Here is a 57,671-nt window from a genome sequence, read left to right as displayed (position 1 = left end):
GGTCGGTTATCCGAGCGTAGGCAAGTCCACGTTGCTGGCAAGCGTTACGGCGGCCAAACCGAAAATTGCCGCTTACCATTTTACGACACTGACGCCTAATCTCGGGGTTGTCGATTTGGGCGAAAAAAGCTTTGTCATGGCCGACTTGCCCGGACTGATTGAAGGGGCGCATGAAGGCGTTGGTCTCGGACATCAGTTTCTGCGTCACGTGGAAAGGACGAAACTGATCATCCACGTGATCGATATGGCTGCGACCGATGGACGCGATCCTTATGAAGATTACCGGCAGATTAACGAGGAATTGAAGCTGTATAACATCAAACTGGAAGAGCGGCCGCAGGTGATCGCTGCCAATAAGATGGACATTCCGGAAGCGCAGGAAAATCTGCAGCGGTTTAAAGAAAAGCTGCCGGAGGTGCCGGTCTTCGAAATATCCGCGGCAACCGGTAAAGGTGTTCAGGAACTGATGTATGCCGTGGCGGACGAACTGGCCAAGCTGCCGGACAAACCGCTCGTCGAGGAAGTTCCGGAAGTGGAAGAACGGGTTGTGTTTAAAGCGGAACCAGAACCGATCCCGTTCGAAGTCAGCAAGGAAGATGATGTATTTGTTGTTTCCGGGGAAAAAATTGAAAAGCTTGTGAAGATGACCAACCTGAACAGCTATGACTCCATTCAGCGTTTTGCCCGCATGATGAGAAACATGGGCGTGGATAATGCACTTCGGGCAAATGGCGCACAACACGGCGACACGGTGCGCATCGGCAACTTCGAGTTTGAATTCGTGGAGTGAAGCAGAAAACATGAGTGTGACTCCTTCTCTATCATCACTGATATCCGCCAAACAACTGGAACGAGGAACACAGGTCAACCTGGTGAATCCTCAGCGGAAAGATTCGTGGTCGGCAATGATCGAACATGGCAAGGAAAATCAATTGATTGTCTCCTGCCAGCTCGATAAAGGAGCCGTCAGTTCCATGCTGGGCAGCGAGCTGATCTTGAATTTGGAGACGGCTGTAAATCGGATTGCCATTCATATGGAGGTGGTCCAGGAGCAGCTAATGTGGCCGATCCTCTTTTTAAGGATGCTTCCGCTCAGCATTCAGATTCAGCAGAATGCAGACCTGCCTTTGGTCAAATCGGACTATATTATCTCTGTTCCGTACAAAGTAATGGGGGCAAAACCGATCGAGGAACAGGGAGAAGCGATTTTGCTCGGCTTTTCGCCATTCAAATTGTTGCTGGGGACAGATGGTTATTTAGCCAAGGGAGAATACCTGAATTTATCATTTTTCCTGCCGAAGTCGAAGCAGGAATTGGTTGCCATGGCACAAGTGGTGGAGAAAGAGTTTGTCGATGGTTCTGTGCGCGTAATGGTAACAATCACCAGTATTGAACCGAAGTTCAAGAAGATGCTGCAGGACTACTATCAAACGTTGCACGGCAGCAGTAAATCATAAATCAAATACAATTGACACGCAGTGGGCGTTATGCGCGCTGCGTGTTTTTTTCGTTATACGGCCGTTGCTGAATCCATCGTTGATTGGCTCAGCCCAGCGATCGTCACGCCTGCAGGTGTCGAGAAAGAGTGCGGCCAGATCATCACGCGCGGAAAAATGGTGTCCGCCGGCATTTAGTTGTTTCGTTTTATGATTATTCAACTAAATGAATGAAAAAAGGTTCCTTGTCACAACAATGTTTCAAGGAACCCAGGCAAATATTTCCGGAGTGTTGCTTCGTCCAACGTCGTATATTTGGTTTGCGCATGTTTGCGCACCTTGATCAGACCAGCTTCGCGCAACGTACGGAAATGATAGGAGGCGTTTGATTTCGAGACAGCACAAATACCCCCTACCTCCCCGCAAGCCAGCTCTTTTTTCGCCAGAAACAGAGTGCGAACGATCTCAATGCGCGTTGGATCAGCTAACGCTTTAAAAATCTTGACTCGCTGTTCATTGGCTTCCATTAGTTCAATATTCATACAACTAAGATACAAGATCCTGGTTACCTTTTCAAGAGGAATCGTGTCCGGCGACCTTACTCATTATTTTCAGCTGCGTTGCTTGCCTCTTGCGGCGAAGCAATTTTCTTCCCGCGCATCTCTGCACCAAACTGGTCAAGGTCACTCGGCTTTGCCGGCGGATAATTGTTGCGCCGGCGGGATTTATCCATTTTTCCACGGCCTCCCATAGGTTTCACCTCACTTTTGACAGCGATATCGGTAGTGTGCGCAGGCGAAATAAATTTAACCTTTACGTTAATTTTGTTTAGCAATTTATAAAAATATAAAAATAACATTGCCAGCATAAGGATGATTGTATATAATGTCCTCTATAAATGAACAGTTGTTTTTATAAGGAGGACACATGGGGAAGCAAGAAAAGTTTTACTTGATCAGCTCTGACATCCTTCCCGAGTCCATCGCCAAAACGATTGAAGCCAAAAAGTTACTTGATTCGGGAGAGGCGGAAACAGTAAACGAGGCTGTTGAACGCGTTGGATTAAGCCGCAGTGCGTTTTACAAGTATAAAGACGGTATCTTTCCGTTTAATGCGATGATGAGCGAAAAGATCATGACGGTGACTTTTGCGCTTGATCATCGGTCCGGGATATTGTCCAAAGTATTGCAGTATGTTGCAGATCAAGGCGGAAACGTGTTGACGATCAATCAGACGATTCCGTTGCAGGGTATCGCCAATGCTTCAATGTCGATCGATATGGCGCACTTGCGAGTCTCCAGTACAGAATTCCTTGATGGCTTGCAGCAAATAAACGGCGTGCGCAAGGCCATGATTGTTGGAAGGGGATAAATGAAACAAACAGAGGAGGAAGAAGAGATGGAGAAGCAGATTGTAAAAGTGGGACTGATGGGATTTGGTACGGTTGGGACAGGTGTGGTGCGCTTGATCGAGGCCCATCAGGAAGACTTGCAAAAACAAACCGGAGTCAGCATTCAAATCAAGAAAATTCTGGTTCAGGATAAAAGCAAAGGCCGCGGCATTGCGACAATGCAGCGGTTGATTACCGAGGATCCGCGGGAACTGCTCGAAGATCCGGAAATCGATGTGATCGTGGAAGTGATCGGCGGAATCCAGCCTGCCAAAGATTACATTTTGGCCGCTTTGGACAACCGCAAACATGTGGTCACAGCCAACAAAGATTTGATGGCGCTGCATGGCGGAGAGATTTTGCAAAAAGCGCAGGAAAAAGGCTGCGACGTCTTTTATGAAGCGAGCGTTGGCGGCGGTATCCCGATTTTGCGGGCCTTGGTTGAAGGATTTTCTTCTGACCGGATTAAAAAAATGATGGGGATTGTCAATGGAACAACCAACTACATTTTGACCAAAATGAGCCGCGAAGGTGCCGACTATGCTGAGGTGTTGAAAGAAGCGCAGGCTTTGGGCTATGCCGAGGCCGATCCGACTTCCGACGTGGAAGGCTTTGATGCCGCCCGCAAAATGGCCATTTTGGCCACATTGGGCTTTCACGTGCCGGTAAATCTCGAAGATGTGAGCGTCCAAGGGATCAGCGGTGTTTCCAAGGCGGATATTGCCTATGGCAAAAAGCTGGGCTATGAAGTTAAGCTGCTGGGAATGGCCCAGCGCGATGACGATGCGATTGAAGTGAGCGTACAGCCTACGATGGTGCATACCTCCCATCCGCTGTCGACGGTCAACGGCGTCTTTAATGCCGTCTATGTGTACGGGGAAGCCGTCGGGGAAACGATGTTTTACGGTCCGGGAGCGGGGGAACTGCCGACCGCGACAGCTGTTGTTTCCGATCTGGTGACCGTGGTTAAAAACATGAAGCTTGGCGTCAATGGGCGCGGGATGGTCGGACCTTACAAGGAGAAAATTTTGAAGGCGGACAGCGAAAAATATTCCCGTTACTTTTTGCGGATTATCGTCCGCGACGAGCGAGGCGTGCTTGCCCAAATCACGCAACTGCTATCCGAGAAAAATATCAGTTTGGGGCAGGTCTTGCAGCAGCCATACCGTGAAGGCGAAGCGGAAATTGTCATGGTTACCCATCAGGCAGCAAAACGCGACATGGATGAGGTTATCGCCATACTTGAAGAGTTGGCAGTGGTCAATGAAATCAAAAGCGTCTATCGAGTTGAAGGAGGAGAAACGGAATGAATGCGATTGGGAATCGGCAAGCGGGGATCATCGAGCGGTATCGGGAGTTTTTGCCGGTCAACGAACGGACCCCTCATTTGAGCTTGCATGAAGGAAATACGCCGCTGATTTATGCGGATCGACTATCTAAGGAATTGGGATTGAATCTATACGTTAAATATGAAGGGTTAAATCCGACCGGTTCATTCAAAGATCGCGGCATGGTCATGGCCGTGGCCAAAGCGATCGAGGAAGGCAGCAACACAATCATGTGCGCGTCTACCGGCAATACGTCCGCTGCCGCTGCTGCTTATGCCGCTCGGGCGGGATTGCGCTGCATCGTGCTGATTCCCAGCGGAAACATCGCTTTGGGCAAACTGGCCCAGGCGATTGCTTACGGTGCAGAAGTGATCGCCATTGACGGCAATTTTGACGAGGCGCTGCGGATTGTTCGCGAAATCACCGCTACCCACCCGATTACGCTGGTCAATTCTGTCAATCCGTACCGGATCGAAGGGCAAAAGACAGCTGCCTTTGAAATTTGCGATGCTCTTGGCAGCGCTCCGGACATTTTGGCCATCCCCGTCGGCAATGCCGGGAACATCACGGCTTATTGGAAGGGATTCAAAGAGTATCATCAAGCTGGGAAAAGCGGAAAATTGCCGCATATGTATGGCTTCCAGGCTGCTGGTGCAGCTCCGCTGGTCAAAGGAGAGACCGTGGAACATCCGGAAACGGTAGCAACTGCGATCCGAATTGGCAATCCTGCCAGCAAGGAAGGAGCTATCGCTGCTGTCCGCGAATCCGACGGCTTGTTTGAAGCGGTGACCGATGAAGAAATCTTGGAAGCGTACAGATTGCTGGCCCGCTCCGAAGGGGTATTCTGCGAACCTGCTTCCGCCGCGTCGTTGGCTGGTGTCTTGAAACTGCACAAAGCCGGAAACTTGGCCGCTGGCTCTACCGTTGTTTGCGTATTGACAGGAAATGGCCTGAAAGACCCGAACATTGCCTTAAAAACAGTTGCCGCTGAACCAAAAGCAGTTCCCGCTACGCAGGAAGCTGTCATGCAAATCATCGAGTCTGCAGGGATGTGACGGTATGAATAAAGTTCGCGTAATCGTGCCGGCCAGCACGGCCAACCTGGGGCCGGGTTTTGATACGCTTGGCATGGCTTTTCAGTTGTACACGACGATTGAACTGCGTTATGCCGAGAAAACGGAAATAAGAATGAACGGACCGGAACTGGACAAACTGCCGACCGACAAAAGCAACCTGCTGTATCAAATTGCCGCCCAACTGTTTGCAGAGGCCGGACGCCCTGCTCCCGAACTGCTGTTTGAAGTGGAATCAACCGTTCCATTAACACGGGGGTTAGGCAGCAGCGCGGCCGCGATTGTCGGCGCATTGGTCTCGGCCAATGCTTTGCTCGACGAACCTTTCACCCGCGAGCAACTGTTTGCGATGGCTTGCCGGCTGGAAGGACATCCCGATAATGTCGGCGCCTCTCTGTTTGGCGGATTCGTGGTGGCAACGATGCCCGATACGGAACAAGCGGCCGTTCCGTATGTTCGTTTCACCGCTCCCGAGCAACTTCACGCTCTGGCGGTGATTCCCGATTTCTGGCTGTCTACGGAGAAGGCACGTACGGTTTTACCCGACCTGTACAGAAAAGAGGATATGATTTATAATGTGGGTCACAGTAGTTTGCTCGTGGCTGCATTGGCACAAGGACGGCTGGATTTGTTGGCAAGTGCCATGCAGGATCGTCTCCATCAACCGTATCGAGCGCAATTGGTACCCGGTTTAAGCGAAATTCTCGCTTCCGCGGCCGAGCATGGCGCGTGGGGAGCTGCCCTCAGTGGTGCCGGTCCTACCATTATTTGCTTTTATACGGGGGAAACAAATCGGCAACAGCTGTTATCGTTTGTCGATCGGATCATGGTTAAACATCAGGTTGGCTATCAAACCTTAACGCTCTTGCCAGACAATGATGGGGTACAAGTGTCGAAAATATAACCGTTAATAACCAGCTTGATGGATAGGAGAGAAACATGAAAAAGTTTGCTTTTCTTGGGCCTCGTGGTACTTTTTCCGAAGAAGCGGCGCGTTTGATGACCGCGCATCTGGAAGCGAGCTACTATCCGTATCCCACGATCATTGATGCGTTGAAGGCTGCGGCATCGGAAGAAGTTGATTTTGGAATCGTCCCTTTGGAGAATTCCATTGAAGGAACGGTCAATCTGACTTTGGATTGGTTGATTAACGAAGTGGAAATGCCGATTTTGGCGGAGCTGGCTTTGCCAATTTCCCAGCATCTGCTTGTTGCCAGAAACGAGGTTCCGTTGCCCTTTTCCGCCATTACCAAGGTGCTGTCTCATCCGCATGCGGTCGCTCAGTGCCATCGCTTCCTGAAAGAACATTTACCGCAAGCCGAAATTGAATATACCAACAGTACCGCGCTGGCTGCACAAATGGTCGGCAGTCATCCGGAGGAACGCTGGGCGGCGATCGGAAATCGGCTGAATACGGAAATTTATCCGCTGATGTTTGCTCAGCAAAACATTCAAGACTATTCTAACAATTACACCCGGTTCGTCTTGGTAGGGAAACAGCAAATCAGTTTGTTGCCTTCCGATGTGGAAAAAACGACGATTTTGGTGACTTTGCCAGAAGACTTTCCTGGAGCACTTCACCAAGTTTTGGCAGCTTTTGCCTGGCGCAAAATCAACTTGTCGCGGATTGAGTCACGCCCGACCAAAAAAGGCTTGGGAAGCTATTATTTCGTGATCGATATCGAACAAAAAATGGACGACGTCTTGCTGCCGGGAGCTTTTGCTGAAATAGAGGCGCTTGGTTGCCAGGTCCGGCCATTGGGCACATATCCGCGATATATTCATATGATCACTTGTTAAACAAATCTCTCTTGGTTGTCGAGAAGGAACTCGGCAACCTTTTTATTTGGCCGTTTTCCGGATCGCTTGGAATGGATTTTGCCCGAACATTTTCGTCTGCTCGCAATCTTGCCCAATTCTCGAGAATTGTACCAATACCCAATCCAGTCCCAAAGTTACTTCATAAAATAGGGAAGCAAATTCATTGAGTGTCAACTAGGTCCAAAGACCATGCTGTCCGAATCGTTTCCTGTCTTGCAAACTGATTTGGAGGGAGAAGGTGGAAGAAGAATGACCAAGCAGAAAAAAGGGAAGGCCAAGGTCGCGAGTTCCCGCAAAAATCTGCAAAAACAGGTGGATGAACTGCAAAAACAGGTGAATGAACTGAAGAAGAGCAATGCGGAAGCAAGTGTGAAAAGCAAGGGGGAAAATAAACCGAGCCTGCTCAGCAACATTGATCCAGCTAAACTGAGCGAGTGGCTGAATCTGTTAAGCAATCCGGCAGTCCAGGATTTGATCAGTCAATGGCGAGTCAAATCGGTGCCGGTTGCCGAAGAACCACCGCGAAGACGGCGGCGGCGCTTATTCTCCTAACATTTGACGCCATCCCTTCTCCAGGTTATAATTGTGGGCAAACTCTGAATATTTCGTGAATGAAAAACGCGCAAATAACCTGGTGGAGGGAATCGCATGTCGGAGCAGCTGATTTATTTAAATGGAGAATTTGTCTGCAAAGAAAACGCAAAAATATCGGTATATGATCATGGCTTTTTGTATGGGGATGGCATTTTTGAGGGGATTCGCGCGTATAACGGAAACATTTTCCGATTGGAGGAACACATTGAGCGGCTGTATGAATCGGCTCTCTCCATCTTGTTGCAAATTCCGCACACTCCTGCGGAAATGTGTCAGCTAGTGGTCGAGACCGTACGCCGAAACAATCTGCGTGATGCCTATATTCGCCTCGTGGTTTCCCGCGGCACCGGCAATCTCGGGCTGGATCCCAGAAGCTGCCCAACTCCCAGTGTGATTATTATTGCCGAACAGTTAAGCTTGTTTCCCCGGGAGTTGTATGAAACAGGCCTGCGCATCATTACCGTGCCTACGCGAAGAAATACACCGGATGCATTGAATCCCAAAATCAAGTCGCTAAATTACTTGAATAATATTTTGGTACGGATGGAAGCGGCACAAGCAGGTGTGAGCGAAGCGTTGATGTTAAACCGCGAAGGATACGTCGCCGAAGGGTCCGGAGATAATGTCTTTCTTGTCAAAAAAGGAATCTTGTACACACCGCCCGCGTATATTGGCGCATTGCAAGGGATTACGAGACAGGTGATCATCGAAATAGCTCAGCAGTTAGGATATGTCGTAAAGGAAGAACCGTTTACCCGTCACGATGTCTATGTGGCGGATGAGGTTTTTTTGACGGGTACTGCTGCTGAAGTCATTTCGGTCATCGAAGTGGACGGTCGCCGCATTAAAGACGGCAAACCCGGTCAGGTAACCGGACAATTGCTGCAAGAGTTTCGTCAGCGGGTAGAGAAAGAGGGCGTAACGATCGATTAGCTTATGAACCGCTCGCTTCGGTCGAGGGGACTGTACAAAAAGTTGCGCCGCTGATTCCCCGAGCCAAACCGTTCGTTGGACCGGGCTTTGAAAGTCGCTCGGATTCGCAGAAACGGCCCTTCATGCACCACAACACACAGGTTTGTCTGCAAACGGAGCTGCCGACTTAGATCGGCAGTTTTTTTTGTGCCAAGGGAGAAAAGAACGCGGTGAAGACGCGGGACACTGGCGGAGATTATTTTGGCAGAGGGGAGAGCAAACGGCCCATGGGTGCATACCATGATAAGGTAGTTTTAGTCAGGAAGGAGAATTAAGGCGTGAAAATTCATATTGTTCAAAAAGGCGACACCATGTGGAAAATCGCTCAAAAGTATGGAGTCGATTATAAAGAGTTGCTCCGTGCAAACAACGAACTAAAAAACCCTGACTTAATTGCCCCGGGGATGAAAATTAAAGTACCGACGGACCAGGTTCCCATCCTTCCGCGTGAGCAGGAGAAAGCGGAGAACAGAAGGCCGCTGCCGTTGCCGAATCTGCCGGAGGAGCAGCCAACTCAGGAAACTGAGCAGTTCAATTTACCGGCGCAGCAACCGCCAACTTTGGAGACAGAACAAGCTCCTGACACGGGGGATATTACGCCACTGCCCGAATTGCCGCCGACAACAGAAGTGCCGGAGATGGAGGCGATTCCGCCCGCCCAGCCGTTTCCGCAATTTCCTGTGATTCCGCAAGTCCCATATATTCCTGTCCCGGAAGCGCCCGCGCAACCGCCCGTACAACCGTTCCAGCCGCCGATGATTGCACCGCAAGCGCCTGTACAGCCGCCGTTCCAGCCGCCGCTGATGCCGCAAGCACCCGTACAACCGCCGCAGCAACCGCCAATGATCGCGCCGCAAGCGCCTGTACAGCCGCCGTTCCAGCCGCCGCTGATGCCGCAAGCACCCGTACAGCCGCCGTTCCAGCCGCCGCTGATGCCGCAAGCACCCGTACAACCGCCGCAGCAACCGCCAATGATCGCGCCGCAAGCACCCGTACAGCCGCCGTTCCAGCCGCCGATGATTGCACCGCAAGCGCCTGTACAGCCGCCGTTCCAGCCGCCGCTGATGCCGCAAGCACCCGTACAGCCGCCGTTCCAGCCGCCGATGATTGCACCGCAAGCGCCCGTACAGCCGCCGTTCCAGCCGCCGCTGATGCCGCAAGCACCCGTACAACCGCCGCAACGACCGCCGATCATGCCGCCGCAGCCGCCCGTTCCATTTCAGTCGATGATTTCTCCGCAAACGATCATGCCACCAGCCCAGGCGCCGATTTTCCCGCCGTTCCAATCGTTTGCGCCGACGACACCGCAACCGTACTTTTCTCCTCTTCCGCCATTCAACGAGCAGCAGCGGTCATTCGCGCTTCGTCAACCGCCAACCGCAGGAATGCCGACAGCCCCCTATTTAATGCCGTTGTGTCCACCGCTCCAGCAGCCTACTCGACAACCGGAGAGCATGGGCATGGATAAAGATTTGCAACAAGATTGCGGTTGTGGTTGTGGCGGTTGCGGCGGCCGTTGCGGGGGAAGAGCGCAACAAAGAATGAGCACGATGCCAAATCCGTACACCTATCCTTACCAACCGCCTGCTGGTCCTAGGCCTGGCGACAGCAGCCGGATGACGGAAAGTTCTTATTCAGAATCAATCAGCTACTATTATTCTCCTATGCCAAATATGCCGCACGTGCCTTCCAGCGAAGTTTGGCCCGATTGGGAGCAATCTGATGAGCATGATGATGAATCTTGTTAAAGTAAGTGAACGGCTATGGAAAAGACGCTATTCACCGGATTGCAGAAGGCGTATCGTTGTCGAATTTATGGACTGAAAGCGCGGCGAAATGTTTATATCGCCAAGACGGACAGAGGCGTATGGATTATTAAGGGCTATCGGCAAAGAGAGAAGGCCGAATGGGTCACACAGCTTTCCGATCAACTGTTTGACAACGGATTTTATCATACGGTTCACTATGTTACGCATTCCGGCGGACAAAAAGTATTGCCGCTGGGGAATCGTTACTACACCGTCATGAAAGAGATACCGGGACGGGAAGCGAGCTTCGTCACATTGACCGATGTCCGGAAAGCGGCCACGGCGCTTGCCCGCTTCCATTTGGCCGCGGAGGGATTTCCGGCGTCTCACGAAATGCTGGCCGGGAAAATACCACTCCTCGACAAATGGGAAGATCGGATTCGCTATTTTGAAAAGATAACCGCAGCGATTGCCCGGCGCGGGCCGCAAAACCGTTTGGAACAAGTGATTCTGGCGATGGCCAAAGAAACGAGAGAAAATAGTTGGGATGTTCTGAATCATGCCGGAGCATTGCCGCTGAAAGCGGAAATGGATCAGGCGGTGACGAAGGGGACATTGGCTCACCGGGATTTGGCCAGTCATAATTTCTTGATTGATGCGGAAGGAGTCAGCTATCTCATTGATCTTGATACCGTTGCTTCCGATATGCAACTCGTCGATTTGGTGCAATTTTTCGGCCGAATGCTGCTGTTGCAAGGATATGCCGTTTCCGCTTTTCAAGAAGCCATGGAAGCTTATACAAAACTCAAGCCGTTAAGCGACAGCCAAATTTGGACGATTCATCAACTGCTGCGTTTTCCGGACAACTTTTTGCGAGAAGTTGCCGGACTGTATGCGCGACGTTCCGGCTTTATGCTGCGCGGTGTAAGTCAACTTGTCATGCTGGAGCGGAGTTTGCGGCAGGCGCGAGAACGGTTTTTACGGGCTGAAGCGGAGATCTTTGGCCATCCCGCTTGGGAGAATTACCGGATTATCGGATAAAAAAAGCTGATGACGTCGGTAGTCATCAGCTTTTTTCCTGTGGTGCAAATGAATTATTTTTGGGAGAGATCAATCGAATATTTGGCAAAACCATCCGGTTGGGTGTTGATGAACTGGATGTTAGTCAGTTTTTCAGCAAACGCTTGCGCTTGCGGAGAAGTGGTAAAGGTCACGTTCACTTTTCCTTGAATTGGTGTGAAGCTCCAGTTGTTATCGGCTGTTGGATTGATTGTTTTATTCTCCAGGATGTAATCGATGATTACTTGACGGTTTTCATCCGGCGAATCAATGATGATGTTTTTGCCGTCAAGACCTGGGAAGTTGCCGCCGCCGCCCGCGCGATAGTTGTTTGTGACGACGATGAATTTGTCTTCAGGGTTTACCGGTTTTCCGTTAAAGGACAAGTTTTTGATCCGGTGTGCGTCCGGATTAACCAGTTTGCCATCCAGATCATAGCGAACCGGTTGAGTCACATCAATTTCGTAGGAAACCCCATCGATTACATCGTAGTTATAGGTTGGGAACGCATCGTTGACCAACGGTTGCTCTTCAGTTTTCTTCGGATCGATTTGGTTGAATTGACCCGCAGAACGTTCCAGCCATTCTTGCACTTGGGCGCCATTTAACAGTACGGCTTTTACGGTGTTTGGATAGACGTACAAGTCGGACACGTTTTTGATCGCGATCGTTCCAGCCGGAATGTTTGTATAATAGCTGGCGCCGTTGCGTCCGCCTGCTTTAAACGGAGCACCTGCTGACAGCACCGGGATATTTTCATATTCGGTTCCTTTGATATTCTTTTCCACATACCATTTTTGCGCATTGGTCACGATCTGGATCGAAGGATCATCCTGCACCAGCGCAAAGAAGCTTTGGATCGGGGCTGCCGTCGTGCCCACCGCAGAGCGCACCCACTCGACCGTATGATCATGATCCGCCTTGACCGCTTCGATTATTTTCGGATCGGCGTCTACCAGCGCTTTCTTGTTGACAGCGTCATAAATCGGCTTGACGGTCGACTGGGAATCGGCCACTTTCCATTTGCCGTTTTCCTGTACCAAAGTCAGGTCGATAATCCCCAGATGGTTGCCCCAGTATCCGGGTTGTACAGCAGCGACGCCGTTGATCGTTCCTTTTGCATTGTCTACGCCCGGAATCTCGTCATAGCCTTTTCCCGGGAAGGTCGTATGCGTATGGCCATACAGGATCGCATCAATGCCTTCCACTTTGCTGAGCAAATAGGTGGCATTTTCATCCATGCCGCTCGCTTCTGTGTTGCCCAAACCGGAGTGAGGGATGGCAACGATCAGATCTGCGCCTTTCGCCTTGATTTCCGGAATATATTTGTTGGCCGTCTCCACAATATCCTTGGCAATTACTTGGCCTTCCAAATTGGATTTGTCCCAATTGGTAATTTGCGGCGGTACGAAGCCGATCACGCCAATTTTGAGCGTGACATCGTTGCCGTTGTCATCCTTGAATGTTTTCTCCAGTATCTGGTATGGAGTGAAATAGTTTTTGTCGTTGGCAGGGTCATTGTCTTTGTCGTCAATATACACATTGGCATTGACGTATGGAAAATTGGCACCTTTCAGACTGCGTTGCAGGTGATCCAATCCAAAGTTGAATTCATGGTTCCCGATGTTTCCCGCGTCATAATCCAGCAAATTCATCGCTTTGTACACCGGATGAATTTCGCCGTCTTTTAGCGGTTGTACTTTTGCTACATAATCACCCAGCGGGTTTCCTTGGATCAAATCGCCGTTATCGAACAGCAAGCTGTTTTTGGCTTCCTCTCGCGCCGCTTTGATCAATGTGGCGGTTTTCGCCAGACCGAATTCATCCGTCGACTTGTCCTGGTAGTAATCATAGTTCACGATGTTGGTATGGATGTCTGTCGTTTCAAGCAGTCTCAGATGAAGTGTAGACTCGCCTGCAGCGCTGGCCGGAACCAATGGGAAGGCCAAAGAGCTGGCAATCAGTGTGGTTGCAAGCAAACTGAAGACAATCTGCTTTTTGCCAATTTTTCTCATTACAATCCCCCAAATTATTAGAAAATATAATTCACCGTAATCTTAACATAGCTTTCCAGTAGATGGTAGACACTAGATTGGAAGTATACGGTTTTTTTACATTGGCTAGACTGGGTTAATAAAAGCATTAAAGGGGTTTGAATGCGATGAAAAAATTGAGAATGTACAGCAGCATCTCGGTCGTGCTGTTTGTTGCTTTGCTCGCCGGCGGCGGTGTCTACCTGTATAACAAAGGATCAGAACAATCAGTCTCCGGGCAGACCGCGGAAGTGAACATCGTTTGGCAGCCGCAGAGCCGGCATTTTGACCTGGTGCTGGCTCGGACGTATTTGTGCGGGCTCAAAGATGAGGAGCATGTGCAGATCCCGTACGATAAACTGGCCCAGTCGTTGACGAATTACGCCGGCTGGGAGATTATTACCTCGGAACCGCAAAAGCTGATTTTGCTGAAACGGGAAAACGATCTCGCGCCAGCCTGCAAAGCAAACGGTTACTTCGGCTTGACGCCGGACGGGATGCTGACGCTGTTTAACGGATTGCCGCAAGAGCAGGATGTCATTCAGACTTTCTATCAGATCAACACGGAACGGATGAAGGCCACTTTACCGAAAGAAGAGGTAGATTTGTTGTTTCAGGGCATACGGGTAAGGGACTTGGCTGAATATAACAGCGTTTTGTCGACATACGGTGAATTTCAGCTGGGCGCAGCCGACGGACATCATTAAGAAACATCCTCAAACTTACATAAACAGCAGGCGCTTGTCACATACTGTTTGCATACGGCGTGACAAGGAGGAGTCTTTTGGATGTCTTCGCGACCACGAGGAAGCTATAAAGACCAATTCCACCAGCGTTTGTATGTTCAGTTAAACCAGGGGCATAACCAGTTGGATTTTCGTCGCATCAATGAAATCAATGAACAGATGCAAGCAGGTGTTGACGAATATGCTCACATGCAGCACGACTACATGGATGCACTGGGAATGAACAAACACTAGGACGCCGTATAGGCCTAACCCCAACAGGGTTAGGCCTTTTCGCTGTAAGAGTTTTGAATGAAACGGAAATGCATGTTCGCTTTTTGTCGGGAATATGGTACAGTTAAAAGATAAAAGAAAAAACGGAGCGTGTCTTATGCGGATTATGGGAATTGACCCCGGTATTGCCATTGTGGGTTTTGGGGTATTGGAAAAGCAGGGGAGCCAGCTCAAACCTATTCAATATGGCAGTATTCAAACGGAAGCGGGTTTGCCTGTTCCGTTGCGTCTCAAGCAAATTTTTGAAGCGATGCAGGAGATTCTAGCGACTTATCAACCGGAAGAGATGGCGGTTGAGAAGCTGTTTTTTAATCGCAATGTGACCACCGCCTTTACCGTGGGCCAAGCGCGCGGCGTCATTTTGCTGGCGGCCGAGTTGGCAGGCGTCCCTGTTTACGAATATACGCCGCTGCAGGTCAAGCAGGCCGTGACCGGTTATGGCGGAGCAGATAAAAAACAAATTCAGGAAATGATCCGGCTGCTGCTGCACTTAAAAGAAGTACCGAAGCCGGATGATGTCGCCGATGCACTGGGAATTGCCGTCACGCATGCGCAATTTCGTAATTTTACCAAGATTGTGGAAGGTGTACATAAATGATCGATTTCGTCGAGGGAAATGTCGCATATCTGGATAGTGATTACGTTGTCGTGGAGACCTCCGGGATCGGCTATCGCCTTTTTTGTCCGAATCCCTATCTGTTTGTGCAGGATGAAAATAAGAAACGCCGCTTTTATACCCATCATCATGTCAGGGAAGATGCGATTTTGCTGTACGGCTTTGCGACACGCGATGAGCGGGATCTGTTTCGCAAGCTGCTTGATGTCAGCGGGATTGGCCCGAAAGGAGCGTTGGCCATTTTGGCCGCGGCAACGCCGGAACAGATCGTCTTGGCGGTACAGCAGGAGAACGTGGCCTATTTGACCAAATTCCCGGGAATCGGCAAGAAAACCGCGCAGCGAATGGTGCTCGATTTGAAAGACAAATTGCAAGGTTTTACTCCGTCGGCGATCATTCCGGCAGCAGATTACGCCGCTGATGTACGGAAAGGTGAGTTCGCGGAAGCGCTGGAAGCGTTGGAAGCGCTGGGCTACACGGAAGCGGAACTGCAAAAAGTCAAGCTTTCCTTGCGTGAACTGGCGGATGGCGGAGCAAACGTGGAACAACTGATCAAACAAGGTTTGGCCATGATGATGAGGGGATGAGCAGATGGACGATCGGATCATAACGACCAACATGCAATGGGAGGATGAGCATGAATTAAGTTTGCGCCCCCGTTTTTTGGCTGAATATATCGGACAGCGACAGGTCAAGGAAAACCTCAAGGTGTTTATCGAAGCAGCCAAGCTGCGGAAAGAAGCTCTTGATCACGTCCTGCTCTACGGACCGCCAGGGTTGGGCAAAACGACCTTGTCGCAAATTATTGCCAATGAGCTGGGGGTCAGCATCCGGACAACATCGGGACCGGCCATCGAGCGGCCGGGTGACCTCGCCGCCTTGCTGACTAACCTGCAAGAAGGCGACGTGTTGTTTATCGATGAAATCCATCGTCTCAATCGCAGCGTGGAAGAGGTATTGTATCCGGCGATGGAGGATTTTGCCCTTGATATTATTATCGGGAAAGGACCGAGCGCCCGCAGTGTTCGCCTGGAACTGCCGCCGTTTACCTTGATCGGGGCGACCACGCGCGCCGGGATGCTGTCTGCGCCTTTGCGCGACCGGTTCGGCGTTGTCAACCGGCTGGACTACTACACTGTGGAGGAATTGGCCTTTATCGTTACCCGCGCTGCCGATATTTTGCAGATCGGCATTAAAGAAGGCGGAGCGATCGAGATTGCCAAACGTTCGCGGGGAACCCCCCGTGTTGCCAATCGCTTGCTGAAGCGGGTTCGCGATTTTGCCCAGGTGCAGGGCGAAGGGGTGATTACAGAAGAGATCGCCAACGAAGCCTTGACCCGGCTGCAGGTTGATTCCTGCGGACTGGACCATATCGACCACAAACTGCTGTTGGCGATCATTGACAAATTTTCCGGAGGGCCGGTTGGATTGGATACGATTGCGGCTACAATAGGAGAAGAATGGCAAACGATTGAAGATGTGTATGAGCCCTATCTGATGCAAATCGGGTTTATGCAGCGCACGCCTCGCGGACGGACGGTCACCGGGGCGGCCTATCAACATTTCGGGCGGGAGATGAAACAATGAATCCGGTAGCCAAACTGTTGATCATTGGCGGAGTGGTGTTGGTGATTATCGGGGTGCTTTGGCAAATTGGCGGAAAATATCTTCCGTTAGGCAGACTTCCGGGAGATATTGCCGTGGAAAAAGAGAACGTCCGCTTTTATTTTCCCGTTGTGACGTGTATCGTGATCAGCGTGATTCTCTCCTTAATCAGTTACCTGTTTCGCTTGTTCAAATAAAGAAAAACGGATCAGCGTGAACGCTCTTGTCTGTTTGCTTGCGGACAAAGAGCGGAGTCGAAGCGAGGAGAGCGTCCGTTTCTCACACAAGAAAACTGCTTTGTCTTCAATCTGAGACTATCGCGCCGCTGTCGATAGTCTTTTTCTTTCGGAAATAAGCAGGAAAGCACAGGAAATTTGTCGAAAAACAAAAAGGTGCAAGTGGTTTCGAGCGGAAACTGGGAAAAGCGAACAGAATGGCAGAGAAATGGGGAAACATCATGAACAAGAGTTGGAAGAAGCTGGGCCTGTTGGCCGGGTGCATGCTGCTCTTTCCCATGGCAACCGATCGAGCGGAAGCAGCGGGAAAGGATATACGCGTCGCATTGTTTATTGATGCCGGGTTCGGTTACCGTGGAACGGTGCCGGCGGTAACTTTGTCCAGTGACAACGGATTAAGCATATCTTTTGCCGACGATCGTTCAGCAAAACTTTCCGGCGGGAAAGAGACGACTGCCCGATTTACGGTAGACGAGTATCATTATCTCGCAGCGGAGACGAGCAGTTTCACCTATGCACAACAAGTAGCCCAAAAACTCAGTCAACACGGGTTGCCGGCATCGATCGAACTGGCGCAGAAGGACGGCAAGACCGTCTATCAGGTAACGAGCGGTTCGTACGCGACGCCGCAGGCTGCCAGCGCCAAAGCGGCTGCGGTTCAACAGGCGGCCAATCTGCAACCGACATTAAAAGGTCCCTTCCATTTGGAAGCGGGAACGTTTTCTTCGCTGAAAGATGCGGAGAATTGGGAGGAGGTACTCGATCATTCAGGTTTGGATGCCTATCCGGTTGTCATCAATAAAAACGGCAATACGAAGTATGCGGTCTGGGTCGGCGAGGCAGCTTCGGTGAGCGCATTGGATACGATCAGGCAGGAAGCCAAGGCAAAGTTTCCGAACCTCGCGTTTTCGCAAGCGAATGAACCGGAGTACGCGTTGCTGCGAACGGAAGTGCTGGCTGGCGGCAATAGCTGCGAAAGCATGACCAAATATGCGTTTTCCCAGCAATCGAAACTGCTGGTTGCTCCGAAAAAGGGGAGCGGCACCGAGTTGATCACTGTGGAAGAGCGAAGCGGCCGACGGTATCGGGGGGAGATTGAACTTTCCGAATATAAAGGACATCTGACGGTCGTAAATGAACTTCCTTTGGAAGAATATTTGTACGGCGTGGTCGGTTCCGAAATGCAAACCGGCTGGCCGCAGGAGGCGCTCAAGGTCCAGGCCGTTTTGGCCCGGACGCGCGCCGTTACCATGAACAACAAGTACGGTGTGGCCGATCTGTCTGATACGGTGACGGAGCAGGCGTACTACGGTTACAATCTGGAGGCAGCCGATATCCGCAGGGCGGTCGACAAAACGGAAGGAGAAATTATCACCTATCAAGGGAAACCGATCGAGCCCTTCTTTTATTCCAATGCCGGCGGAGAAACAGCGGACGGTACAGAGGTATGGGGCAACGCCGTGCCTTATGCAAAACCGGTGTCAAGCAATGACACCGCCCCACTGGCTGCTGCCAAGCTCTGGTATCTGGTAGCCCTTCATGATGGGACGACCGGTTATATCCGCTCTGATCTGGTGCAGCTGACCGGGGAGACGAATCCAGCGGGACTGCAGCTTGGCCAGGTGAGCAGCGAGCTGATTAACTTGCGAGCTGGTTCGAGCACTACCTACCATCGCGTATTGACCACGTTGACGCGCGGGGCGGAGGTTGCCATCATCGGTCAGGAACTCGAAGAAAATGCGTTCAGCTGGACGCGAGGGCCGTACACGCCCGCGGAGATGAAGAGTATGATCAACGCCAGCCAGGCGCGGAACAATGGCCCGCAAATCAGCGGCTCATTGAACAGTCTGGAAGTGACGGAACGAGGCCCATCGGGACGTGTGCTGCAAATGGAAGCCAACGGAACAGTATTGAAAGTGCCGTCGCCGGATGCCCATCGTTCGATTTTTGCGGAAAATGGCAACGCTTTGCGCAGTACGAAGTTTTCCATCGAAGAGCTGGGCACGGTTAGCGTCCTCGGGGCAAATGGACGGACAAGCTCGCTTCCGGATGCGGATGAGGAACTGCACGCAATCGGTGCCGATACGAAAGTAGCTTCTCCCGCGAACGGCTCTGCCGGACAATTCCTGATTTTCAATCCGCAGGGCGAGTGGCGAGTGGCTTCCAAAAGCCAGCAGTATTTGATCCGCGGTTACGGTTACGGCCACGGCCTGGGTGTTTCGCAGTACGGCGCCAAGGCGATGGCTGAACAAGGGTATGACTATAAAGAGATTCTGAAACACTATTATACAGGGATTAAAATTGAAGCAGATTGAATAACGTAAGGAGCTATTGAAGTGGACGTACAACAGTTTGATTTTTATTTACCGGAACGTTTGATCGCACAACATCCGCTGGCAGAACGGACTGCCTCCCGTTTGCTGGTGTTGCATAAACAAACAGGAGAAATAGAGCATCGCCGCTTTGTGGATCTGATTGAATATTTGGAAGCGGGAGATGTGCTCGTGCTGAATGACAGCCGGGTGCTTCCGGCGCGGTTGATCGGTGAAAAAGTGGATACCGGGGCCAAGATTGAGGTCTTGCTGCTCAAATCACTGGGGGATGACCGCTGGGAGACGCTGGTGAAGCCGGGCAAACGAGTCAAGCCGGGAACGGAAATCAGCTTTGGGGACGGTTTGCTGCGCTGCACTTGCGAAGCGGTGACAGAAAGCGGCGGGCGCATCATCAAGTTTTCCTACGAAGGGATTTTTTACGAAATTCTCGAGCGGTTGGGCTCGATGCCGCTTCCTCCTTATATTCATGAACAGCTTGAGGACAAAGAGCGCTACCAGACCGTTTACGCCCGGGAAAGCGGCTCTGCCGCAGCGCCTACTGCAGGCTTGCATTTTACCAAGGAGTATTTGGCAAAACTTGAGGAAAAGGGCGTCAAGCTGGCTTATATAACACTGCACGTCGGATTGGGGACATTCCGTCCGGTCAGCGCAGACAAGATCGAAGAGCATGTGATGCACTCCGAGTACTATGAGATGTCCGAAGAAACGGTGGCGCTGATCAAGCAGGCCAAAGCTGCAGGAAAACGCGTGATCGCGATCGGCACAACCTCATGCCGGACGCTGGAAACGGTGGGCAGTGAACGAAACGGTCAACTGGAAGCCTGCTCCGGATGGACAGACATTTTTATTTACCCTGGATATGAGTTTAAAGTGATTGACGGTTTGCTGACCAATTTTCATTTGCCGAAATCAACGTTGGTGATGCTGGTCAGCGCTTTGGCCGGAAGGGAACATATTCTCCAAGCTTATAAAAGTGCGGTTGAACAAGAATATCGCTTTTTCAGCTTTGGCGATGCGATGTTGATCATCTGACTGGTGAGGCTGTCAACGGATGTTGGCAGCCTTTGATTGGTATAACTTGTGATTCTATACAGTTCCAACTATAATAGATAAGACATAAGTCTATCCTGAGGAGTGCAAAAGATTGGCAGTTCGCTACGAGTTAATCAAAACGTGTAAACAGACAGGAGCCAGATTAGGTAAATTACATACGCCGCACGGCACCATCGAAACGCCTGTCTTTATGCCTGTGGGCACGCAAGCCACAGTAAAGACGATGAGTCCGGAAGAATTGCAGCAGATGGGCGCAAAAATTATCCTTAGCAACACCTACCATTTGTTTTTGCGGCCGGGACATGAAATCGTTCGGGAGGCCGGCGGGCTGCATTCCTTTATGAATTGGCCCGGAGCGATTCTTACGGATAGCGGTGGGTTTCAAGTATTTAGTTTGAGCAATTTGCGTAAGATTACAGAAGAAGGGGTTTCCTTTCGTTCCCATCTGAACGGGGAAAAGCTGTTCATTGGCCCGGAGGAAGCCACCCAGATTCAAAACGCGCTCGGCGCCGATATTTTTATGGCCTTTGACGAATGCGCTCCTTATCCGGCTGAATACGATTATGTGAAGAAGTCGATGGAACGAACGACCCGCTGGGCGGAACGCTGCTTGCGCGCCCATGAGCGCCCGGATGAACAGGCGCTGTTTGGAATTGTGCAGGGGGGAATGTATCGGGATTTGCGGGAACAGAGTGCCAAAGATCTCGTTTCGCTTGATTTCCCAGGGTACGCTGTCGGGGGACTCAGCGTTGGCGAGCCTTTCTCTCTGATGTATGAAGTGCTTGATTATACAGTGCCCTTGTTGCCCGACAAAAAACCGCGCTACCTGATGGGCGTCGGTTCGCCGGATGCTTTGATTGAGGGGGCGATTCGCGGCATCGACATGTTTGACTGCGTTTTGCCAACCCGGATTGCGCGCAATGGGACATGCATGACAAGCCAGGGCAGATTGGTCATCCGCAACGCCAAATATGCCAGAGATTTTACCCCGCTTGATCCGGCTTGCGATTGCTACACATGTAAAAATTACACGCGAGCCTATATTCGCCATTTGATCAAAGCGGAAGAGACGTTTGGCATTCGACTGACGACTTACCACAATTTGCACTTTTTGATCAAATTGATGGAGCAAGTAAGAGAAGCGATCAAGGAAGATCGACTGGGCGATTTTCGCGACCAGTTTTTCGCTCAATATGGGTTGAGTGAAGATAGATCATTTTAAGCCGAAGGAGGAATTGCAATGCAAAACTTGCAATCGCTGTTGCCTATTATCATTATGTTTGTGATTTTCTACTTCCTGTTGATTCGTCCGCAACAAAGACGGAACAAGCAGCGCAACCAAATGCTTGCCAGCTTGAAAAAGGGAGACAAGGTTGTAACGATTGGCGGCGTACACGGTACGATCCATGACATCAACGATACAGAGGTGGTTATTCGCATTGCCCACAATGTGAATGTCACTTTTGACCGCGGTGCGATCAATTCCGTGACGGCGGCAAGCCAGGCTGCTCCGGCCGCTCCTGCCTCCAAACCGGCGGTTGCTGAGCCAGTGAATGAAGAGACAAAATAAATGGTGATTCCGCAAGCCAGCGTTGACCTGCTCAACGCTGGCTTTTTTATTTGCCGGGTTCGTCCGGCATCGTCTAATCCTCCCGTTCGTCCGCGCAAAGCAAAGCTCCCCTTTAAGCAGCGCGGGCTGTTTGCACACTTGCTACTTAAAGGGGAGCTGTTTTGTCTACACTATCTTTTAATGGTGGAATTGACGCCAAAGATGCCGCCGATTGCCGCAATCAGGAAGGCGGCGAACAGGTAGACGAGGGTGATCAGACTCACTGGTGCATCAAATCCAAGGAAACCGATCAACAGAACCAGCAAAAAGTAAACCAAACCGGTCAGTCCACCGTAGTACCATCCTCTCCCGCCGCAGCGCCGCCCCGTCACATATCCGCCAATCAAGAGACTAATGATGTTGATCGCGTAGGTGAAATAAGGCAAGGAACGTTCCTGAATATCGGTTAGCGAGAGCAGTGCAGCGGTAAGCAGGGAACCAACCAGAACAAGACCAAAAGTGAAAAGCAACCCCGTAACGATTGAGGTGGATGAACTGCGCACAACATAACCTCCCTCACAAGTAACTGTTTGTACCATCTATATGAGGGGCTTGTTTGCCATATTCGTTTCCCGGGCAAATTATTCGCGACAAGGCGCAAGCGGTCGGCATTTTGCAACACTAGCCGTTGTCAACATTTTTTCCTTATTCATTGAACATTAGGGCGAATTCTCGTATGATGAATGAGGGATCAAATGGGGGTGAAAGGATTGATTAAAACATATTTCTATAACCATTCGGAACAGAAGATGTACCATGATGTCGATTTAAGCACAAAGGATGAATGGTTGCGCTCACCTGAAGATTTGTTATGGATTGATCTATATGATGTAGGCAACAATGAGTTGCAATACATTGCCAATATATTTCAATTTCACCCATTGGCCATTGAAGACTGCCTGCATGTCAGTCCGCGGGCCAAAGTTGACCATTATGAGGACTATTATTTTTTCGTCTTTCATGCCCTGCGTTATAATGAAGAGAGTGACAATGAGATTACGACGCTGGAATTAAACGTTTTTTTGGGACCGAACTACATTGTGACCATTCACAAATCGCCGATGAATACGATCGGCCGCATTGCCGCGCAATGTCATCGCAATATCACCTATTTAAATCGGGGACCGGATTATTTGCTGTACGCGATTGTTGACGGCATTACCGACGAGTATTTTCCGATTATGGACCGGATCAGCGTGCGGATCGATGAACTGGAAGATGAGATGTACGAGCATCAAATGGAAGAGATTACGGAGGAATTTTTGGCGCTGAAACGGACCATTATTCTGATCAGGCGGGTCATTCTGCCGCAAAAGCGCATTTTCGCCAATGTGAACGGCCGCTATTCCTTTGACATATCTGAAGAAAATGTACCTTTTTACACGGACCTGACCGACCATCTGGAACGGATCTCCGATTCGACCGAGACATTTCGCGACCTGGTGAACGGTGCGCTCGATACTTATTATACGATTATCAGCGCGAAAACAACGGAGAACATGCGTATCTTGACGATCATTTCGACGATTATTCTGCCGTTGACTTTTGTCACCGGGATATTCGGGATGAATACGTTCGGCTGGTTGGGAACGGCGGCAGAACCGTACATGCTGCTGATTGCCATTCTCATTATGGTCATTATGATGGCCTCGATGTTTTATATTTTCCGCAAACGAAAATGGCTATAAAACATGTAGCGACAAGGTGAAAACTGGCGAGCATAGGGGCGTCTGTTTGCGTGGAGACTAAAAGCAACACCACGTAAGGAGGACGACAAAAAAATGGAGCTGGCCACAATTCTGCTGCGTACCCTGTTAACCTATTTCTTCATTTTGATGTTGTTGCGTTTAATGGGCAAACGCGAATTAGGGAAGCTGTCCGTTTTTGACGTCGTAATCTCCATCATGCTCGCGGAAATGGCGGTTATGACTATCGAAAATGTTAAGGAGCCCATGCTTAACTTTTTCCTGCCGATGATGCTGATTGCCGTGTTGGAAATCATTATGGCGTTTATTTCGCTGAGAAGCAAAAGGTTTCGCGATATCGTTGACGGCACACCGGAGCTGATTATTGAAAACGGCGAGATTCGTGAAGATGTGATGCGGCGAAACCGCATGAATATGGATGATTTGCTGGTGCATTTGCGCCAAAAAAATATTAAAAACGTCGCCGATGTGGAATTTGCTTTGCTGGAGCCGACCGGACAGATGAGCGTATTTCCCAAACCGGATAAAGATTCGGTTACACGCGGCGATTTTCATTTTCCGCCTCCAAAACGGTCGTCATCAGTCAAATTCAACGGCTTGCCGACTCCATTGATCATGGATGGCCAAATTCTCGAGGAAGGATTGCAGAGAATCGGCCAGAACAAGTTTTGGTTAAAACAAAAGATTCGGCATCGTGGAATCAAAAAAGTCCAGGACATTTCTTTTTGCTGTATCGACGACCAGGGGAACATCCATATCGATATCAAAGATAAACCCCGTCCGTGATTCGCTCAACGGCGGGGAAAGAACAAGGAGAGCTGCTCGCCGATCCACGGAATTCGCTGCACATCCTGCTTGCCGAGAATGCGCAAGGCGACCAGCAGCAGCAAATAAAGCAACAGGCTGGAGCCGGCGGCAGTCAGTATCATCCGATGAATCGGCAGGTCAAGTAACCAATGTGTGGTCATATAGAAGCAAGCATAGCCCATCGCCAGCATGGCGAAGCCGATTTTGAGAAACTCCTTGATCTCGATGGCAAACCCGATTCCTTTGACCAGACTGGCAAAATGAAGCAGGGTGATCAAGGTTATGCTCAGATTGAGCGAAATCACGGCGCCGTGAATGCCAAAGCTGGATTGGGACGTGAGCAAAAACATGGCCACAATTTTGGCGATCGAGCCAAACAGCGTGTTTCGCATCACGATATTGGCCTGATCAAGGCCTTGCAAGGCGGACGCAAGCGGTGCCTGAAAGAACAGAAAAACGGAGAACGGAGCGAGTTCTTTCAGCAATTGCCCGACTTCGGGTTGATTGTACAGCAGGGCGCAAAGCGGTTCCGCCAATACATACAACAGCACTGTCCAGGGGGCGCCGATCACGAGTACGATTCGCATCGATTGATAAACCCGGCGATGCACCAGCGAGCTATTTTTTTGATAAGCGGCCTCTGCCACCGCCGGAACCAGCGATACAGACAAGGAATAGGTCAGAAAGGTGGGAAACATCAGAAGCGGAACCGCCATGCCGGCAAATTGGCCGTAGGCTGAGGTAGCTTCAATTGTTTTATAGCCTGCAAGCGACAAAGCCAGCGGCACAATCATCGGCTCCAGCACATAGGGAATGGAGCCGATGAAGCGGCTCATTGTTACTGGGAGCGAAACGGACAAAAGTTTGTGCAAACTTTCCCGATTTTGCTTCAGGGAAGCAAGGAACGGCTGTTGAAACAAGCTTTCCGCTGTTTTTCGTCCACCTTTTCGAAATTGCCAGATGATGTAGGCAAGTCCCGCACATTCGCCAAAGATGATGCTGGCCACTGCCCCTGCTGTCGCGTACTCAACGCCGAAATCCATGAAAGATGTGGTCATGACAACGACCAATGCAATGCGGACGATTTGTTCGACGAGTTGGGAAGTGGCGGTCGGAGTCATATTGTGCTTGCCTTGAAAGTATCCGCGTAAAACCCCGGATATACTGGCGATCGGAATGACCGGAATCGCCGCCAACAGTGCGATAAACGCCCGCTCATCGGAAAAGATCCAACCGGTGATCCATTTGCCGGCCGCCAACAAGACGAGACTGACCAGCAGGCTCAGCGCGCTTGTAATCAACAAGGCCAAAAGCAAATATCGCTTCGTTTTGCGGGAGTCCTGGGCCGCTTCCGTCTCCGCCACTTGTTTGGCAATGGCTACCGGCAAACCGAAAGTCGTCACACTAATTAAAAAATAGAGAATGGGGACGACCATTTGGTAAAGCCCCATCCCTTCGGCACCGATGATGCGCGAGAGGACGATCCGATTGGCAAAGCCTAGCACCTTTGTGACCGCTCCTGCTACAATCAGGATAACCGTACCATAAAAAAAAGATTGTCTCATGGTCTAGCCCTTTCTTTCCTAAAGGAGTCAGAGTGGGAGAACTTTATAGTTAAACATATGGACTTGCTGGTGGAACCATGACAATTTTGAGAGGAGAGACAGGCGATGGTGGAAGACGAAGAGTTGTTTTCACAAATTATGCACCTATGCGAAAGCAAAGTGGAGGAATTTGCTTTGCTTGGATATGAAAATGTTTCGGCAGAGGAGATTTGGGCATGTGTCTCTTCTGCTTATAAAGAACTGCCGCCTATGCACAAAATCGTCAATGACATCCTAACTTTAAAAATCAATAAATACATGAACTGGATCATGCTGAAAATGTACAAAAATTCCAACTGAAACTTTTGGGCTGCAAAATCGTATCAACAACAGTCACCAGGAGAGGGCGAGTCAGGGCAGAAGAAACAGCAGGGGAAGTTACAATCGTTTCCCATAGAAATAATTGCAAGTTAATTTGACACAGTTTTTTCTCCTTGTCTATAATGGGCATATTGGTTTTTCGTTCTGCCTGACGAAAACCCTTGAGGGAAAGGGGTATCATCCAGATGATAAAATGGAGTCGTTTTTTTGTCTTCTTACTTGTTATTGTGGCCTTGGGTGTGCTGGTAGGGACAACTTCTCTGCCTGTGGCCAAAAACATTACACTCGGCCTTGACTTAAAAGGCGGTTTTGAAATTCTCTACGAGGTGCAACCGCTCGAAGGGGGAGAAGTAACCAGCGAGCTGTTGAACAGTACAGCGCAAATGGTGGAAAAACGCGTGAATATCGGTGGTGTCGCTGAACCGGATATCACGACCGAATTGCCAAACCGGATTCGGGTCAAGATCGCTTCGCAAAATACGGACCAGGATCAGTTGCGCCAACTGATCGGAAAACCGGCTGTGCTTACCTTCCGTGACGAAAAAGGGCAAATTATTTTGCGCGGCAGCGATTTGGCGCCTGACGGAGCATCTGTCGGATATGACGATTTGAAACGCCCGCTTGTTCTGTTGAAATTCTCTGATCCGAAAAAGCTGGAAGATGTGACGCGCGCCAACCTGCACAAGAAAATGGCGATTTATTTGGATGAAAACATGCTGACCAATCCGACGATTCAATCGGTCATCACGGGCGGCAGCGCGCAAATTACCGGGGACTATACGGTGGATTCGGCCAAAGAATTGGCCAGCATTTTGAACTCGGGGGCCCTTCCGGCCAAACTGGTTGAGAAACAGGTGACATCAGTGGGCGCCAGCCTTGGGGCGATGGCTTTGCAAAAAACGATTTACGCCGGATATGTCAGCGCAGTATTGATCTTCCTGTTCATGCTGTTTGTTTACCGTGTACCGGGCATGATCGCCAATATCACCCTGGCCGGATTCATTTATTTCTGTATGGTTGTGCTCAACTGGATGCACGCGACATTGACATTGCCGGGGATTGCCGGGTTCATCCTGTCCGTCGGGATGGCGGTAGACGCCAACATTATTACCTATGAGCGGATTCAGGAGGAGATTCGTTCCGGAAAAACGATCTTGTCCGCATTCCGCGCCGGTCAACGCCGTTCCTTTATTACCATCATTGACGGTCATATTACAACGATTATTGCGGCGCTTGTACTGTTTTATTTTGGGACAAGTTCCATCCAAGGTTTTGCCATCACTTTGACGATGACGATTATCGTCAGCTTGATCACAAACGTGTTTGGATCTCGTTTCCTGCTGTGGCTCCTGCTGAAAGCCAACATGTTCAAGAAGCCGTTCTGGTACGGAGTAAAGGAGAGTGAGATCGGTGAGCTCTAATCAACAACATGAAAAAGTTATCAAGTTCGATATCGTAAAAAACCGGAAAAAATTCTTTCTCCTGTCGGCAACCATTCTCGTCATCGGGTTGGTCTGCATGCTGATCTTCGGGCTGAACCTCGGCGTTGATTTCAAAGCGGGGACCCGGCTCGACTTGTTGATCGGCAAAGAGTTCAATACAGCGGATGTTGAACAGGTGATTGAACAAAATCTGCCCAATGTGCAGCATACCGCACTGACGAAATACGGAACGAACCAGGTATATACGCGCTTTGACAATACCGTAGAGCCTGCCAAACTGACGGCGATTGAGCAAGCGTTGAAAACCAAATATGGCGATCAGGTAACGAAACAGGAATCAACAGTAGATCCGATGATTGCTCGCGAATTGGCTGGAAAAGCAGGGATCGCCATTTTGATTGCTGCGATCGGGATTACGATTTATATCGCGATTCGCTTCCAATTCTTGTTTGGGGTAGCCTGCGTGATCGCCTTGCTGCACGACGCGTTTATTCCGATCGCTTTGTTCTCCATATTCCGGCTGGAAGTTGACTTGACGTTTATCGCGGCGATCTTGACGATTGTCGGTTACTCGATCAACGATACGATCGTTATTTTTGACCGGATTCGCGAAAACTTGCGTTCGACCAAAATCAAAACGATTGAAGATCTGGAGCATATGGTCAATGTCAGCTTGTGGCAAACGATGCGCCGCTCGATCTTCACCGTCGCGGTTGTGTTCTTCTGTGCTTTGTCCATTGCCATTCTTGGCGGGGAAGGAATCCGCAACTTCTCGTTGGCGTTGATTTTCGGGTTGGTCAGCGGTACGTATTCCTCCATTTTTATCGCCGCGCAAGTATGGGTTGCTTTAAAAGAACGGCAAATGAAAAAAGAAAAACTGGCCACTGCGCCAAACCAAGGGTAACGCGGTCGCTCGCAAAGCGTCTGCAACCAGGAACCGAAAGACTATCGGGCGTTGTGCTCGATAGTCCTTTTTTTCGAACAAGCGAGTCTGAGCCTGTTCGTCAGTTGATGCTTGGCGCTCGGGAGCTTTTCTACTATAATGAATGAGGATTGGGGGAGAGGGCCTATGCTAAAAGCGAAAACTCGGTGGCAATTGGCTGCCTACGATGAGAAAGTAGCGGAAGAGCTGGCTCGATCAGGCGACCTGCCTCCGTTCATCGCAAAATTGTTGGTGATCCGCGGCATTCAAACCGCTGAGCAAGCCAGAAATTTTCTGCAAATCAGCCCGCAGCAGTTCCACGATCCTTTTTTGTTGGATGGCATGGCAAAAAGCGTCGAGCGGATACGGCGGGCGATTGAACAAGGGGAACCGATCTGTGTCTATGGAGATTATGACGCGGACGGAGTGAGTTCAACCGCCTTGGTCGTTCATCTGTTTCGTGAATTGGGAGCCCAATTTGACTATTATATCCCGAACAGATTTACCGAGGGCTATGGTTTACATAATGAAGCGTTGAAACAAATCCGCGAGAGAGGCTTTGGCTTGGTCGTGACGGTGGATACCGGTATCAGCGCGGTCGAACAGGCGCGCTATGCCCAGGAGCTTGGCCTCGATCTGATTATTACCGATCACCACGAACCGCCGGCGCAAATCCCCGAGGCTTATGCGGTTATCAATCCGAAAAAGCCGAACTGTCCTTATCCGTTTGAGATGCTTGCCGGTGTCGGGGTCGCTTTCAAACTTGCCCACGCTTTGTTGGGGGAGCCGCCGATGCATCTGATCGATTTTGCTGCGATCGGCACGATTGCCGATTTGGTACCGCTTGTCGATGAAAACCGGATCTTGGCCAGTTTGGGATTGCGACGGCTCAATCAAACGCATCACGTTGGGTTGCAAGCGTTGGTACGGGTCTGCGGACTGGCGGAAACGGAACTTTCCAGCGGACATGTCGGTTTCGCTCTCGGGCCGCGGATTAATGCTGGCGGACGCCTGGAAACAGCGGAAACGGCGATCAAACTGATGACGACAACAGATGCGGCTGAGGCTGACGAGCTGGCCGCCGCCTTGGATGAATTGAACCGGGAGCGGCAAGAATTGGTGCATACAATGACCGAAGAAGCAGTGGCGATGGTTCTGGCTGAGTTTCCCCCGGAAGAGAATCAGGTGCTGGTCGTCGCCAAAGAAGGCTGGAACGTTGGTGTGGTCGGCATTGTTGCCTCGCGTCTGGTCGAAAAATTTTACCGGCCGACGATCGTGTTGGGAATCGATCCGGAGAAAGGCACGGCCAAAGGCTCGGCGCGAAGTATTGCCGGTTTCGACATGTACGAAGCGCTGACCGCTTGCAAGGAGCTGCTGCCGCATTACGGCGGCCATACCATGGCGGCAGGAATGACGCTGCCGGTAGAAAATCTTGCTCCTTTGCGAGTAAAACTGAATCAACTTGCCCAAGACTGGTTAACAGAAGAAGATTTTATGCCGTTGACTCGCGTCGATGTGGCGGTCGCTATCGAGCAAGTCGATTTGGCATTGATTGAACAGATGGAAGCATTGGCGCCATTTGGGATGGGCAATCCCACTCCGCTCATCTTGCTGGAGCAGGTGGAAAGCACGGCGATGCGCCTGATCGGCAGAGAGGACTCTCATTTGAAATGCAGTCTGGTGAAAGACGGCAAAGCCATTGACGCGATCGGCTTTCAACTGGCTCATCTGGCTGCACAGATTACTCCGAAGGCGAAGCTGCAGGTGCTGGGAGAGTTGTCGATCAACGAATGGAATGGCAATCGAAAGGCGCAACTGACCATTCGCGATATGGCGGTGCCGCATCAGCAAATTTTCGATTGGCGGGGAAGCCGGGAGAAACGGGCCAAATGGCTGCAAGTGATCAATCAGGACCAGGGCGTGTTGACCGTTACGTTCCGCCAGCAAAGTTTTCAGGAAATTTCCGCCTGGCTGTCAGAGTTTCAGCAGCAAGCGAACAAAGAGATTCGTCTGGAGTACGCGGGGGCGGAGTCGTACCGCTTGGCAGATGGAAACGCATATCGTACACTGATTTTGTATGATTTGCCTTCGCGGAAGAGCGTCTTGCGGCATATTTTGTGTCAGATGCGCCATGCCGAACGGATTTACTGTTTATTTGGCGATCCGGACGCCAGCTTTGATTTGGTGCAATTCCCGACCCGGGATCAGTTTAAACTGCTGTATCAAATGTTTCGTCAATTCCCGATGATTGAAAAGGGGCAATTGGACGCGTTGGCTCGCAAGCTTCAATTGAAGCGGGCGGTACTGGACAAAATGTTGGCTGTTTTTTTGGAACTGCAGTTTATCCAGGAAGAAGCGGAGCGGGTTCGATTGCATCCGGAACCAGCGAAACAGGCACTGGATCGTTCGCAATTTTATCAGGAATGGCAAGAAGAAGCGGAGCTAGCGGAAGAGTTGCTTTTATCTTCGTATGAATCGCTTGTTCAATATATGAATCAGTGGGTGGAACCAGTTCCCGCCCCGTAGGAGGCTACTAACATGGATTTTAAACAGTATATTCGGGTGATTCCCGATTACCCGCAACCAGGAATTCGTTTTAAAGATATCACCACATTGCTGAAAGAAGGAGCGGTCTATCAAGCCGCCATCGAAGAATTGGCCGCATTCGCCAAACAATTGGACGTCGATCTGATTGCCGGTCCGGAAGCACGCGGCTTTGTCGTGGGCGCGCCATTGGCTTATGCTCTCGGTGTGGGCTTTGTGCCAATCCGCAAATCGGGCAAACTGCCGTATGAGTCCATCAAGGCTGAGTATGATCTGGAATACGGGAAAGACGCGCTGGCTGTGCACGTGGATGCCGTACAACCGGGACAGCGGGTGCTGATCGCCGATGACTTGCTGGCGACGGGCGGAACAATTTCCTCTTCGATCAATCTGATTAACCAATTGGGAGGACAAGTGGTTGGAGCCGCCTTTTTCATTGAACTGACGTATTTGGAAGGCCGCAAAAAATTGGGAGAGATTCCGACGACCACATTGGTGCAATACTAAGTCACCGCGAAAACGATTTGTTTTGATCCGAACCATAGACCAAGTGAAAACGGGCAAATGCCCGTTTTTCCTGTATTTGGGAGATTAGCCCCCCATTCGCAATTTTTCAAAGAACTTCCACAGGAATTCAAGATTATTACCTTTACAATGATTCCAAGTTAAAAGATAATATAATGAAATGCAGTATGTTTGGCGGTCTCGTACAAGCTATAATGCAGGAACAGTCGGAAGAAAAAAGGAACTCCATCGAGGGTTCTTTGCTTTTCTATTGATCGATACCAGGCGAAATCCGTGTCGGCTGGTAGCAAGTTTTTCTTCAGTGAGAGGATAAGGGAAGGGAACTATGATAACAGGCATTGATGAGGTTATAAAAAAAGCCAGTGATTATTTGTCTGAAGCTGACCTTCAGCTTATCACCAGAGCCTATGATTTGGCAAGGCAGGCGCATGAGGGGCAGGTACGGAAGTCGGGGGTTCCTTATATCATGCACCCGATTGCTGTTGCCGGTATCCTGGCAAATCTCCATATGGACGCGGTTACGATCGCAGCTGGCTTTTTACATGATGTCGTCGAAGATACAGAGGTGACGCTCGAAGATCTTCGCCAGCAATTTGGAGCAGATGTAGCCAGGCTGGTTGACGGAGTTACCAAGCTGGACAAGATCAAATATAAATCAAAAGAGGAGCAGCTTGCCGAAAATCACCGCAAAATGCTGGTAGCGATGGCTCAGGATATACGGGTGATTTTGATCAAACTGGCTGACCGTCTGCATAATATGCGGACGTTGCGTCATATGTCGGAGGAGAAGCAGCGGGAAATTTCCGATGAGACACTGGAGATTTTTGCACCGCTCGCACATCGTCTGGGGATTGCTTCGGTCAAATGGGAGCTGGAAGATACCGCCTTGCGGTATATGAATCCGCAACAATATTATCGCATCGTCAATCTGATGCAGAAGAAGCGGGCGGAACGAGAAGCTTACATTACAGAAGCAGCTGAGATGATTCAGGAAAAATTGAAAGAGCTGCATATTGAAGCGGAAATCTCGGGCAGGCCGAAGCATCTTTACAGTATATATAAAAAAATGACGACGCAGAACAAGCAGTTCAATGAGATCTATGACCTGCTTGCCTTGCGCATTATCGTCAACGATATCCGCGACTGTTACGCTGTGCTGGGGATCGTGCATACCTTGTGGAAACCGATGCCGGGGCGCTTCAAGGATTATATCGCCATGCCGAAACCGAACATGTACCAATCGCTGCATACGACGGTGATTGGTCCCAAAGGCGAACCGCTGGAAGTGCAAATCCGCACGTGGGAGATGCATCGGACAGCGGAAATCGGGATTGCTGCCCACTGGGCTTACAAAGAAGGCAAAGGGGTAGTGCAGGGGTCATTTGCCGAGAAATTGGGCAACCTGCGCGAAATCATCCAAGGCGGCCATGAGGAGTCGCCCAATGCTCAGGAGTTCATGGAATCGCTGAAACAAGATCTTTTCTCCGATACGGTTTTTGTGTTTACGCCAAAAGGCGATGTGGTTGAACTCCCCAAAGGCTCCGTACCGCTCGATTTTGCCTACCGCATTCACTCCGCCATTGGCAATCGCTGCATCGGGGCCAAAGTGAACGGGAAAATTGTACCGCTCGATTACGGATTAAAGACGGGCGATATTGTTGAAGTGCTGACTTCCAAACATTCCTATGGACCGAGTCAGGACTGGTTGAAAATTGCCAAATCTGCCCATGCTCGCAATAAAATCAAGCAATGGTTTAAAAAAGAGAAGCGGGAAGAAAATGTTGCCAAGGGGCAGCAAATGATCGAAGCGGAAATCAAGGCGCGCGGTTTTGAATTGAAAGAGGTCATGACCGAAGAAAATATTTTGGAGGCCGCGGCCAAATTTAACTTTCAAGGCCAGGAAGATATGTTTGCAGCCGTAGGTTACGGCGGCTTGACGGCAGCGCAAATCGCTTCCAAAATGACGGAGAAATTGCGCCGGGAACGGGAAGAGAGTCAGCCGTTGCCTGAATTTAAACCTTCGCCAACGAATCACTCCCGCAGCGAATCGGGTGTCAAAGTAAAAGGCGTGGACAATCTGTTAGTCCGGATTTCCCGCTGTTGCAATCCGGTTCCCGGCGATCAGATCATCGGCTTCGTGACAAGAGGGCGGGGCGTGTCTGTCCATCGGACCGATTGTCCCAATGTCCACACAGAGGAGAACGGGGAGCGGTTAATCGATGTCGAGTGGGACAGTGTGATTCAACACAACTATAGTGTCGACATCGAAATTACCGGACACGATCGCAATGGGCTGTTAAATGATGTGCTGCAGGTTGTCAGTGAAACGAAAACAAACATCGCGGCTGTCAGCGGCAAGGCCGATCGCAATCGGGTGGCAACGATTCATATGACCATTTCGATCAGCAATGTTGATCATTTGCACAAAGTCGTGGAACGAATCAAGCGGATTAAGGACATCTACTCGGTTCGCCGGATTTTAAACACCTGAGAAAAGACAGTGCCTTCGCTGGGGCACTGTTTATTTTTGAACCAAGGAGAGATCGAAAGATGAGAGTTGTTGTGCAGCGTTCAAAAGAGGCCAGCGTCACGGTCAATGGCGATGTTGTTGGCAAAATCGACCATGGATTGGTTTTGTTGGTCGGGATTACACATACCGATACCGAACAGCAGGTTGATTTTGCGGCGGACAAAATCGCTCATTTGCGGATTTTTGAAGATGAGCAAGGAAAAATGAATCATTCCGTGCTGGAAACAGGCGGTCAGGTTTTATCCATTTCCCAGTTCACGCTATACGGCGATTGCCGGAAAGGGCGACGTCCCAACTTCATGGAAGCAGCCCGTCCCGAGCAGGCTGAACCGCTTTACGAACGGTTCAATCAACAGTTGCGAGAAAAAGGACTGCATGTGGAGACCGGCCGATTCGGGCAGATGATGGAAGTGCGTCTGCTCAACGATGGGCCGGTGACGCTGATTGTTGAGGCATAGCCTGCAGGAAAAGTTTCTGGCAAGCATAGAAAACGTTCGTACATAAACAAAAGCAGAGAGCGCGGAATGACGCTCTCTGCTTTTTTCTGTTTTGAAGGTGATTGTTATGTTATTGCCCTTTTGTTGAGAAGTAGCGGACAATTCCGTTTAAGATCCCTTGTGCAGCCCGTTCCTGATAATCGGCTGAACGAAGCTTGGCTTCTTCGGCCGCGTTGGACAGGAAACCCACTTCCACCAGAATGGCGGTAATCGGGTTTTCCCGCAATACATAATAATCACCGAAACGAGATTGCATATCTTTGTAGCCCGTTGCCGCAATCAGTTCCGTCTGAACGATGGCAGCCAGCTCGCTTGAACTGCCCTTCGTATAGTAGAAGACGATCGAACCGTTTGTAGACGTATTGGGATGCGTATTATGGTGAATACTGACAAATAAGTCAGCTTTATTTTGCACAGCCACATCTACCCGTTGCTGTAAGGTGAGGTAATGATCGTCCGACCTCGTCATGATCACTTTTGCACCGGCAGCTTCCAGTTTGGTTTTGAGCTGTTGGGCAACTTGCAGGTTAATGTTTTTTTCCAGTGTCGAATAAGTTAATCCGGTGGCTCCGTTGTCTTGGCCGCCATGGCCGGCATCGACGACGATCAGTTTGTTTTTCAGCTGGCCGCTCGTTGCTTGCGGAGTGCTGTTGGCGGAAACCAATTTGGCAAGCACATAGCCAGACAGGCCACTCGGCAATTCAAGTTGATACCAGTCTCCCTGGCGATGTTTCACGGTATACAGTTCGCCCGCCTGAATCAGGGTGAGAATGGGGGAGGCTTCATCAGGCTGCGAGCGGACCGGAGTATTGTTGCTGATCACGGACACGGTTTGTCCGTTGACTGCGCTTGTTGCAGCGGACGGCGCAATGCTCAATAACCAGCCGGCCATCCAGCCAGTCTTTCCGTCACCGGTTTTCACTTGATACCAGTCGCCTTGCTGATCCAGCACGGTCAAAGCAGTTCCGATCGGCAAGGTAGCGATAATCGCGCTGCCGGTGTTCGCTCCCGTCCGCAAGTTGACGTTGTCGGCTGCCACGGTCGCGGTGCGCACGGCAGGAGCGGCTGGTGTCGATGACGAAGCAGGCGCCGGTACCGTCGCCGGAGCGATAGTTGGCGGAACAACACTGGCTGCCGGTGCATCGGGAGCAGACGGTATCCAGGCGGTCATGCCATTCAGGTCAATCTCCCACCACCCTGTCGCTTCGCCTGTTTTGATCACCGTATCTCCTGCGTTTAACTGGGTGATGGCAGGGAGATCCGTATTCGGTTGCGGATAGACAAAAGGCGAAAAGCCGAGAGTGATTTTGATTCCCGACGATGGGAAGGCTTGCGCCGGTTGCGTCGTTGGTTCAACCGTTGATCCAGCCGATGTTGTTGTTCCGGCGGGTTGCACTGGCACTGGCGATTGTGCCGGTACAGTCGGTTTCGACTGTACGGGAGTTGAACTGACAGGTTTGCCGCTGGATATGCCAGTGCTCTCTTTTACGAGCCAGCCTGCTACCCATCCTTTCTGAGAATTGCCAAATTGAATTTGATACCAATCTCCGCTTTTTTGCAGCACCGTATACTTTTGACCGGGATTGATCATCGTCAGTACCGCATCGGATTGGCTTGGTCCGGAGCGCACGTTCAAGTTGGTCACGGTGCTTTCGATCTGTTTCGCCGCACTTGCCGTTGCCGCCGGCTTGACCAACCAGTTGGCAACCCAGCCGGTTGTGCCATTGGGCAGCTTTACCTGAACCCAGTCATTTTGTTGGGACAATACGGGAAGCACCGTATTTAACGGAAGTGTGGTCAGCACCGAATCTGTCAAACTGGGGCCAGAGCGCACATTGAGGTCGTCTACGGTGACTTGCACTTGACTGGCGGCAGCGAATACAGAAGTCGGCATCGCGCAAAGCATAAATACAATCAGAATGGATCTCAGGAGTTTTTGCCGAATCAACAAGGTTTACATCCTTTCTTGTTATTTCTTCCAAGGAAGCTTCTGCCTTGTTAATTTTCGCCTTACACCGGCTTTTTCCTGCAAACTTTGACAAAATGTTTCCTTCTATTACAACCGGGATGAACACGTCAGGAGGGATTGGATGAGACAATCAAACAAGGAAACACTGGCGAAGGAGTTGAGCAACCGTCTCTTCTCCGTCGATTTTCACGATTTTCTGGAAAAAGAGGCAGTGATGAATGATGTCGAAATGTCCGGGGAATTTCACCTGTCGATTGCGGAAATTCAGCGATTGCGCCGCCAAATCAGACGATAGCTTGGCCTGAAATGCACGATTGCATGTTTTTGCGCATTGACCGTGCTTTTTCGGTCGGCTAAGATGGGTAATGGCAGACTGAAAAGCAGGTGAACAAATTGATTCAAGTCAAGTGTATCGGCCATGTATTTGAACGGGAAATCCGCTTGATCTTGGCGCTGTTTTATGAAGATCCACAGATCACGTTTTGCGATGAGCAGGAAGAGCTGAACGGCGATTTGAATCTTACGCTTTCCTTAAGATATGAGCAAACCGGGGTAGTTGCCCACGGCAGACTGGACGCGGGCGGACAGACGGAAGAGTATTCGTACGTACGGCCGTTTGGGACCCGTGATGAAAAGGGCGAGCGGAAAACCGCCAAACAGGCGATCAGCTATACGCTGCTCACTTTGCTGGAGCGGCATACAGGAGTGGAACAAGGCTGGGGGATTCTCACGGGAATCCGTCCGACCAAACTGTTGCATCAGTTTCTGGAAAATGGCATCGGGCGCCAGGAAGCACATCGAATCTTGCGCGAGGATTATCGGCTGCGCCCCTACAAACTGGATCTGTTGCAAAAGATTATCGACTTGCAACTGCAAGTTGTCCCCGATTTATATGAAATCGATCGGGAGTTGTCCGTCTATATCGGCATTCCGTTTTGTCCGACCAAATGTGCCTACTGCACATTTCCGGCTTATGCGATCAAGAGTCACGCCGCCTCGGTCAATCCGTTTCTGCTCGGGTTGCACCATGAGATTTCGCACATCGGCGAATGGTTGAAGCAGCGTGATATGAAAGTTACCTCCGTTTACTTCGGGGGCGGTACACCGACGAGCATTACTGCGGAAGATCTGGACCAGCTGTTTACGACTCTCTACGATCGCTTTCCCCATATGGATCAGGTCAGGGAGTTGACGGTCGAGGCAGGACGTCCGGATACGATTACGGCGGAAAAACTGCAGGTCATGAAAAAGTGGCAGGTTGATCGAATCAGCATCAATCCGCAGTCGTTTACCCAGGAGACTCTCCGGGCAATCGGTCGTCATCATACCGTCGCCGAGACGATTGAGAAGTATCATCTGGCGATGGAGATGGGACTGACCAATATTAACATGGACCTGATTATCGGGCTTCCCAACGAAGGAATGCATGAGCTGGAGCACAGTTTGCGCGAAGTGGAAAAGCTGAAGCCGGCTTCGTTGACGGTTCATACGCTCTCGTTTAAACGCGCTTCGGAAATGACGCAAAACAAAGAGCGTTACAAGGTCGCCAGCCGCGATGAAATCAGAAAGATGATGAACCTGGCCGAACAATGGACTTCGGCCAACGGCTATCGTCCTTATTATCTCTATCGGCAAAAAAATATTCTCGGCAATCTGGAAAACGTCGGCTATGCGCAACCGGGTCAAGAAAGCATTTATAACATCATGATCATGGAAGAAGCGCAAACGATCCTCGGGCTTGGCTGCGGCGCTGTCTCCAAGTTAATCCCACCGGGTTCCGACAAGCTGACGCGCTGGCCGAATCCGAAAGATCCCAAAACGTACAACGAAACGTATCGCCAGTTGACGGAAGCGAAACTGCGGGATCTGGACCAGCTTTACGAAGACAAGCGGCAGCCGGTCATTTTGGAAAAAAATGCGGCCGACCGTTGACGGCCAATCCTGTATTTGCTATTATTTCAAAATAAGTTTGTTGCATAGCGATCTGATGAAGGGACCAAGTACCCAAGGAACGAATAGCTAGAGAGGAAATGCCGTGGCTGCAAGCATTTCTCTATTGCGTCTTGGCGAATGACTTCCCGGAAGACCCCAGTGAACGCGCAAAGCCAGTAACTGTAAGGCGTAACACCGGCGTTAACGGTTTGGGAACGGTTGACGGTTATCTGCGGCAAAGCAGATTGCCAAGTCGTTCTGAAAGCGGGATACGTTTGTATTCAAGCAGGGTGGCACCACGGGAATGTGTATAACATCTCTCGTCCCTGACATGATGAACCATGTCAGAGACGGGAGATTTTTATTTTTATCCGGTTTGCCAGGCTAGCCCGGCTTTTGGCAACGCCGATGCAGCGCGGATGCACATAAAGAAAACATTTGCAGAAGATGGAGGAATGGCAATGGCAAAGATTCAAATTCCCCGCGGCACACAGGATATACTGCCAGGCACAGTGGAAAAGTGGCAATATATCGAGAGCCAGACGCGGGAACTCTGCCGTCGATTTAACTATCAGGAAATTAGAACGCCGTTGTTTGAGCAAACCGAACTGTTCCAGCGCGGCGTCGGGGAAACGACCGACATTGTGGAGAAAGAAATGTACAGTGTCCGAAATCCGCGCAGTGAGGATCAGTTGACGCTGCGTCCGGAAAATACCGCGGGAGTTGTGCGTTCCTATGTGGAGAACAAAATGTACGGTTCGCCCAATCAACCGACAAAACTGTTCTACATTGGTCCGATGTTTCGCCATGAACGCCCGCAGGCTGGCCGGTTGCGGCAGTTCACGCAATTTGGGGTGGAAGCGATCGGTTCGATGGACCCGGCGATTGATGCCGAGGTTATTGCTTTGGCAGTGCGCTTTTATCAATGGTTTGGTTTAAAAGGAATTTCTGTTGAACTGAACAGCATTGGGACGCTTGAAGATCGCGCCCGTCAACGCACCTATCTGACTGATTTTCTCAACGGTGTGCGCGATCAGCTGTGCGCGGATTGCCAATCGCGGATTGACCGTAATCCGCTGCGGGTTTTGGATTGCAAAAATGAAAAATGCCAGATGTTGACCAAAGACGCTCCTTCGATCCTCGATTACCTCAGCGAACAGTCTGCCGCCCATTTTTCGGCGGTGCAAGAGTATTTGAGCGATCTGGACATCTCTTTTACCGTCAATCCCCGTCTCGTTCGCGGTCTCGATTACTACACCTTGACTGCATTTGAGATCAAGATGGCGGAAATCGGTGCGGTCGAAACGCTGTGCGGCGGCGGCCGGTACAACGGACTGGTTGCGGAGCTGGGCGGAGACGACATGCCCGGGATTGGCTTTGCCTTAAGCATTGAGCGATTGCTGCTCGCGCTGGAAAAGCAAAACATCCAGCTGCCGGTAGAGTCCGGCATCGACTGCTATCTGGTCATTCAGACGCCTGCGGCAAAAGCTGTCGCCTTTAAATTGTTGGATCAGCTTCGTCAGGCGGGCATCCGCGCGGAAATGGATTATCTCGAGCGGAAAATGAAAGCCCAGCTGAAGGCGGCCGATCGTCTGGAAGCCCGCTTCACGGCGATTCTCGGGGAAAGCGAATTGCAAAACGGGACCGTCGTCCTCAAAGAGATGGCCACTGGCGATCAGCGTGAGCTTTCTGTGGCGGAGTTGGCGAGTGTTTTAAAAAAATCATAAAATAAAGGAGTAAAAAACGATGGAGTGGAAACAACGTACCATATATTGCGGACAAGTCAGCAAAGAGTTAGTAGGACAAGAAGTGACGTTAAACGGTTGGGTGCAAAAACGACGCGATTTGGGCGGCGTCATCTTTATTGATCTGCGGGACAGGGAAGGGCTCGTCCAGGTCGTGTTCAATCCCGAATACAATAAAGAAGCGTGGGAAATCGCCGATAAAGCGCGCAGCGAATATGTGCTGTCCGTTACCGGAAAAGTGGTGGAACGCGCTCCCGAAGCGGTCAACCCCAAATTGAAAACAGGGGAAATCGAGGTTCATATCCATACGATCACCATCCTCAACGAGGCCAAAACGCCGGCATTCCCGATTGAAGATGATCTGGATGTCGATGAGCAAATCCGTTTGAAATATCGTTATCTGGATTTGCGCCGTCCGGAAATGCAGCGCAACTTCATTCTCCGCAGCAAGGCAGCGAAAGCTTTCCGCGATTTCCTCGACAGCAACGGCTTCCTGGAAGTGGAAACTCCGATGCTGACCAAAAGCACTCCGGAAGGCGCGCGCGACTATTTGGTTCCCTCGCGCGTTCATCCAGGCGAATTTTACGCTTTGCCGCAATCTCCGCAGCTGTTCAAGCAGCTGTTGATGGTTTCCGGTTTTGAGCGCTATTACCAGATCGTTCGCTGCTTCCGCGACGAAGATTTGCGGGCAGACCGGCAACCTGAATTTACCCAGGTCGATATTGAGACTTCCTTCTTGTCGATGGAAGACTTGCTGCCGATGATGGAAAAAATGGTTGCCCATGTATTCAAACAAACGATCGGCGTTGATGTGCCGACTCCGTTCCCGCGTCTGACTTATGCGGAAGCAATGGCTCGCTATGGTTCGGACAAGCCGGATGTCCGCTTTGGCATGGAACTGGTCGATGTCTCCGATCTGGTCGCAAACAGCGGGTTTAAAGTATTTGCCAGCGTCGTGGAAAACGGCGGGCAAGTGAAAGCGATCAATGCCAAAGGCTGCGGCCATTATTCCCGCAAGGAAGCCGATGATCTGGGCAAATTCGCTTCCCGGTACGGCGCCAAAGGCTTGGCCTGGATCGGTTTCAAAGACGGCGAAGTAAAAGGGCCGATCGCCAAATTCTTTACCGAAGCGGAAATGCAGGCGATGAAAGAGCGGTTGGAGGTTGCTGATGGAGATTTGCTTCTGTTTGTGGCCGATAAACCCAAAGTGGTTGCCGATGCATTGGGTGCTCTTCGTTCCAAATTGGGAGCGGAATTGGGCTTGATCGACGAAAGCAAGTTTGCGTTCCTGTGGGTGGTTGACTTCCCGTTGGTAGAATGGGATGAGGATGCGCAACGTTATGTGGCGCTGCACCATCCGTTTACCCGTCCAAAAGACGAAGACTTGCATCTGTTTGAAACCGATCCAAGCAAAATGCGCGCCCAGGCGTATGACATGGTGTTGAACGGCTATGAGCTCGGCGGCGGTTCGATGCGGATTTTCAAACGCGACGTTCAGGAGAAAATGTTCAAAATTCTGGGGCACAGTCCGGAAGATGCGCGGGAAAAATTCGGCTTCCTGCTCGATGCCTTTGAATACGGCACACCTCCGCATGGCGGAATCGCCCTTGGCTTGGACCGCCTGATCATGCTGCTGGCTGGCCGCAACAATTTGCGCGAGGTCATTGCCTTCCCGAAAACGGCGAGTGCCAGCGACTTGATGGTGAATGCGCCGGGAACGGTCGAAGAAGCCCAGTTGAAGGATCTGCATATCGCCAGCATTGCAGAGAAGGAAGACGGCGAAGAGGCGTAAGGCAGGGAAACTTGCGATCCTCTCTTGCTTCGTATACGATATAAGTAATTAAAAAAGCCCTGCGATGTGCGTGACTTCCGATAGTTTTGAGCCACAACCCTTTTAAAGGGAGTTCTTGTCCGTGGCCGCAATGACATGCCTCCTTCGAGTGGAAGTTTGAAGCGGTCAGGCGGTACACCCACCTGCTAGTGCAGGTTCAAAACTGAGGAGCAACACGGCATAATGGGGCTTTTTTCTCTATGCTTCCCTACTTATCCGATGAGATTAAAGTGAAAGGTTGTTTCGACATATGTTACATCAATTTTCGCGCTGTGAATTGGCCTTTGGACCAGAGGGTTTAGAGAAACTGAAGAATAGTACCGTCGCTGTCCTTGGGGTCGGCGGTGTTGGCTCATTTACCGTGGAAGCATTGGCTCGAACCGGAGTGGGCAGGCTGATTCTTGTGGACAAGGACGTTGTCGATATTACCAATATCAACCGTCAAATCCATGCGAACTTGCAGACGATCGGGCGGGAAAAAACTGAATTGATGAAAGAACGGATCGCGCTGATCAATCCAGAGTGTGAAGTGATTACCCTGCATATGTTTTACAACGAAGAAACGTACACGCGGCTGTTTGAATTCCCCATCGACTATATCGTCGATGCGATGGATGTGGTTTCCGCCAAAATCCATTTGATTCTGGAAGCGAAAAAACGCAACATTCCGATTATCAGCAGCATGGGCGCAGCGAACAAAATGGATCCGACGCGGTTTGAAGTAGCTGATATTTCGCAAACCAGCTATGACCCTATCGCCAAAGTGATTCGCCGGGAATTGCGCAAAGAACGCATCTACAAAGGCGTGAAAGTGGTATATTCCAAAGAGATCCCGGTGACGATCCGCGACGAGGTTCGCGACCAGATCGTTGTTGATCCGAATTCGCCGATCCGCAAAGTACGTCAACCCCCTGCGAGCAACGCGTTTGTTCCGTCGGTAGCCGGTTTGATCCTTGCCAGCGTTGTCGTCCGCGATATCATCGATTGGCAGCCGGCCAAAGGGTAAGGACAGACATGGATTTGTTCACTTACGCCTTTGACGAACAAGAGGGGGGACGGAACAAACCGTTAGCGGCCAGGATGCGTCCGCAAACGGTTCAGGAGGTTATCGGCCAAGCGCATATTTTGGGACCGGGTAAATTGCTCAGACGCGCGATTGAAGCGGACCAGGTGTCTTCGCTCATCTTTTACGGTCCGCCCGGTACGGGGAAAACGACGTTGGCCAAAGTAATCGCCCGCTCTACCCGCTCCCGTTTTGCGGAATTGAATGCTGTCACCGCAGGGGTAACAGACATCCGCAAAGTGGTGGAAGAGGCAAAGGAACGGCTGGTTATGGAAAACACGCGGACAACCTTGTTTGTTGACGAGATTCACCGCTTCAATAAGGCGCAGCAGGATGCCTTGCTTCCTTATGTAGAAGAGGGCACGATCATTTTGATTGGCGCGACGACGGAAAATCCGTTTTTTGAGGTAAATCCGGCGCTGTTGTCCCGTTCGCAAATTTTCCAACTGGAGCCGTTGTCGGAAGCGGATTTGCGGCAAGTGATGGAGCGTGCTCTAACCGACAGGAAAAACGGTTTGGGGGATTTGCACGTAAAAATTGAGGAGGAAGCAGCGGAGCATCTGATCCGCTATGCGGAAGGCGATGCCCGCCGATTGCTGAATGCGCTGGAATTGGCGGCGACGACGACACCGGTTGGCGCAGACGGTTCAATCCGCATTACTCTCGATGTGGCGGTGGAATCGATTCAACGCCGCACGGTTCGCTACGATAAAAGCGGGGATAACCACTATGACACGATTTCCGCTTTCATTAAGTCGATTCGCGGTTCCGATCCTGACGCTGCTTTATACTGGCTGGCCCGCATGATCGATGCCGGAGAAGATCCGCGCTTTATCGCCCGGCGCTTGGTCATCTCTGCCTCGGAGGATGTCGGCAATGCCGATCCCCAGGCCCTCCAGGTCGCTGTTTCCTGTTTTCAGGCATTGGAACTGGTCGGGATGCCGGAAGGGAGAATTCCGCTGGCGCAAGCAACCACTTATTTGGCCAGCGCACCGAAGAGCAACGCTGCTTATGTGGGAATCAATCAGGCTTTGGAGACGATCCGCACAGAGGGGCACAAACCTGTGCCGGTTCATCTGCGCGATCGCAGCTACAAAGGGGCAGCCAAACTGGGACATGGCGCGGGCTACCTCTATCCGCATGATTATCCGGATGGATATGTTCCCCAGCAATACTTGCCAGACGGGGTTCACCATTCCTTTTACAAACCAAAGGAAATCGGTTACGAACGAAATATGAAGAAATGGCAGGAAATGCGCCGTTTGCGCAACAGACCGGATCGCCAGTAAGCCGTGAGATTGAAAGGAACAAGAAAAACCCCTGCCAGGCAGGGATTTCATTGACGATCGGTATATGGTTGATCATCTGGCAAATTCCCTTGCTCATTTGGCCGTTTGCTGTTGACGCTGTCGCCAAAACGAGCTTTGTGGGCGATTGTTCCCGCCGGATACTTGTACAATGTTTCAGATGGATGATTTCGCTCCTGTTTGGATGCCATCCGCTTCACCCCCCTGTCGGAAGTTTGCCCCGCATACAGGGGACTTAAGCGGGGAAAGGTTGGGAGCACGATGCATAAGAAAACAGAAAACAGTGAATAACAGGCCAAGGAGGAGAGTTCACGAAGTGAAAATATCGACAAAAGGTCGCTATGGGTTAACGATCATGATGGAATTAGCCAATCGGCTAGGCGACGGACCCGTTTCGCTCAAAAGCATTGCCCAAAAAAATGATTTATCCGAACATTATTTGGAGCAATTAATTGCCCCGCTGCGCAATGCCGGTCTGGTGAAAAGCATTCGCGGAGCGTACGGCGGCTATATTCTCGCCAAAAAGCCGGAAGAGATCACCTCGGGCGAAATTCTGCGTGTCTTGGAAGGACCGATCAGCCCGGTTGAATTTTCCGAAGAGGAGGACCCGGCCAAACGTTATCTTTGGCTGCGCATTCGCGACAGTATCTCGTCCGTCCTCGATTCCACGACGTTAAAAGATTTAATCACCTATCAAGATGAGGGTGATTCGGAAGGATATATGTTTTACATCTAACAAGCAAAGAAAAGGTGACCTCAATTGCCTAATCGCATTTATTTAGATCATGCTGCCACCACTCCGGTACATCCGCGGGTGTGGGAAGCGATGCAGCCTTATCTCACCCAGTTTTTTGGCAACCCGTCCAGTATCCATGGTTTCGGCCGTGATTCCCGCAAAGCAATGGAACAGGCGCGGGAAAGAATCGCCGGATTCATGGGAGCGGACCCCGCCCAGCTTGTGTTTACCAGCGGAGGGACCGAAGCCGACAACATGGCCTTGATCGGTGTGGCGATGGCCAACCGGGAACGCGGTAAACATATTATTACTTCGCAGATCGAACATCATGCCGTGCTGCACGCTTGTGAACATTTGGAACAAATCGGCTTTGACGTTACCTATTTGCCTGTCGATCAGACAGGAATGGTCCATTTGGAACAAGTGCAAGAAGCGGTGCGGCCCGACACGATTCTCGTCTCGATTATGTATGGAAACAATGAAGTCGGCACGATTCAGCCGATCGTGGAAATTGGTCAGTTTTTGCAAGAGCGCGGCATTTACTTTCATACCGATGCAGTCCAGGCGTTTGGCGTTTTGCCGATCGATGTGGCCGCCCTGCCAGTAGATCTGTTGTCTGTCTCCGCCCACAAAATCAATGGGCCAAAAGGGGTCGGCGCCCTTTATATGAAACGCAATGTCAACTTTATCCCTTATTTGCTTGGCGGCAACCAGGAGCGGAAACGGCGCGGCGGAACGGAAAATGTGGCCGGAATCGTCGGGTTTGGCGAAGCGGTCAAAGTGACGCAGGAAGAAATGGGGGAACGGGTGAAAAAATATTTGCAGCTGCGCCAGACGATGCTGCAAGTGTGGCAGGAGGACAGTATCCGCCATCAGCTAAACGGACACCCGGAACGTTTTCTTCCCCACATTCTCAACGTCAGTTTTCCGGAAGTCGACACGGAAACGATGCTGCTCAATCTCGACCTCGTCGGGATCGCCGCCGCCAGCGGATCAGCTTGTACGTCCGGTTCACTGGAACTTTCCCATGTATTGACGGCAATGTGCCTGGAGCAACCGATTGCCGAGTCTGCTGTTCGCTTCAGCTTCGGCATCACCAATACGCTCGAAGAAGTGCGCGAAGCGGCCAAGAAGACGGGTGAAATCGTCAAACGGCTCGGGCGTTCCAAATAAATGTTGGTTGAACCAAGGTTGTCAGAAACAGTCAAACGGTTTACAATTTAGGATTATACGGCAAAATCCACTTTTTCAAGTGGATTTTTTGCTGTCGGAAGCGGTTCGTTACATCTTTCCTGGGCCTTGCTCGGCGGATCAGAAGGACGGGCTGGATCAACGAAGATCAGAGCGGTGGCCATCGGAAGAATGGAGGGTGATTTGAGTTGCAGCTCCCTTTGTTTGCAGAAACATATATTCGCGGGCATGTGATTCAGGAAATTTTTTATAATGAAGAAAACTGGTACGGGGTCGTACGGCTTAAAATCGAGGAGACCACCGAGCATGTCAAAGAGCAAGAAGTCATTGTCGTTGGGCATTTTCCGCGTCCGCATGCCGAAGAACTGTTTACCTTTTACGGTGAGTGGAAAACGCACCCCAGGTTTGGCAGCCAGTATGCCGCCAATCGATACGAACGGGAAACGCCAAAAACGCAAGCAGGCGTGGAAAAGTATTTGGCCAGTGGCTTGTTTAGCGGAATTGGCAAAAAATTGGCCAAACGGATTGTCGAACATTTAGGGGTTAACGCACTGACGATTATTGCCGAAAACCCCGACGAGCTGCAAACCGTTCCGGGCATTTCCCCCAAACGGGCCAAACAAATTTATGAGTCGGTTTTGGAACATCGCTCACTGGAACAAGCGATGGTGTTTTTATATCAGTTCGGCCTCGGTGTTCACCTAGCGTTGCGCATTTACCAAACGTTCAAGCACGAGACGATGACAGTGCTCACGGAAACGCCGTATCGCCTGATTGAAGAGGTGCAAGGAATCGGTTTTCGCCGCGCTGACGAAATTGCGCGGGCGACGGGGATATCCGCATCTTCCCCCGAACGGGTCAAAGCGGCGGCACTGCACTTGTTGCAGGAAGCGGCATATGGCGAGGGACATGTGTATATGCCCGACGGTGAACTGATCGACAAGACGCTAAAGCTGTTAGACGAGTGCGGGGGGCATCCTTTTCAACGGGAACAGATCGAATCTGCGCTGCAAGCGTTGTTTCTGGACAACAAAATTTATTGGGAAGAGACGCGGATTTATTTGCCGTCGCTATTTTTTGCGGAAATTGGCTTGGCCAAACGGCTTCGCTACTTCCGGGAGAGAGAACCGCTTGCACAATTCCCTGCATCGGAATTTTATCAGGCGCTGGGAAAAATTGAAGAAGAATTGGGTATCAGCTACGCACCGACGCAGAAAGAAGCGATTGAAAAGGCGATCGAATCGGGGTTGATGCTGTTGACAGGCGGTCCAGGTACCGGGAAGACAACGGTCATTCGCGGGATTTGCCGCATTTTTGCTTATTTGCACGGTATCAGTCTGGATTTGAAGCGGTATGATCCGCATGAACAGCCTTTTCCGATCTTGCTGGTCGCACCGACGGGCCGCGCTGCCAAGCGGATGACAGAAACGACCGGCTTGCCGGCAATGACGATACACCGGCTGCTCGGCTGGAAGGGTGACAGTTTTGAACGGGATCACGAACATCCCATTCAGGGAAAACTGCTGATCGTCGATGAGATGTCGATGGTTGACATTTGGTTGGCCAACCAACTGTTTCGCGCAATTCCTGATGACATGCAAATCATCTTGGTTGGAGATCCTGATCAGCTTCCCTCCGTCGGGCCAGGCAACGTACTGTCCGATGTTATCCGCTCGGGGCTGTTGCCGTGTGTCCAATTGACGGAGATTTACCGGCAGGCGGAGGAATCGACGATTATCCAATTGGCTCACGAAATTCGCCGAGGGGAAGTTCCGCAAAATTTGCACGCAAATTTGCCAGATCGGCGATTTTTCACAAGTTCGCCACAAGATGTGGCCGAAGTAGTGAAACAAATTTGCCTCGGGGCCGTAAAAAAAGGATATACGGCAAAAGATATTCAAGTGCTGGCTCCCGTTTACAAGGGCGTGGCTGGGGTGAATCAACTGAACAGCGAGTTGCAGGAACTGTTTAACCCCAAATCTCCGCAAAAACGGGAAGTTCAATTTGGAGAAACTTCTTTTCGTACAGGCGACAAAGTATTGCAACTTGTCAATAATGCCGAAGAACAGGTATTTAATGGCGATATTGGCGAAATTGTGGCGATTTTTATGCCAAATGAAAATGAAGAAAACGAAGAGATGTTGGTTGTATCATTTGACGGACGTGAAGTCATTTACAAACGTTCGCAGTACCACCAGCTAACGCTGGCTTACTGCTGTTCTGTCCACAAATCACAGGGCAGTGAATTTCCCATCGTTGTCATGCCATTTGTCCGCAATTATTACCGGATGCTGCGGCGAAAACTGGTTTATACAGGGGTAACGCGAAGCAAAGCGTTTTTGCTGCTTTGCGGCGACCCGGAAGCATTTCGCCTTGCTGTGGAAAACGATGATGAAGGAGTTCGCTACTCATACTTGGAACAGCGGCTTCGGCAAACGGAAGAAGAGGTTTAACACTGCCGCGCGCGGAACAAGCCCAAAGCTCTGGGAAAACCAGTCGCTTGGTCGACTGGAACAGATTGTGGCGAATGGGGACAAGCTGTTCGCACGATACTAATAGAGCGGAGGGGGGTTCCCTAATGCACAAAGCATTGGATGTTATAGGCTTGCCGATCATCTGTCTGCAGACTGGAGAAACGATTGGTAGTGTCCGGGACATTCTTTGCGATTTGGAGTGGCACGTGTTGGGGATAGTTCTCTCGGAAAGCAACTGGTTCCAATCTGGAACGTTTATCCCGGTTGAGCACATTCATGCGGTGGGAGAAGACTTTCTCACTGTTGCGGGAAAAGACACGATCTCCTCTTTGCAACAAATCGCCGAAGCGACAGTTGGCTTGGTGTGCGGAAAAAACAAACTAAAAGGCAAATCCGTGATTACAGAGGATGGCAAGTTTCTGGGGAAAATAGAAGATGTTTATTTTTCCACAAACTGGGAAAAGCTTGTAGCATACGAACTGTCCAACGGATGGATTGCTGATGTAACCAGCGGACGAAAGCGGCTTTCAGCTCCTGCTTCACTCGTTTTCGGTGAAGAGAATCTGATCGTGCCCAATTCGATTCGTATGCAGGCGTGAAAGGCAAGGAGGAGAAGGTATGCGTGTTATTTGCCCGAATTGTAGCTCAAAGGACATTGGGAAGATTGGAACCAACCAGTACTATTGCTGGAATTGTTTTATTGAAATGAGTGTAGCCGGCGATCAAATTTCTTCGGTGTATCAAGTCGAGGAAGATGGATCTCTGCAATCGCTCAACGATCTGTTCCTGGAGGAGCAAACCGTTTCGATCCAACTATAAGAGATGCGGGGGTGCAAGAATGGTTGGTCGCAGCTTGATGCGCATGATGCTGGCTGGTGGCGTTGTTGCTGCGGTTGGATACATGATGAATCGCAAACGGCGCAACCGTTTGATGGCGTTTGGACTGAACCGGTTACCCATGATGGGCAGAAATTTGTCACGGGTCGCAGTGTCGGCGATTAGACAAACCGTGCGTGCTCGTTAAATAACGATGTGATATAGGGTGGCTTGCGAAAGCCGCCTTTTTTCATGACGAGCAGATCAGGAAGGAGTTGTTGGCTTTGAGCGAACAAAAGCGAAAAATATTGGAACACTATGAACAGTCAATTGCATGGGCAAGCGGGTTGCGCGTTTTGACAGAGGAACAATGGAGAACGCCAATTGCCGAGGGCAAATGGACCATTGCCGAAATCATCGGGCATTTGCATCCTTGGGACGAATTTGTGGTTTCACAGCGACTCCCGTACTTGTTCAAAAATGCACCGTTGCCCAAGGGACCGAATGCGGAAGACATCAATCAGCAAGCGGCAGCGATCAGCAGGAAAAGGACGAAGGAAGACACGATCAGCGAATTTGTGGCAGGGCGCAGAAAATTGATAACCGCCATCGAGCAGCTGGAGGACGAGTTGTGGACACAGACTTTTCGGATCGGCCAAACGGAATTATCGCTTTTTTCTTACTTTTCGAGTTTGGCGGAACATGACGAGCATCATTTTGGGCAAATACGGCAAATCTGCCATGCTCGTTCGTAAACCGACTGGAGCTTTGCGAAAGCAACAACGGCAGGTTCGAACTTTGTTTGTCCGAATCTGCCGTTGCGCAGTTTTTGAATCGATGAAGTTTATGCCTGTTCCGCAATCGAGGCGGGTTGTTCCTGCTCCCTTTCGGCCGCTTCTGTTTGCCGATGGAGTTGTTCAAGCTGCTGTTTCTTTCTTCTTCCGGCCAGCAATACACCCGCGACGATGAGAACGATCAGGAGCCATTTCAGTGCCGGGTACGCCGTGAAGAAACCGCTGATCAAATGTTCTGTGGTGATCATGCTGCCCGCGGTGTAAGCAAGGACGGCTGCACCAACATAAATAATCGACGGATAGCGCTCGATCGCTTTCAGGATCATCGTGCTTCCCCAAACCATCACCGGGACACTGACCAAAAGTCCAAGGATGACCAGCAGAAAACTGCCGTGGGAGGCACCGGCAACGGCGATGACGTTGTCCATGCCCATCACCGCATCGGCGATAATAATTGTACGGATGGCAGCTGCAAGGCTGCTGCCGGCTTGCACCGTATCGTGCTCTTTGTGATCAGCCAGCAGCTTGTAGGCAATCCAGATCAGCAGCAGTCCGCCGACCAAGTGCAAAACCGGGATATTCAGTAACCAGACGACAAGGATTGTCATAATCGCGCGGATGGCGATCGCGCCGACAGTCCCCCAGACAATCGCCTGTTTTTGCTGATGTTTTGGCAAATTGCGGGCAGCCATGCCGATGACGATGGCGTTATCGCCGGCGAGCACAAGATCAATCAAGATAATTGCCAGCAAACCGGACCAAAATGTGGGATCAAACAAAAAGTCCATGGTACAACCTCCTTTTTTCTGGGGAGCGTGGCTGAAAAAGAAAAACGACCTCGCCGGTCTGGCGAAGGTCGTTTTTTAGACAAGAAAAGACCTTCACCAAACGATGGCAAAGGTCTTGCTTACAACGGAATGTTGCCAACAAAGCCGGGGACATCAATCCCGTAATGACGACTTTGCTGTTTCAGCTACTCCCCTTTGGGATATTCACTTTTGCTTATTCCTATAATAAAACAAATCGGCCAATCGGTCAATACATACATGATTTAATTTCCGGACGCTCATCCTAAGCATCAGGAATCAATTCTGGGGGGGATCACGTCCGATGAACGAAATCCGCCGAACCCGGTTTTTTCATTTTGCGGTCAATCTGATTTTACTGTTGGTTATCATCAATCTTTTATGGTGGCTGAAACCGTTAATTCGCTCGTTTTTTGAGTTTTTACAAGAGATTTTGCTTCCGTTTTTGGTCGGCTTGGTCATTGCTTATCTTTTGCACCCGATTGTCACTGCATTGGAAAAAAGGCGTGTTCCCCGCTTGGTGGCCGTCCTGCTGATCTATGTTTCATTTGTGCTGATCGTTGCCGTTGCCCTGTTAAATGCCATTCCGATTTTTACCCGACAGTTAATAGAGCTTTCCGACGATTTGCCGCGGGTGATGCAATGGTATGAATCCTGGATGAGAGAGTGGGAGAATCAAAAATATTTTTTGCCAGACAGCATTTCCAACGGTGTAGACAGGGTGATTATCCAATCCCATGACCGCTTGTCCAATACGATTGCCCAAATGATCAACAATATGCGCCATACACTGGGCAAGCTATTGGCTTATGCCGTTGTTCCGTTTATTGCCTTTTATCTGCTGAAAGATATGAAAGCGATCAATCAGGCAGGATTGATGATCATTCCTGCTGCCTATCGCAAACAAACCTTGTCCGTTTTGCGCGATGTCAATGAATCACTCGGCAAATACATACACGGGCAAATGATCGTTGCCCTGATCGTCGGACTATGCGCCTATCTGGGGTATTGGCTGATCGGCATGCCGTATTCGTTCGTGCTCGCTTCCTTTGTCTGTTTGACCAACGTGATTCCGTACGTTGGACCGATCATTGGCGCTGCTCCGGCTGTCGTTGTCGCCTTGACTATTTCCACCAAAATGGTCTTGCTCGTTCTCTGTGTCAATGTGGTGGTGCAAATGCTGGAAGGAAACGTGCTTTCGCCTAACATCGTCGGACGTTCCTTGCATCTGCATCCGCTGCTGATCATTATGGCGTTGCTGGTCGGTGAAACGTTGGGAGGCATCGTCGGCATGATCGTCGCCGTGCCTGTTTTGGCTGTGCTGAAAGTGGTGATCGGGCGGATCGCTTTGTTATTACATGAAAGTTGACAGTCCCTGTCCGCTAATCATATAATACGGGAAGTGAACCAATACGGATCGATGAAGGAACGAGTAGGTTAAAGCCCTTCTACAGAGAGGAAGCCCCTTGGTTGAGAGGGTTTTCAGAAGAAGAGTAACTGAAGGCTATTCCCAAGACCAGGTAAAAACCGGCGGCTGGACACCGTTATCTGTCTTTTATAAAGCGACAGACACTATGGGAAAACGGGTGTCTGTAAGCAGGGTGGTACCGCGAGAATCCAAGTTCTCGTCCCTGAGGGGATGAGGGCTTTTTTTCTGTTATCTGGGCTTCAGACATGCTGTCGATCATCAAAAATATTCAGGAGGATGTTAGTTATGAAGAAGTTAACGGGAAACCAGCTTCGCAAAATGTTTCTTGATTTCTTTGTCAGCAAAGGGCACCGGATTGAACCGAGCGCTTCGCTGATTCCGGTTGATGATCCTTCTTTGCTGTGGATCAACAGCGGGGTGGCCACGCTCAAAAAATATTTTGACGGCCGAATTATTCCGGACAATCCGCGAATCACCAACTCGCAAAAGTCCATCCGGACGAACGATATCGAAAACGTCGGGAAAACCGCCCGTCACCATACGTTTTTCGAGATGTTGGGCAACTTTTCCATCGGAGATTACTTCAAGGAAGAAGCGATCACCTGGGCATGGGAATTTTTGACCAGTCCGGAATGGATCGGCTTTGATCCAGACAAGCTGTCGGTGACCATTCATCCCGAAGATGAGGAAGCTTTTGAACTGTGGCATAAGAAAATTGGCATTCCGGAAGAGCGCATCATTCGTCTTGAAGGCAACTTCTGGGACATCGGCGAAGGCCCGAGCGGACCGAATACAGAAATTTTCTATGACCGCGGCGAAGCGTTTGGCAATGATCCAAATGACCCCGAACTGTATCCGGGCGGTGAAAATGAGCGCTATCTGGAAGTATGGAACCTCGTATTTTCCCAGTTCAATCATAATCCCGACGGCACATATACACCATTGCCGAAGAAAAATATCGATACCGGGATGGGCCTGGAACGGATGGCGTCCATCCTGCAAGAAGTGGACAACAACTTTGAAACCGACTTGCTCTTTCCGTTGATTGAGGAGACAAGCCGTATTTCCGGCGTTGCCTACAAAGCGGACGAGGAAACAGATGTCGCGTTGAAAGTGATCGCCGACCACGTGCGGACAGTCGTGTTTGCGATTGGCGACGGGGCCTTGCCTTCCAATGAAGGACGCGGTTACGTCATTCGCCGTTTGCTGCGGCGTGCTGTGCGCATGGGCAAAAAACTCGGCGTGGAGAAGCCGTTCCTGTTCTCGCTTACGGAAACCGTCGGCCGGATGATGGGCGAGTTTTATCCGGAAGTCGTGGAAAGACGGGAATTTATTGAAAAAGTGATCCGGGCGGAAGAAGAACGTTTCCATGAAACGCTGAATGAAGGCTTGGCCATTTTGGGCGATATGGTGAAAGCAGCCAAGGAAGCCGGAAAAACCGTCCTCTCCGGTCAGGAACTGTTCCGGCTGTATGACACCTATGGTTTCCCTGTTGATTTGACCGAAGACTTTGCCCAAGAACAAGGCTTGACGGTCGATCGGGACGGCTTTGAACAAGCGATGGAGGAACAGCGTGAACGGGCCCGCGCTGCCCGCCAGGATGTCGACAGCATGCAGACACAAGGCGGCGCATTGAGCGAGTTGACGGTTAACAGCGAATTTGTTGGGTATAATGAATTGGTAGTGAAAACCAAAGTTGCCGCTATCATTGTCAACAACGAATTGGTGAACGCAGCGGAAGAAGGGCAAACCGCGCAGGTTGTGCTGGAGAGAACGCCATTTTATGCGGAAAGCGGCGGGCAAGTCAACGACGAGGGAACGATCAGCTCCGATCTCGTTAAAGCGCGTGTTACCGATGTGCAAAAAGGGCCAAAAGGCCAAAATGTGCACACCGTTGTGGTCGAAGCCGGTACTTTGCATGTCGCCGATGAGATCACGGCCGAAGTAAACCGGGAAGCTCGCCTGGATATTACCAAAAACCATACGGCAACTCATTTGCTGCATCAAGCTTTGAAAGATGTGCTCGGCACTCATGTAAACCAGGCGGGGTCATTGGTTGCGCCGGAGCGTTTGCGCTTTGACTTTACCCATATCAGCTCGATCAGTGCGGAAGAGCTGGAGCGAATTGAATCGATCGTCAACCAAAAAGTATGGGCAAATCTGGCCGTCAACATTACGCACAAACCGATTGCGGAAGCGAAAGCAATGGGCGCGATGGCACTCTTTGGCGAAAAATATGGAGATATCGTCCGCGTGGTGCAAGTTGGCGATTACAGCCTGGAATTGTGCGGCGGCTGTCACGTTGGCAACACCGCGGAAATCGGTTTGTTCAAAATCGTCAGCGAAAGCGGAATTGGCGCCGGAACACGCCGGATTGAGGCGGTAACAGGACGCGGTGCTTATGAGTATCTGAACCAGCAGTTGGTTACACTGCGTGATGTTGCGCAAACGATCAAATCGCCGCTGCTGCCGGAAGTGCCTGCAAGAGTGGAGGCATTGCTGCAACAGCTCAAAGAGGTCCAACGCGAAAATGAATCGCTCCGCGCCAAACTGGGCAATATTGAAGCGGCTTCCTTGACGGAACAGGTGAAACAGGTGAATGGAGTCCAGTTGCTTGCCGCACGCGTCTCCGCGACCGACATGGACAACTTGCGAACGATGGTCGATGAATTGAAAAATAAACTGGGATCTGCCGTAGTCGTGCTGGGATCTGCTGAAGACGACAAAGTCAATCTGGTTGCAGGCGTAACCAAAGATCTGATGGATCAAGGATTCCATGCCGGCAAGATCATTAAAGAAGTGGCTGCCCGTTGCGGCGGTGGCGGCGGCGGTCGCCCGGACATGGCCCAAGCAGGCGGCAAAGAGCCGGGCAAACTGAACGAAGCGCTGAACTACGTGGTTGAGTTGATTCAAAGCCAGGCGGTCAGCAAATAAACAGGAGAGAGTTTGTCAAAAAATATATCTTCCGAAACAAGGATTCGACAGCGGTTTGCGCGAATAACTTGATAAAGGAAATATTTTGGAGAGAACCAATCTCCGTCTGAATCGAGGTGTTTGTGATGAATTCCATGGACAATACCATGAAATACACTGTTCCCAAGGAAATAAACGAGGAAGAAGTCAGGGAGACACTGCAAGAGGTGTACAATGCACTGCTTGAAAAAGGATATAATCCGATTACGCAGATTGTCGGCTATTTGCTTTCCGGCGACCCTGCCTTTATCCCGCGCCACAACAATGCACGCAGCCTGATTGGGAAAATCGAACGGGATAAAATCATCGAAGAATTGGTGAAGGTGTATTTGTCACAACACCGTTCCTGATACTAGGAGTTTGAAACATGCGCATACTTGGCCTGGATTATGGTGATCGGACGATCGGCGTCGCCGTGAGCGATGAGATGGGCTGGACGGCTCAGGGAGTGGAAACGATTCGGCGAGAATCGAAGGAAAAAGACTTGAGCCGCTTGCAGCAAATCATCGCTCACTATGGCGTGGAACGCATCGTCGTCGGCTTGCCGAAAAATATGAACGGAACAATCGGACCGCGGGCGGAGCTCTCCCAGTCATTTGCCTCGTTTTTGGCAGAACGGACAGGATTGCCTGTTGAATTATGGGACGAACGGCTGACGACAATGGCGGCTGAAAAAATGTTGATTGCCGCCGATGTCAGCCGGCAAAAACGTAAAAAGGTCATTGATAAAATGGCCGCTACTTTAATCCTTCAGGGGTATCTAGACGCAAAAGCGAGGTGATCCATATATGAGCGAAGAGATGATGGATGAGTTTGAAGTGGGCGATGTGATCGCTTTGACTGAGGAAGATGATGACGCTGCACGCGACTTCCGTATTATGTATATCTTTGAGATTGAAGATCGGACCTATTTTGTTTTGGTTCCGGTCGATCAGGAAGAGGAAGAGGAGTACGAGGTTCATTTCCTGCGCTACGAAGGGGCTGACATGTTGCAGCCGATTGAGGACGATGCCGAATGGGAACAAGTGGAGGCGGCGTTTGAAACCTTGATCAGCGATCTGGAAAAGGACGACACTCTTTAATCGTTGTCATTTCCTTTTTCTTGCTGTGCAAGAGCAGGTGGGTACACAGGTTGTCGAGCAATCGGCAACCTTTTTTTATGGAATGTTACGGAGAATTTTGGCGAATCATGAGGAAGAGCGAAGCGACAAAAGGTGACAGTCAAGCCTGCCTTCGGTATAATGTTGTCGATACAGGAAGAGGAGGACTTTTCAATCGTGGACGTATTCAATGAACATCCGCTGAAAAAGAGACGCGGACGCCTTTTGTGGATGATCGCCGGGGCCGTAGTTTGTCTTTTGGTCCTGTTTGCCGGAGCAGCCTATTACGTCGATTCTCAGTTGCAGCCGACTGCACTGAGCGATACAGTCAAAACAGTGACGATCCCGTCCGGTTCGTCGGTGCCGCAAATCGCCGCAATTCTGAAGCAAGCGGGATTGATTCGCAACGAAACGCTCTTTACATATTATGCCCGTTTTGAGGGAAGCGGCAACAAACTGCAAGCCGGGACTTATCAATTTCATCCAGGCCAAACGATCGATCAGCTGTTGACCGCAATGGCCAATGGCGACACGTATGTCGAAACTGTCAAGTTTACCATTCCGGAAGGCTGGAATACGGAGCAGATCGCCCGTTCTCTGGAAGAAAAGGGAATTGTGAAAAAGCAGGATTTTCTGCGGGAAGTGAATGAAGGCAAATTTCCGGAGTACCCCTTTGTAGCGG

General features: G+C 50.5%; 58 protein-coding genes and 1 other RNA gene (2 of these 59 cut by a window edge). 51 read left to right on the top strand and 8 right to left on the bottom strand.

Annotated elements, in window-relative coordinates; genetic code table 11:
* The 3 genes in view from obgE to JOD01_RS07890 are tightly spaced (at most 30 nt apart) and all read left to right on the top strand, a layout consistent with a single transcriptional unit that may run on beyond the window.
* Positions 1-790, top strand: the 3' portion of a protein-coding gene (obgE, locus tag JOD01_RS07900) for a GTPase ObgE (protein ID WP_204517717.1). 488 nt of this gene lie to the left of the window's left edge; only the last 790 of its 1,278 coding nucleotides appear in the window; the start codon falls outside the window, past its left edge; the stop codon is at positions 788-790.
* A 10-nt stretch (positions 791-800) separates the two neighbouring features.
* Positions 801-1,457: a PilZ domain-containing protein gene (locus tag JOD01_RS07895; protein WP_204517716.1), complete on the top strand. Its 657-nt coding sequence runs from the start codon at positions 801-803 to the stop codon at positions 1,455-1,457.
* 30 nt (positions 1,458-1,487) lie between these two features.
* The gene (locus JOD01_RS07890; protein WP_204517715.1) at positions 1,488-1,634 is read left to right on the top strand and encodes a hypothetical protein; all 147 of its coding nucleotides are present in this window, start codon (positions 1,488-1,490) and stop codon (positions 1,632-1,634) included.
* 50 nt (positions 1,635-1,684) lie between these two features.
* Here JOD01_RS07890 and JOD01_RS07885 read toward each other — a convergent pair whose 3' ends face one another.
* Both JOD01_RS07885 and JOD01_RS19850 read right to left on the bottom strand, forming a co-directional pair.
* Positions 1,685-1,978, bottom strand: coding sequence for an ArsR/SmtB family transcription factor (locus tag JOD01_RS07885; protein WP_204517714.1), 294 nt, complete (start codon positions 1,976-1,978; stop codon positions 1,685-1,687).
* 56 nt (positions 1,979-2,034) lie between these two features.
* Positions 2,035-2,169 (bottom strand): hypothetical protein, encoded by a 135-nt coding sequence (locus JOD01_RS19850; protein ID WP_275581934.1) that lies wholly within the window; start codon positions 2,167-2,169, stop codon positions 2,035-2,037.
* Between the two features lie 194 nt (positions 2,170-2,363).
* On the opposite strand from JOD01_RS19850, the gene JOD01_RS07880 reads away from it, so the two are divergent.
* From JOD01_RS07880 to JOD01_RS07840, 9 genes are all read left to right on the top strand, one after another.
* Positions 2,364-2,807: an ACT domain-containing protein gene (locus tag JOD01_RS07880; RefSeq protein WP_204517713.1), complete on the top strand. Its 444-nt coding sequence runs from the start codon at positions 2,364-2,366 to the stop codon at positions 2,805-2,807.
* Positions 2,808-2,834: 27 nt separating this feature from the next.
* Positions 2,835-4,136 (top strand): homoserine dehydrogenase, encoded by a 1,302-nt coding sequence (locus JOD01_RS07875; RefSeq protein ID WP_204517851.1) that lies wholly within the window; start codon positions 2,835-2,837, stop codon positions 4,134-4,136.
* Complete coding sequence (gene thrC / locus JOD01_RS07870; protein WP_204517712.1) at positions 4,133-5,209, top strand: threonine synthase; 1,077 nt, start codon at positions 4,133-4,135, stop codon at positions 5,207-5,209. Before JOD01_RS07875 ends, thrC begins: the two co-directional genes overlap by 4 nt.
* Positions 5,210-5,213: 4 nt before the next feature.
* Positions 5,214-6,131: a homoserine kinase gene (gene thrB / locus JOD01_RS07865; protein WP_204517711.1), complete on the top strand. Its 918-nt coding sequence runs from the start codon at positions 5,214-5,216 to the stop codon at positions 6,129-6,131.
* Between the two features lie 35 nt (positions 6,132-6,166).
* Positions 6,167-7,027, top strand: coding sequence for a prephenate dehydratase (pheA, locus tag JOD01_RS07860; protein ID WP_204517710.1), 861 nt, complete (start codon positions 6,167-6,169; stop codon positions 7,025-7,027).
* A gap of 270 nt (positions 7,028-7,297) precedes the next feature.
* Complete coding sequence (locus JOD01_RS07855) at positions 7,298-7,600, top strand: hypothetical protein (RefSeq protein ID WP_204517709.1); 303 nt, start codon at positions 7,298-7,300, stop codon at positions 7,598-7,600.
* 96 nt (positions 7,601-7,696) lie between these two features.
* The gene (ilvE, locus tag JOD01_RS07850) at positions 7,697-8,575 is read left to right on the top strand and encodes a branched-chain-amino-acid transaminase (protein WP_204517708.1); all 879 of its coding nucleotides are present in this window, start codon (positions 7,697-7,699) and stop codon (positions 8,573-8,575) included.
* A 317-nt stretch (positions 8,576-8,892) separates the two neighbouring features.
* A complete protein-coding gene (locus JOD01_RS19845) occupies positions 8,893-10,362 on the top strand; it encodes a SafA/ExsA family spore coat assembly protein (protein ID WP_204517707.1) in 1,470 nt (489 codons plus the stop codon).
* Positions 10,363-10,377: 15 nt separating this feature from the next.
* Complete coding sequence (locus tag JOD01_RS07840) at positions 10,378-11,403, top strand: phosphotransferase (protein WP_204517706.1); 1,026 nt, start codon at positions 10,378-10,380, stop codon at positions 11,401-11,403.
* 53 nt (positions 11,404-11,456) lie between these two features.
* On the opposite strand, the gene JOD01_RS07835 is transcribed toward JOD01_RS07840, so the two are convergent.
* Complete coding sequence (locus tag JOD01_RS07835) at positions 11,457-13,436, bottom strand: bifunctional 2',3'-cyclic-nucleotide 2'-phosphodiesterase/3'-nucleotidase (protein WP_204517705.1); 1,980 nt, start codon at positions 13,434-13,436, stop codon at positions 11,457-11,459.
* A 146-nt stretch (positions 13,437-13,582) separates the two neighbouring features.
* On the opposite strand from JOD01_RS07835, the gene JOD01_RS07830 reads away from it, so the two are divergent.
* The 10 genes from JOD01_RS07830 (at position 13,583) to yajC (ending at position 21,886) form a co-directional block, all read left to right on the top strand.
* Positions 13,583-14,161: a BofC C-terminal domain-containing protein gene (locus tag JOD01_RS07830; RefSeq protein ID WP_239565302.1), complete on the top strand. Its 579-nt coding sequence runs from the start codon at positions 13,583-13,585 to the stop codon at positions 14,159-14,161.
* Between the two features lie 81 nt (positions 14,162-14,242).
* Positions 14,243-14,434 carry a hypothetical protein gene (locus tag JOD01_RS07825; protein ID WP_204517704.1) on the top strand — a complete coding sequence of 64 codons (192 nt, stop codon included), beginning with the start codon at positions 14,243-14,245 and terminating at the stop codon, positions 14,432-14,434.
* Positions 14,435-14,570: 136 nt separating this feature from the next.
* Entirely contained in the window at positions 14,571-15,071 is a 501-nt protein-coding gene (gene ruvC / locus JOD01_RS07820; RefSeq protein WP_204517703.1) for a crossover junction endodeoxyribonuclease RuvC, read from the top strand.
* The gene (gene ruvA / locus JOD01_RS07815; RefSeq protein ID WP_204517702.1) at positions 15,068-15,676 is read left to right on the top strand and encodes a Holliday junction branch migration protein RuvA; all 609 of its coding nucleotides are present in this window, start codon (positions 15,068-15,070) and stop codon (positions 15,674-15,676) included. Before ruvC ends, ruvA begins: the two co-directional genes overlap by 4 nt.
* A 4-nt stretch (positions 15,677-15,680) precedes the next feature.
* Positions 15,681-16,676: a Holliday junction branch migration DNA helicase RuvB gene (gene ruvB, locus JOD01_RS07810; RefSeq protein ID WP_204517701.1), complete on the top strand. Its 996-nt coding sequence runs from the start codon at positions 15,681-15,683 to the stop codon at positions 16,674-16,676.
* A complete protein-coding gene (locus tag JOD01_RS07805; RefSeq protein WP_204517700.1) occupies positions 16,673-16,891 on the top strand; it encodes a DUF2905 domain-containing protein in 219 nt (72 codons plus the stop codon). The genes ruvB and JOD01_RS07805 overlap by 4 nt, the downstream gene beginning before the upstream one ends.
* Before the next feature lie 260 nt (positions 16,892-17,151).
* The gene (locus tag JOD01_RS07800) at positions 17,152-19,245 is read left to right on the top strand and encodes a SpoIID/LytB domain-containing protein (RefSeq protein ID WP_204517699.1); all 2,094 of its coding nucleotides are present in this window, start codon (positions 17,152-17,154) and stop codon (positions 19,243-19,245) included.
* Between the two features lie 21 nt (positions 19,246-19,266).
* A complete protein-coding gene (gene queA / locus JOD01_RS07795) occupies positions 19,267-20,295 on the top strand; it encodes a tRNA preQ1(34) S-adenosylmethionine ribosyltransferase-isomerase QueA (RefSeq protein WP_204517698.1) in 1,029 nt (342 codons plus the stop codon).
* A 112-nt stretch (positions 20,296-20,407) separates the two neighbouring features.
* Positions 20,408-21,538 (top strand): tRNA guanosine(34) transglycosylase Tgt, encoded by a 1,131-nt coding sequence (tgt, locus tag JOD01_RS07790; RefSeq protein WP_204517697.1) that lies wholly within the window; start codon positions 20,408-20,410, stop codon positions 21,536-21,538.
* 18 nt (positions 21,539-21,556) lie between these two features.
* Positions 21,557-21,886 (top strand): preprotein translocase subunit YajC, encoded by a 330-nt coding sequence (gene yajC, locus JOD01_RS07785; RefSeq protein ID WP_204517696.1) that lies wholly within the window; start codon positions 21,557-21,559, stop codon positions 21,884-21,886.
* 170 nt (positions 21,887-22,056) lie between these two features.
* Here yajC and JOD01_RS07780 read toward each other — a convergent pair whose 3' ends face one another.
* Positions 22,057-22,428, bottom strand: a complete 372-nt coding sequence (locus JOD01_RS07780; RefSeq protein WP_204517695.1) for a TIGR04086 family membrane protein — start codon at positions 22,426-22,428, stop codon at positions 22,057-22,059.
* 207 nt (positions 22,429-22,635) lie between these two features.
* Here JOD01_RS07780 and corA point away from each other — a divergent pair, with 207 nt between their 5' ends.
* Both corA and JOD01_RS07770 read left to right on the top strand, forming a co-directional pair.
* Entirely contained in the window at positions 22,636-23,613 is a 978-nt protein-coding gene (gene corA, locus JOD01_RS07775) for a magnesium/cobalt transporter CorA (RefSeq protein WP_204517694.1), read from the top strand.
* Positions 23,614-23,706: 93 nt separating this feature from the next.
* Positions 23,707-24,417: a DUF421 domain-containing protein gene (locus JOD01_RS07770; RefSeq protein WP_204517693.1), complete on the top strand. Its 711-nt coding sequence runs from the start codon at positions 23,707-23,709 to the stop codon at positions 24,415-24,417.
* A 5-nt stretch (positions 24,418-24,422) separates the two neighbouring features.
* Here the strand turns inward: JOD01_RS07770 and spoVB are convergent, their stop codons facing one another.
* Positions 24,423-26,003, bottom strand: coding sequence for a stage V sporulation protein B (spoVB, locus tag JOD01_RS07765; protein WP_204517692.1), 1,581 nt, complete (start codon positions 26,001-26,003; stop codon positions 24,423-24,425).
* Positions 26,004-26,108: 105 nt separating this feature from the next.
* Here spoVB and JOD01_RS07760 point away from each other — a divergent pair, with 105 nt between their 5' ends.
* The 7 genes from JOD01_RS07760 (at position 26,109) to dtd (ending at position 34,784) form a co-directional block, all read left to right on the top strand.
* Positions 26,109-26,342, top strand: coding sequence for a post-transcriptional regulator (locus JOD01_RS07760; RefSeq protein ID WP_204517691.1), 234 nt, complete (start codon positions 26,109-26,111; stop codon positions 26,340-26,342).
* 206 nt (positions 26,343-26,548) lie between these two features.
* Positions 26,549-27,784, top strand: a complete 1,236-nt coding sequence (secD, locus tag JOD01_RS07755) for a protein translocase subunit SecD (RefSeq protein WP_204517690.1) — start codon at positions 26,549-26,551, stop codon at positions 27,782-27,784.
* On the top strand, positions 27,774-28,709 hold the full coding sequence (secF, locus tag JOD01_RS07750) for a protein translocase subunit SecF (protein WP_204517689.1): 936 nt from the start codon (positions 27,774-27,776) through the stop codon (positions 28,707-28,709). The genes secD and secF overlap by 11 nt, the downstream gene beginning before the upstream one ends.
* Before the next feature lie 165 nt (positions 28,710-28,874).
* Positions 28,875-31,253 (top strand): single-stranded-DNA-specific exonuclease RecJ, encoded by a 2,379-nt coding sequence (gene recJ, locus JOD01_RS07745; RefSeq protein WP_204517688.1) that lies wholly within the window; start codon positions 28,875-28,877, stop codon positions 31,251-31,253.
* Between the two features lie 12 nt (positions 31,254-31,265).
* Positions 31,266-31,778: an adenine phosphoribosyltransferase gene (locus tag JOD01_RS07740; protein WP_204517687.1), complete on the top strand. Its 513-nt coding sequence runs from the start codon at positions 31,266-31,268 to the stop codon at positions 31,776-31,778.
* A gap of 343 nt (positions 31,779-32,121) precedes the next feature.
* On the top strand, positions 32,122-34,287 hold the full coding sequence (locus tag JOD01_RS07735) for a RelA/SpoT family protein (protein WP_204517686.1): 2,166 nt from the start codon (positions 32,122-32,124) through the stop codon (positions 34,285-34,287).
* 59 nt (positions 34,288-34,346) lie between these two features.
* Entirely contained in the window at positions 34,347-34,784 is a 438-nt protein-coding gene (dtd, locus tag JOD01_RS07730) for a D-aminoacyl-tRNA deacylase (protein ID WP_204517685.1), read from the top strand.
* Positions 34,785-34,893: 109 nt separating this feature from the next.
* On the opposite strand, the gene JOD01_RS07725 is transcribed toward dtd, so the two are convergent.
* Positions 34,894-36,771, bottom strand: coding sequence for an SH3 domain-containing protein (locus JOD01_RS07725; RefSeq protein WP_239565300.1), 1,878 nt, complete (start codon positions 36,769-36,771; stop codon positions 34,894-34,896).
* A gap of 142 nt (positions 36,772-36,913) precedes the next feature.
* On the opposite strand from JOD01_RS07725, the gene JOD01_RS07720 reads away from it, so the two are divergent.
* The 7 genes from JOD01_RS07720 to JOD01_RS07690 all read left to right on the top strand — a co-directional run bounded on the left by JOD01_RS07720 (position 36,914) and on the right by JOD01_RS07690 (position 44,652).
* Positions 36,914-37,087 (top strand): hypothetical protein, encoded by a 174-nt coding sequence (locus JOD01_RS07720; protein ID WP_204517684.1) that lies wholly within the window; start codon positions 36,914-36,916, stop codon positions 37,085-37,087.
* Between the two features lie 98 nt (positions 37,088-37,185).
* On the top strand, positions 37,186-38,724 hold the full coding sequence (locus JOD01_RS07715) for a coproporphyrinogen III oxidase (RefSeq protein ID WP_204517683.1): 1,539 nt from the start codon (positions 37,186-37,188) through the stop codon (positions 38,722-38,724).
* Positions 38,725-39,185: 461 nt separating this feature from the next.
* Positions 39,186-40,451 carry a histidine--tRNA ligase gene (hisS, locus tag JOD01_RS07710; protein WP_204517682.1) on the top strand — a complete coding sequence of 422 codons (1,266 nt, stop codon included), beginning with the start codon at positions 39,186-39,188 and terminating at the stop codon, positions 40,449-40,451.
* A 19-nt stretch (positions 40,452-40,470) separates the two neighbouring features.
* Complete coding sequence (aspS, locus tag JOD01_RS07705) at positions 40,471-42,261, top strand: aspartate--tRNA ligase (protein WP_204517681.1); 1,791 nt, start codon at positions 40,471-40,473, stop codon at positions 42,259-42,261.
* A gap of 53 nt (positions 42,262-42,314) precedes the next feature.
* Positions 42,315-42,494, top strand: a non-coding RNA gene (ssrS, locus tag JOD01_RS07700) — 6S RNA.
* Positions 42,495-42,550: 56 nt separating this feature from the next.
* Positions 42,551-43,306, top strand: coding sequence for a tRNA threonylcarbamoyladenosine dehydratase (locus JOD01_RS07695; protein WP_204517680.1), 756 nt, complete (start codon positions 42,551-42,553; stop codon positions 43,304-43,306).
* A gap of 8 nt (positions 43,307-43,314) precedes the next feature.
* Positions 43,315-44,652, top strand: a complete 1,338-nt coding sequence (locus tag JOD01_RS07690; RefSeq protein WP_204517679.1) for an AAA family ATPase — start codon at positions 43,315-43,317, stop codon at positions 44,650-44,652.
* 47 nt (positions 44,653-44,699) lie between these two features.
* On the opposite strand, the gene JOD01_RS07685 is transcribed toward JOD01_RS07690, so the two are convergent.
* Complete coding sequence (locus tag JOD01_RS07685; RefSeq protein WP_204517678.1) at positions 44,700-44,861, bottom strand: hypothetical protein; 162 nt, start codon at positions 44,859-44,861, stop codon at positions 44,700-44,702.
* A gap of 125 nt (positions 44,862-44,986) precedes the next feature.
* Between JOD01_RS07685 and cymR the strand changes: the two genes are divergently transcribed.
* From cymR to JOD01_RS07650, 7 genes are all read left to right on the top strand, one after another.
* Positions 44,987-45,406 (top strand): cysteine metabolism transcriptional regulator CymR, encoded by a 420-nt coding sequence (gene cymR, locus JOD01_RS07680; RefSeq protein ID WP_204517677.1) that lies wholly within the window; start codon positions 44,987-44,989, stop codon positions 45,404-45,406.
* A gap of 24 nt (positions 45,407-45,430) precedes the next feature.
* Positions 45,431-46,579 carry a cysteine desulfurase family protein gene (locus JOD01_RS07675; RefSeq protein ID WP_204517676.1) on the top strand — a complete coding sequence of 383 codons (1,149 nt, stop codon included), beginning with the start codon at positions 45,431-45,433 and terminating at the stop codon, positions 46,577-46,579.
* Between the two features lie 206 nt (positions 46,580-46,785).
* The gene (recD2, locus tag JOD01_RS07670) at positions 46,786-49,050 is read left to right on the top strand and encodes an SF1B family DNA helicase RecD2 (protein WP_204517675.1); all 2,265 of its coding nucleotides are present in this window, start codon (positions 46,786-46,788) and stop codon (positions 49,048-49,050) included.
* Between the two features lie 125 nt (positions 49,051-49,175).
* Positions 49,176-49,670 carry a PRC-barrel domain-containing protein gene (locus JOD01_RS07665; RefSeq protein WP_204517674.1) on the top strand — a complete coding sequence of 165 codons (495 nt, stop codon included), beginning with the start codon at positions 49,176-49,178 and terminating at the stop codon, positions 49,668-49,670.
* Positions 49,671-49,689: 19 nt separating this feature from the next.
* On the top strand, positions 49,690-49,890 hold the full coding sequence (locus tag JOD01_RS07660) for a hypothetical protein (protein ID WP_204517673.1): 201 nt from the start codon (positions 49,690-49,692) through the stop codon (positions 49,888-49,890).
* Between the two features lie 19 nt (positions 49,891-49,909).
* Positions 49,910-50,095 (top strand): hypothetical protein, encoded by a 186-nt coding sequence (locus JOD01_RS07655; protein WP_204517672.1) that lies wholly within the window; start codon positions 49,910-49,912, stop codon positions 50,093-50,095.
* A 76-nt stretch (positions 50,096-50,171) separates the two neighbouring features.
* Positions 50,172-50,642: a DinB family protein gene (locus tag JOD01_RS07650; RefSeq protein ID WP_204517671.1), complete on the top strand. Its 471-nt coding sequence runs from the start codon at positions 50,172-50,174 to the stop codon at positions 50,640-50,642.
* 89 nt (positions 50,643-50,731) lie between these two features.
* Here the strand turns inward: JOD01_RS07650 and JOD01_RS07645 are convergent, their stop codons facing one another.
* Positions 50,732-51,469 carry a TerC family protein gene (locus JOD01_RS07645; RefSeq protein ID WP_204517670.1) on the bottom strand — a complete coding sequence of 246 codons (738 nt, stop codon included), beginning with the start codon at positions 51,467-51,469 and terminating at the stop codon, positions 50,732-50,734.
* Between the two features lie 322 nt (positions 51,470-51,791).
* Between JOD01_RS07645 and JOD01_RS07640 the strand changes: the two genes are divergently transcribed.
* The 6 genes from JOD01_RS07640 to mltG form a co-directional block, all read left to right on the top strand.
* On the top strand, positions 51,792-52,856 hold the full coding sequence (locus JOD01_RS07640; protein WP_204517669.1) for an AI-2E family transporter: 1,065 nt from the start codon (positions 51,792-51,794) through the stop codon (positions 52,854-52,856).
* Between the two features lie 345 nt (positions 52,857-53,201).
* Complete coding sequence (alaS, locus tag JOD01_RS07635; RefSeq protein WP_204517668.1) at positions 53,202-55,850, top strand: alanine--tRNA ligase; 2,649 nt, start codon at positions 53,202-53,204, stop codon at positions 55,848-55,850.
* A gap of 125 nt (positions 55,851-55,975) precedes the next feature.
* Entirely contained in the window at positions 55,976-56,239 is a 264-nt protein-coding gene (locus JOD01_RS07630) for an IreB family regulatory phosphoprotein (protein ID WP_204517667.1), read from the top strand.
* A 17-nt stretch (positions 56,240-56,256) separates the two neighbouring features.
* Positions 56,257-56,670, top strand: a complete 414-nt coding sequence (gene ruvX / locus JOD01_RS07625; RefSeq protein WP_204517666.1) for a Holliday junction resolvase RuvX — start codon at positions 56,257-56,259, stop codon at positions 56,668-56,670.
* Between the two features lie 7 nt (positions 56,671-56,677).
* Positions 56,678-56,971, top strand: coding sequence for a DUF1292 domain-containing protein (locus JOD01_RS07620; RefSeq protein ID WP_204517665.1), 294 nt, complete (start codon positions 56,678-56,680; stop codon positions 56,969-56,971).
* A 195-nt stretch (positions 56,972-57,166) separates the two neighbouring features.
* A protein-coding gene (gene mltG, locus JOD01_RS07615; protein ID WP_338028539.1) for an endolytic transglycosylase MltG crosses the window boundary here: on the top strand, positions 57,167-57,671 show its beginning. It continues 569 nt past the right edge of the window; 505 of the gene's 1,074 nt are visible here — the first part of the coding sequence; the start codon lies at positions 57,167-57,169; its stop codon lies off the right edge, out of view.

The sequence above is a fragment of the Brevibacillus fulvus genome (genome assembly GCF_016908525.1).
Classification (GTDB): Bacteria; Bacillota; Bacilli; order Brevibacillales; family Brevibacillaceae; genus Brevibacillus_G; species Brevibacillus_G fulvus.
The sequence above is the reverse complement of the archived record's forward strand: the minus strand, read 5'-3'. Positions and strand labels throughout refer to the sequence as shown.

Bases quoted from the DNA above. Each gene is read 5' to 3' on its own strand.
- thrB (WP_204517711.1), top strand. From the start codon at position 5,214: ATGAATAAAGTTCGCGTAATCGTGCCGGCCAGCACGGCCAACCTGGGG.
- JOD01_RS07695 (WP_204517680.1), top strand. From the start codon at position 42,551: ATGTTACATCAATTTTCGCGCTGTGAATTGGCCTTTGGACCAGAGGGT.
- JOD01_RS07895 (WP_204517716.1), top strand. From the start codon at position 801: ATGAGTGTGACTCCTTCTCTATCATCACTGATATCCGCCAAACAACTG.
- JOD01_RS07620 (WP_204517665.1), top strand. From the start codon at position 56,678: ATGAGCGAAGAGATGATGGATGAGTTTGAAGTGGGCGATGTGATCGCT.
- JOD01_RS07805 (WP_204517700.1), top strand. From the start codon at position 16,673: ATGAATCCGGTAGCCAAACTGTTGATCATTGGCGGAGTGGTGTTGGTG.
- JOD01_RS07735 (WP_204517686.1), top strand. From the start codon at position 32,122: ATGATAACAGGCATTGATGAGGTTATAAAAAAAGCCAGTGATTATTTG.
- JOD01_RS07640 (WP_204517669.1), top strand. From the start codon at position 51,792: ATGAACGAAATCCGCCGAACCCGGTTTTTTCATTTTGCGGTCAATCTG.
- alaS (WP_204517668.1), top strand. From the start codon at position 53,202: ATGAAGAAGTTAACGGGAAACCAGCTTCGCAAAATGTTTCTTGATTTC.
- JOD01_RS07665 (WP_204517674.1), top strand. From the start codon at position 49,176: ATGCACAAAGCATTGGATGTTATAGGCTTGCCGATCATCTGTCTGCAG.
- JOD01_RS07880 (WP_204517713.1), top strand. From the start codon at position 2,364: ATGGGGAAGCAAGAAAAGTTTTACTTGATCAGCTCTGACATCCTTCCC.
- JOD01_RS19850 (WP_275581934.1), bottom strand. From the start codon at position 2,169: ATGGATAAATCCCGCCGGCGCAACAATTATCCGCCGGCAAAGCCGAGT.
- JOD01_RS07855 (WP_204517709.1), top strand. From the start codon at position 7,298: ATGACCAAGCAGAAAAAAGGGAAGGCCAAGGTCGCGAGTTCCCGCAAA.
- JOD01_RS07875 (WP_204517851.1), top strand. From the start codon at position 2,835: ATGGAGAAGCAGATTGTAAAAGTGGGACTGATGGGATTTGGTACGGTT.
- recJ (WP_204517688.1), top strand. From the start codon at position 28,875: ATGCTAAAAGCGAAAACTCGGTGGCAATTGGCTGCCTACGATGAGAAA.
- JOD01_RS07825 (WP_204517704.1), top strand. From the start codon at position 14,243: ATGTCTTCGCGACCACGAGGAAGCTATAAAGACCAATTCCACCAGCGT.
- ruvA (WP_204517702.1), top strand. From the start codon at position 15,068: ATGATCGATTTCGTCGAGGGAAATGTCGCATATCTGGATAGTGATTAC.
- dtd (WP_204517685.1), top strand. From the start codon at position 34,347: ATGAGAGTTGTTGTGCAGCGTTCAAAAGAGGCCAGCGTCACGGTCAAT.
- ruvX (WP_204517666.1), top strand. From the start codon at position 56,257: ATGCGCATACTTGGCCTGGATTATGGTGATCGGACGATCGGCGTCGCC.
- JOD01_RS07720 (WP_204517684.1), top strand. From the start codon at position 36,914: ATGAGACAATCAAACAAGGAAACACTGGCGAAGGAGTTGAGCAACCGT.
- ilvE (WP_204517708.1), top strand. From the start codon at position 7,697: ATGTCGGAGCAGCTGATTTATTTAAATGGAGAATTTGTCTGCAAAGAA.
- JOD01_RS07885 (WP_204517714.1), bottom strand. From the start codon at position 1,978: ATGAATATTGAACTAATGGAAGCCAATGAACAGCGAGTCAAGATTTTT.
- JOD01_RS07760 (WP_204517691.1), top strand. From the start codon at position 26,109: ATGGTGGAAGACGAAGAGTTGTTTTCACAAATTATGCACCTATGCGAA.
- ruvB (WP_204517701.1), top strand. From the start codon at position 15,681: ATGGACGATCGGATCATAACGACCAACATGCAATGGGAGGATGAGCAT.
- thrC (WP_204517712.1), top strand. From the start codon at position 4,133: ATGAATGCGATTGGGAATCGGCAAGCGGGGATCATCGAGCGGTATCGG.
- JOD01_RS07800 (WP_204517699.1), top strand. From the start codon at position 17,152: ATGAACAAGAGTTGGAAGAAGCTGGGCCTGTTGGCCGGGTGCATGCTG.
- JOD01_RS07685 (WP_204517678.1), bottom strand. From the start codon at position 44,861: ATGGCATCCAAACAGGAGCGAAATCATCCATCTGAAACATTGTACAAG.
- JOD01_RS07830 (WP_239565302.1), top strand. From the start codon at position 13,583: ATGAAAAAATTGAGAATGTACAGCAGCATCTCGGTCGTGCTGTTTGTT.
- JOD01_RS07770 (WP_204517693.1), top strand. From the start codon at position 23,707: ATGGAGCTGGCCACAATTCTGCTGCGTACCCTGTTAACCTATTTCTTC.
- hisS (WP_204517682.1), top strand. From the start codon at position 39,186: ATGGCAAAGATTCAAATTCCCCGCGGCACACAGGATATACTGCCAGGC.
- JOD01_RS07660 (WP_204517673.1), top strand. From the start codon at position 49,690: ATGCGTGTTATTTGCCCGAATTGTAGCTCAAAGGACATTGGGAAGATT.
- JOD01_RS07890 (WP_204517715.1), top strand. From the start codon at position 1,488: ATGCGCGCTGCGTGTTTTTTTCGTTATACGGCCGTTGCTGAATCCATC.
- secD (WP_204517690.1), top strand. From the start codon at position 26,549: ATGATAAAATGGAGTCGTTTTTTTGTCTTCTTACTTGTTATTGTGGCC.
- spoVB (WP_204517692.1), bottom strand. From the start codon at position 26,003: ATGAGACAATCTTTTTTTTATGGTACGGTTATCCTGATTGTAGCAGGA.
- yajC (WP_204517696.1), top strand. From the start codon at position 21,557: ATGCAAAACTTGCAATCGCTGTTGCCTATTATCATTATGTTTGTGATT.
- JOD01_RS07690 (WP_204517679.1), top strand. From the start codon at position 43,315: ATGGATTTGTTCACTTACGCCTTTGACGAACAAGAGGGGGGACGGAAC.
- JOD01_RS07655 (WP_204517672.1), top strand. From the start codon at position 49,910: ATGGTTGGTCGCAGCTTGATGCGCATGATGCTGGCTGGTGGCGTTGTT.
- pheA (WP_204517710.1), top strand. From the start codon at position 6,167: ATGAAAAAGTTTGCTTTTCTTGGGCCTCGTGGTACTTTTTCCGAAGAA.
- JOD01_RS07645 (WP_204517670.1), bottom strand. From the start codon at position 51,469: ATGGACTTTTTGTTTGATCCCACATTTTGGTCCGGTTTGCTGGCAATT.
- JOD01_RS07835 (WP_204517705.1), bottom strand. From the start codon at position 13,436: ATGAGAAAAATTGGCAAAAAGCAGATTGTCTTCAGTTTGCTTGCAACC.
- JOD01_RS07840 (WP_204517706.1), top strand. From the start codon at position 10,378: ATGGAAAAGACGCTATTCACCGGATTGCAGAAGGCGTATCGTTGTCGA.
- JOD01_RS07630 (WP_204517667.1), top strand. From the start codon at position 55,976: ATGAATTCCATGGACAATACCATGAAATACACTGTTCCCAAGGAAATA.
- aspS (WP_204517681.1), top strand. From the start codon at position 40,471: ATGGAGTGGAAACAACGTACCATATATTGCGGACAAGTCAGCAAAGAG.
- ruvC (WP_204517703.1), top strand. From the start codon at position 14,571: ATGCGGATTATGGGAATTGACCCCGGTATTGCCATTGTGGGTTTTGGG.
- JOD01_RS07740 (WP_204517687.1), top strand. From the start codon at position 31,266: ATGGATTTTAAACAGTATATTCGGGTGATTCCCGATTACCCGCAACCA.